Source organism: Providencia sp. PROV174 (assembly GCF_028480685.1).
Taxonomy (GTDB): domain Bacteria; phylum Pseudomonadota; class Gammaproteobacteria; order Enterobacterales; family Enterobacteriaceae; genus Providencia; species Providencia rettgeri.
Window position 1 is genome coordinate 1 of record NZ_JAMPOT010000008.1, and the last position, 57,671, is coordinate 57,671.

At 38.9% G+C, this 57,671-nt stretch carries 51 protein-coding genes and 1 tRNA gene (1 of these 52 running past the window's edge); 32 read left to right on the forward strand and 20 right to left on the reverse strand.

Translation table 11 applies throughout. The features are described 5' to 3' along the window. Positions 1-468 precede the first annotated feature (468 nt). The 3 genes from htpX (at position 469) to PSE60_RS05780 (ending at position 3,554) form a co-directional block, all read left to right on the forward strand. Positions 469-1,350: a protease HtpX gene (gene htpX, locus PSE60_RS05770; protein WP_004911228.1), complete on the forward strand. Its 882-nt coding sequence runs from the start codon at positions 469-471 to the stop codon at positions 1,348-1,350. Between the two features lie 344 nt (positions 1,351-1,694). After that, on the forward strand, positions 1,695-3,077 hold the full coding sequence (locus PSE60_RS05775) for an alanine/glycine:cation symporter family protein (RefSeq protein WP_272664803.1): 1,383 nt from the start codon (positions 1,695-1,697) through the stop codon (positions 3,075-3,077). A 198-nt stretch (positions 3,078-3,275) separates the two neighbouring features. Continuing rightward, positions 3,276-3,554 (forward strand): hypothetical protein, encoded by a 279-nt coding sequence (locus PSE60_RS05780; RefSeq protein WP_272664804.1) that lies wholly within the window; start codon positions 3,276-3,278, stop codon positions 3,552-3,554. 178 nt (positions 3,555-3,732) lie between these two features. On the opposite strand, the gene PSE60_RS05785 is transcribed toward PSE60_RS05780, so the two are convergent. Continuing rightward, positions 3,733-3,954: a DUF2594 family protein gene (locus PSE60_RS05785; RefSeq protein ID WP_102138673.1), complete on the reverse strand. Its 222-nt coding sequence runs from the start codon at positions 3,952-3,954 to the stop codon at positions 3,733-3,735. A 392-nt stretch (positions 3,955-4,346) separates the two neighbouring features. On the opposite strand from PSE60_RS05785, the gene PSE60_RS05790 reads away from it, so the two are divergent. The 4 genes from PSE60_RS05790 (at position 4,347) to PSE60_RS05805 (ending at position 8,937) form a co-directional block, all read left to right on the forward strand. After that, complete coding sequence (locus PSE60_RS05790; RefSeq protein WP_210838331.1) at positions 4,347-5,546, forward strand: sugar transporter; 1,200 nt, start codon at positions 4,347-4,349, stop codon at positions 5,544-5,546. 140 nt (positions 5,547-5,686) lie between these two features. Further along, positions 5,687-6,019 (forward strand): SMR family transporter, encoded by a 333-nt coding sequence (locus PSE60_RS05795; RefSeq protein ID WP_272664805.1) that lies wholly within the window; start codon positions 5,687-5,689, stop codon positions 6,017-6,019. Positions 6,020-6,066: 47 nt separating this feature from the next. Continuing rightward, positions 6,067-6,366: a DUF333 domain-containing protein gene (locus PSE60_RS05800; protein WP_004911219.1), complete on the forward strand. Its 300-nt coding sequence runs from the start codon at positions 6,067-6,069 to the stop codon at positions 6,364-6,366. 288 nt (positions 6,367-6,654) lie between these two features. Beyond that, the gene (locus PSE60_RS05805) at positions 6,655-8,937 is read left to right on the forward strand and encodes an FdhF/YdeP family oxidoreductase (RefSeq protein ID WP_272664806.1); all 2,283 of its coding nucleotides are present in this window, start codon (positions 6,655-6,657) and stop codon (positions 8,935-8,937) included. A gap of 57 nt (positions 8,938-8,994) precedes the next feature. On the opposite strand, the gene dsbB is transcribed toward PSE60_RS05805, so the two are convergent. Together dsbB and nhaB are read right to left on the reverse strand one after the other, a co-directional pair. Continuing rightward, a complete protein-coding gene (dsbB, locus tag PSE60_RS05810; protein WP_210838327.1) occupies positions 8,995-9,510 on the reverse strand; it encodes a disulfide bond formation protein DsbB in 516 nt (171 codons plus the stop codon). 150 nt (positions 9,511-9,660) lie between these two features. Then, the gene (gene nhaB / locus PSE60_RS05815; protein WP_272664807.1) at positions 9,661-11,211 is read right to left on the reverse strand and encodes a sodium/proton antiporter NhaB; all 1,551 of its coding nucleotides are present in this window, start codon (positions 11,209-11,211) and stop codon (positions 9,661-9,663) included. A gap of 221 nt (positions 11,212-11,432) precedes the next feature. Between nhaB and fadR the strand changes: the two genes are divergently transcribed. The 4 genes from fadR to PSE60_RS05835 all read left to right on the forward strand — a co-directional run bounded on the left by fadR (position 11,433) and on the right by PSE60_RS05835 (position 15,939). After that, positions 11,433-12,149, forward strand: a complete 717-nt coding sequence (fadR, locus tag PSE60_RS05820) for a fatty acid metabolism transcriptional regulator FadR (RefSeq protein WP_125893216.1) — start codon at positions 11,433-11,435, stop codon at positions 12,147-12,149. Positions 12,150-12,610: 461 nt separating this feature from the next. Next, positions 12,611-13,912 carry a D-amino acid dehydrogenase gene (locus PSE60_RS05825; RefSeq protein ID WP_272664808.1) on the forward strand — a complete coding sequence of 434 codons (1,302 nt, stop codon included), beginning with the start codon at positions 12,611-12,613 and terminating at the stop codon, positions 13,910-13,912. 61 nt (positions 13,913-13,973) lie between these two features. After that, a complete protein-coding gene (gene alr / locus PSE60_RS05830) occupies positions 13,974-15,053 on the forward strand; it encodes an alanine racemase (protein WP_272664809.1) in 1,080 nt (359 codons plus the stop codon). A 133-nt stretch (positions 15,054-15,186) separates the two neighbouring features. After that, positions 15,187-15,939 carry a MipA/OmpV family protein gene (locus tag PSE60_RS05835; protein ID WP_004911202.1) on the forward strand — a complete coding sequence of 251 codons (753 nt, stop codon included), beginning with the start codon at positions 15,187-15,189 and terminating at the stop codon, positions 15,937-15,939. 102 nt (positions 15,940-16,041) lie between these two features. Here PSE60_RS05835 and PSE60_RS05840 read toward each other — a convergent pair whose 3' ends face one another. Continuing rightward, entirely contained in the window at positions 16,042-16,923 is an 882-nt protein-coding gene (locus PSE60_RS05840; RefSeq protein WP_272664810.1) for a D-hexose-6-phosphate mutarotase, read from the reverse strand. Positions 16,924-17,207: 284 nt separating this feature from the next. Continuing rightward, positions 17,208-18,203 carry a glyceraldehyde-3-phosphate dehydrogenase gene (gene gapA, locus PSE60_RS05845; protein WP_004911198.1) on the reverse strand — a complete coding sequence of 332 codons (996 nt, stop codon included), beginning with the start codon at positions 18,201-18,203 and terminating at the stop codon, positions 17,208-17,210. A 355-nt stretch (positions 18,204-18,558) separates the two neighbouring features. Here gapA and msrB point away from each other — a divergent pair, with 355 nt between their 5' ends. Then, positions 18,559-18,972 (forward strand): peptide-methionine (R)-S-oxide reductase MsrB, encoded by a 414-nt coding sequence (msrB, locus tag PSE60_RS05850; protein ID WP_115167186.1) that lies wholly within the window; start codon positions 18,559-18,561, stop codon positions 18,970-18,972. Between the two features lie 107 nt (positions 18,973-19,079). Beyond that, positions 19,080-19,385: a YeaC family protein gene (locus tag PSE60_RS05855; RefSeq protein ID WP_004911191.1), complete on the forward strand. Its 306-nt coding sequence runs from the start codon at positions 19,080-19,082 to the stop codon at positions 19,383-19,385. A gap of 110 nt (positions 19,386-19,495) precedes the next feature. On the opposite strand, the gene pncA is transcribed toward PSE60_RS05855, so the two are convergent. From pncA to sppA, 3 genes are all read right to left on the reverse strand, one after another. Further along, complete coding sequence (gene pncA, locus PSE60_RS05860; RefSeq protein WP_272664811.1) at positions 19,496-20,122, reverse strand: bifunctional nicotinamidase/pyrazinamidase; 627 nt, start codon at positions 20,120-20,122, stop codon at positions 19,496-19,498. Between the two features lie 22 nt (positions 20,123-20,144). After that, on the reverse strand, positions 20,145-21,164 hold the full coding sequence (gene ansA, locus PSE60_RS05865) for an asparaginase (RefSeq protein ID WP_272664812.1): 1,020 nt from the start codon (positions 21,162-21,164) through the stop codon (positions 20,145-20,147). 167 nt (positions 21,165-21,331) lie between these two features. After that, a complete protein-coding gene (sppA, locus tag PSE60_RS05870; protein WP_272664813.1) occupies positions 21,332-23,188 on the reverse strand; it encodes a signal peptide peptidase SppA in 1,857 nt (618 codons plus the stop codon). A 471-nt stretch (positions 23,189-23,659) separates the two neighbouring features. Here sppA and PSE60_RS05875 point away from each other — a divergent pair, with 471 nt between their 5' ends. Genes PSE60_RS05875 through PSE60_RS05885 form a run of 3 tightly spaced genes read left to right on the forward strand, consistent with a single transcriptional unit; the run spans position 23,660 to position 27,189 of the window. After that, complete coding sequence (locus tag PSE60_RS05875; RefSeq protein WP_272664814.1) at positions 23,660-24,211, forward strand: NAD(P)H nitroreductase; 552 nt, start codon at positions 23,660-23,662, stop codon at positions 24,209-24,211. Positions 24,212-24,222: 11 nt separating this feature from the next. After that, positions 24,223-25,266, forward strand: coding sequence for a selenide, water dikinase SelD (gene selD, locus PSE60_RS05880; RefSeq protein ID WP_004911178.1), 1,044 nt, complete (start codon positions 24,223-24,225; stop codon positions 25,264-25,266). A gap of 3 nt (positions 25,267-25,269) precedes the next feature. After that, complete coding sequence (locus PSE60_RS05885; protein ID WP_272664815.1) at positions 25,270-27,189, forward strand: DNA topoisomerase III; 1,920 nt, start codon at positions 25,270-25,272, stop codon at positions 27,187-27,189. Positions 27,190-27,254: 65 nt separating this feature from the next. Here PSE60_RS05885 and xthA read toward each other — a convergent pair whose 3' ends face one another. Then, on the reverse strand, positions 27,255-28,067 hold the full coding sequence (gene xthA / locus PSE60_RS05890) for an exodeoxyribonuclease III (protein ID WP_210839365.1): 813 nt from the start codon (positions 28,065-28,067) through the stop codon (positions 27,255-27,257). A 565-nt stretch (positions 28,068-28,632) separates the two neighbouring features. On the opposite strand from xthA, the gene PSE60_RS05895 reads away from it, so the two are divergent. Beyond that, positions 28,633-29,508 carry a LysR family transcriptional regulator gene (locus tag PSE60_RS05895; protein WP_004911163.1) on the forward strand — a complete coding sequence of 292 codons (876 nt, stop codon included), beginning with the start codon at positions 28,633-28,635 and terminating at the stop codon, positions 29,506-29,508. Between the two features lies 1 nt (position 29,509). Here PSE60_RS05895 and PSE60_RS05900 read toward each other — a convergent pair. The 3 genes from PSE60_RS05900 to PSE60_RS05910 form a co-directional block, all read right to left on the reverse strand. Continuing rightward, a tRNA-Tyr gene (locus PSE60_RS05900) sits at positions 29,510-29,594 on the reverse strand. A gap of 159 nt (positions 29,595-29,753) precedes the next feature. Continuing rightward, complete coding sequence (gene purU, locus PSE60_RS05905; RefSeq protein WP_210840352.1) at positions 29,754-30,602, reverse strand: formyltetrahydrofolate deformylase; 849 nt, start codon at positions 30,600-30,602, stop codon at positions 29,754-29,756. A 92-nt stretch (positions 30,603-30,694) separates the two neighbouring features. Continuing rightward, on the reverse strand, positions 30,695-31,174 hold the full coding sequence (locus PSE60_RS05910; protein WP_272664816.1) for a YchJ family protein: 480 nt from the start codon (positions 31,172-31,174) through the stop codon (positions 30,695-30,697). Positions 31,175-31,299: 125 nt separating this feature from the next. Here PSE60_RS05910 and rssB point away from each other — a divergent pair, with 125 nt between their 5' ends. After that, entirely contained in the window at positions 31,300-32,310 is a 1,011-nt protein-coding gene (gene rssB / locus PSE60_RS05915; protein ID WP_210840354.1) for a two-component system response regulator RssB, read from the forward strand. A gap of 159 nt (positions 32,311-32,469) precedes the next feature. After that, positions 32,470-33,390, forward strand: a complete 921-nt coding sequence (gene galU, locus PSE60_RS05920) for a UTP--glucose-1-phosphate uridylyltransferase GalU (protein ID WP_210840355.1) — start codon at positions 32,470-32,472, stop codon at positions 33,388-33,390. Between the two features lie 465 nt (positions 33,391-33,855). Here the strand turns inward: galU and hns are convergent, their stop codons facing one another. Continuing rightward, a complete protein-coding gene (gene hns / locus PSE60_RS05925; protein ID WP_004254106.1) occupies positions 33,856-34,266 on the reverse strand; it encodes a histone-like nucleoid-structuring protein H-NS in 411 nt (136 codons plus the stop codon). 532 nt (positions 34,267-34,798) lie between these two features. On the opposite strand from hns, the gene PSE60_RS05930 reads away from it, so the two are divergent. Further along, on the forward strand, positions 34,799-35,428 hold the full coding sequence (locus PSE60_RS05930) for a thymidine kinase (protein ID WP_210838696.1): 630 nt from the start codon (positions 34,799-34,801) through the stop codon (positions 35,426-35,428). Positions 35,429-35,626: 198 nt separating this feature from the next. On the opposite strand, the gene adhE is transcribed toward PSE60_RS05930, so the two are convergent. Further along, positions 35,627-38,332 carry a bifunctional acetaldehyde-CoA/alcohol dehydrogenase gene (adhE, locus tag PSE60_RS05935; RefSeq protein ID WP_272664817.1) on the reverse strand — a complete coding sequence of 902 codons (2,706 nt, stop codon included), beginning with the start codon at positions 38,330-38,332 and terminating at the stop codon, positions 35,627-35,629. A gap of 482 nt (positions 38,333-38,814) precedes the next feature. On the opposite strand from adhE, the gene PSE60_RS05940 reads away from it, so the two are divergent. From PSE60_RS05940 to oppF, 7 genes are all read left to right on the forward strand, one after another. Next, entirely contained in the window at positions 38,815-39,459 is a 645-nt protein-coding gene (locus PSE60_RS05940) for a YchE family NAAT transporter (protein ID WP_004254112.1), read from the forward strand. 528 nt (positions 39,460-39,987) lie between these two features. After that, positions 39,988-41,601: an ABC transporter substrate-binding protein gene (locus PSE60_RS05945; protein ID WP_442959752.1), complete on the forward strand. Its 1,614-nt coding sequence runs from the start codon at positions 39,988-39,990 to the stop codon at positions 41,599-41,601. Positions 41,602-41,694: 93 nt separating this feature from the next. Continuing rightward, a complete protein-coding gene (gene oppA, locus PSE60_RS05950) occupies positions 41,695-43,335 on the forward strand; it encodes an oligopeptide ABC transporter substrate-binding protein OppA (RefSeq protein WP_272664819.1) in 1,641 nt (546 codons plus the stop codon). 71 nt (positions 43,336-43,406) lie between these two features. Beyond that, positions 43,407-44,327 (forward strand): oligopeptide ABC transporter permease OppB, encoded by a 921-nt coding sequence (gene oppB / locus PSE60_RS05955; protein ID WP_004254116.1) that lies wholly within the window; start codon positions 43,407-43,409, stop codon positions 44,325-44,327. 14 nt (positions 44,328-44,341) lie between these two features. Continuing rightward, complete coding sequence (oppC, locus tag PSE60_RS05960) at positions 44,342-45,250, forward strand: oligopeptide ABC transporter permease OppC (RefSeq protein ID WP_004911132.1); 909 nt, start codon at positions 44,342-44,344, stop codon at positions 45,248-45,250. A gap of 10 nt (positions 45,251-45,260) precedes the next feature. Then, positions 45,261-46,250: an ABC transporter ATP-binding protein gene (locus PSE60_RS05965; protein ID WP_272664820.1), complete on the forward strand. Its 990-nt coding sequence runs from the start codon at positions 45,261-45,263 to the stop codon at positions 46,248-46,250. Beyond that, positions 46,247-47,248, forward strand: a complete 1,002-nt coding sequence (gene oppF / locus PSE60_RS05970; protein WP_004254119.1) for a murein tripeptide/oligopeptide ABC transporter ATP binding protein OppF — start codon at positions 46,247-46,249, stop codon at positions 47,246-47,248. Before PSE60_RS05965 ends, oppF begins: the two co-directional genes overlap by 4 nt. Positions 47,249-47,327: 79 nt before the next feature. Here the strand turns inward: oppF and PSE60_RS05975 are convergent, their stop codons facing one another. Together PSE60_RS05975 and cls are read right to left on the reverse strand one after the other, a co-directional pair. Then, positions 47,328-47,660 (reverse strand): HI1450 family dsDNA-mimic protein, encoded by a 333-nt coding sequence (locus PSE60_RS05975; RefSeq protein WP_272664821.1) that lies wholly within the window; start codon positions 47,658-47,660, stop codon positions 47,328-47,330. A 22-nt stretch (positions 47,661-47,682) separates the two neighbouring features. After that, complete coding sequence (cls, locus tag PSE60_RS05980; protein ID WP_117162234.1) at positions 47,683-49,143, reverse strand: cardiolipin synthase; 1,461 nt, start codon at positions 49,141-49,143, stop codon at positions 47,683-47,685. A 289-nt stretch (positions 49,144-49,432) separates the two neighbouring features. On the opposite strand from cls, the gene PSE60_RS05985 reads away from it, so the two are divergent. Together PSE60_RS05985 and PSE60_RS05990 are read left to right on the forward strand one after the other, a co-directional pair. Further along, the gene (locus tag PSE60_RS05985) at positions 49,433-49,606 is read left to right on the forward strand and encodes a YciY family protein (RefSeq protein ID WP_004254127.1); all 174 of its coding nucleotides are present in this window, start codon (positions 49,433-49,435) and stop codon (positions 49,604-49,606) included. A gap of 126 nt (positions 49,607-49,732) precedes the next feature. After that, positions 49,733-50,452: a TonB family protein gene (locus tag PSE60_RS05990; protein ID WP_272664822.1), complete on the forward strand. Its 720-nt coding sequence runs from the start codon at positions 49,733-49,735 to the stop codon at positions 50,450-50,452. Between the two features lie 86 nt (positions 50,453-50,538). Here the strand turns inward: PSE60_RS05990 and yciA are convergent, their stop codons facing one another. Beyond that, positions 50,539-50,967 carry an acyl-CoA thioester hydrolase YciA gene (gene yciA, locus PSE60_RS05995; RefSeq protein WP_004911119.1) on the reverse strand — a complete coding sequence of 143 codons (429 nt, stop codon included), beginning with the start codon at positions 50,965-50,967 and terminating at the stop codon, positions 50,539-50,541. A gap of 289 nt (positions 50,968-51,256) precedes the next feature. On the opposite strand from yciA, the gene PSE60_RS06000 reads away from it, so the two are divergent. Next, positions 51,257-51,454 (forward strand): YqaE/Pmp3 family membrane protein, encoded by a 198-nt coding sequence (locus PSE60_RS06000; protein WP_004911118.1) that lies wholly within the window; start codon positions 51,257-51,259, stop codon positions 51,452-51,454. Between the two features lie 59 nt (positions 51,455-51,513). Here the strand turns inward: PSE60_RS06000 and PSE60_RS06005 are convergent, their stop codons facing one another. Further along, positions 51,514-52,071, reverse strand: a complete 558-nt coding sequence (locus PSE60_RS06005) for a septation protein A (RefSeq protein WP_210838709.1) — start codon at positions 52,069-52,071, stop codon at positions 51,514-51,516. Positions 52,072-52,296: 225 nt separating this feature from the next. On the opposite strand from PSE60_RS06005, the gene PSE60_RS06010 reads away from it, so the two are divergent. Beyond that, positions 52,297-54,099 (forward strand): SulP family inorganic anion transporter, encoded by a 1,803-nt coding sequence (locus PSE60_RS06010; protein WP_272664823.1) that lies wholly within the window; start codon positions 52,297-52,299, stop codon positions 54,097-54,099. 105 nt (positions 54,100-54,204) lie between these two features. On the opposite strand, the gene PSE60_RS06015 is transcribed toward PSE60_RS06010, so the two are convergent. Continuing rightward, complete coding sequence (locus tag PSE60_RS06015; RefSeq protein ID WP_272664824.1) at positions 54,205-54,957, reverse strand: YciC family protein; 753 nt, start codon at positions 54,955-54,957, stop codon at positions 54,205-54,207. 404 nt (positions 54,958-55,361) lie between these two features. Between PSE60_RS06015 and ompW the strand changes: the two genes are divergently transcribed. Beyond that, positions 55,362-55,997, forward strand: a complete 636-nt coding sequence (ompW, locus tag PSE60_RS06020; protein ID WP_272664825.1) for an outer membrane protein OmpW — start codon at positions 55,362-55,364, stop codon at positions 55,995-55,997. A 344-nt stretch (positions 55,998-56,341) separates the two neighbouring features. On the opposite strand, the gene PSE60_RS06025 is transcribed toward ompW, so the two are convergent. Continuing rightward, positions 56,342-57,671: the 3' portion of a ShlB/FhaC/HecB family hemolysin secretion/activation protein gene (locus PSE60_RS06025; RefSeq protein WP_272664826.1), read on the reverse strand. It continues 347 nt past the right edge of the window; 1,330 of the gene's 1,677 nt are visible here — the last part of the coding sequence; its start codon lies off the right edge, out of view — the gene reads right to left on this strand; its stop codon occupies positions 56,342-56,344.

The following is a 57,671-nucleotide window of genomic DNA, read 5'->3' on the forward strand; positions in this document are numbered from 1 at the left end:
AAAACAGCAAAAGATAAAGTAACAAAAACGACTAAAGAAAAAACTAATTAGCTTTAGAACAAAACAACAGATCGAAATAGAATAAATAGTGCCACTTAATGTGGCATTATTTTTTAATAGAATGAAAGTAAAAATGAATATTCATTCATTTGGTGAACAAAATGAGTGATAAGATAGATAAATACACTAAATTGCTTTTGGTGATTGAGCAAACAGCTTTATCGTTTCAATTAAAATTAACTTTAAATTTAAGTGGTTATTAAATGAACCTTTAAAAACAAATGGTTAAATTTTTATAGTAAGAGGTTATAATTTATTTAGATTATGATAATGAGTTTTGAGCATAGCTATGTAAAGTTATGTTATTTTTTAGGGTTTTCGCGTTAATGCACTTGAAAAAGTGTGAAAAAACCTTATTTATAAAGTAAATTCTACGTATATTTGTTTTTACCAAGGAATACATAAAAAATGATGAGAATTGCTTTATTCTTACTCACGAACTTAGCGGTTATGTTTGTGTTTGGGATAATCCTAAGCTTAACTGGGATCCGCGGTAGTAGTGTTCAAGGCCTGATGATCATGGCTGGTCTATTTGGTTTTGGTGGTGCTTTCATATCACTATTAATGTCTAAATGGATGGCGCTGAAATCAGTAGGTGGTGAAGTTATCGAAACTCCACGTAACCAAACGGAACAATGGTTAGTCTCAACTGTTGAGCGCCAAGCACAACAAGTTGGCATTCAAATGCCACAAGTGGCTATCTATCATGCGCCTGATATCAACGCGTTTGCAACAGGTGCCCGTCGTGATGCTTCACTTGTCGCGGTGAGTACTGGGTTATTAGAAAATATGAGCCGTGATGAAGCGGAAGCGGTTATTGCTCATGAAATTAGCCATATTGCCAATGGTGACATGGTGACGATGACTTTATTACAAGGTGTCGTGAATACGTTCGTTATCTTTATTTCGCGTATAATTGCACAGGTTGCGGCAGGTTTTATGTCCAACAGTGATAACGAAAGTGAGAGTAGCAATGGTAACCCAATGGTTTATTTCGCGGTTTCTATGGTACTTGAAATTGTCTTCGGTATTTTGGCGAGCATTATCACTATGTGGTTCTCTCGTTATCGTGAGTTCCATGCGGATGCGGGTTCGGCAAAATTAGTCGGTCGTGAAAAGATGATAGCTGCTTTGCAACGGTTAAAAACGAGCTATGAGCCACAAGAAGAAGGCCGTTTAATGGCGTTTTGTATTAATGGTCGTGGTAAAGCATTTAGTGAGTTATTTTTATCACACCCGCCATTAGACAAACGGATTGAAGCATTGCGCTCAGGTGAATACTTAAAGTAGCCGAGATAATGAGTCTAAGTTAGCTTTATATAGACAACTATTTTAGTATCTGCCCAGTAATAGTTTAATTACTGGGCATTTTTATTGACACAATATGCAAATATATTCCCTCAAAATACCTATTCATATCTAACAAACTCAATCTTAATTTCGATTCACAATTAACTGTATTAATAACTGCAAACGATAAACCACAAGTGAGCTTACTCACAATCTTCTACTTTAAATGATGAATTATTGAAATTTAATTCGCTTTTATGTCACTTTTAATCTTTATTGGATTGATAAGAAATTGTTATGAATTTGATTGTTTTGTTAATTAATACGAGTTAATTGGGGGTAGGATGGATTTGATAACTACGTGGTTAAGTGAACTAAATGGAATAGTGTGGGGAGTACCAATGCTTGTTGGGATCTTAGGCGTTGGTATTTATATGCAAATCCGGCTTGCATTCTTACCGATAAGAAAAATTGGAACAGGTTTTAAGTTATTATTTCAAAAGAACGAATCACGCGGTGAGGGACAAATATCACCTTTTAATGCATTAATGACAGCGTTATCGGCAACTATCGGTACGGGGAATATTGCCGGGGTAGCGACGGCAGTTGTCATGGGCGGGCCAGGTGCATTATTCTGGATGTGGATGACGGCATTAGTAGGAATGGCAACAAAATATTCGGAGGCTGTTTTAGCCGTTCGCTTTCGTGAAGTGGATAAATATGGCCAGTATATTGGCGGTCCAATGTACTACATTAAAAATGGATTAGGCCCTAAATGGATTTGGTTGGGAACATTATTTGCCTTTTTTGGTGCATGTGCCAGTTTTGGCATCGGAAATACAGTACAAGCGAACTCAGTGGCAGATGTACTAGAAAGTAACTTTGGTGTGCATAAATGGTTGACTGCAGGGGTTTTAGTTTTATTAGTTGGTGCGGTATTGATTGGTGGGCTGCGACGTATCTCTGATGTTGCAGGAAAACTTGTCCCATTTATGACCGTTGCCTATTTTGGCGCGGGTGTCATTGTACTTGGCATCTATTTTACTGAGATCCCTGCAGCACTTTCACTGGTTGTTACTTCGGCATTTAACCCAGTTGCTGCCCAAGGTGGGTTTGCGGGGGCGGCAGTATGGGCCGCAATCCGCTTTGGGGTTGCTCGAGGCGTATTTTCCAATGAAGCTGGTTTGGGGAGTGCACCTATCGCCCATGCCGCTGCAAAAACACAAAACCCTATTCGCCAAGGACTTATTGCGATGTTAGGGACATTTATTGACACTATCATTGTGTGTTCTGTCACGGGGTTAACTATTATTATAACCGGTGGGTGGTTGACTAGTGAAACAGGAGCGACATTAACCGCATCATCATTCCAAACAGCAATACCAGGTGGAAATTATATTGTTGCTATCGCATTAGCCATATTTGCATTTACCACTATTCTAGGTTGGAGTTTTTATGGCGAAAAATGTGTGCAATATTTATTTGGGTTGCGTGCGATAAAGCCATATAGAGTGTTATGGTTGATTGCTTTACCTATCGGTGCAACGCAATCCCTTGATTTTGTTTGGTTATTGGCGGATACATTAAATGCCATGATGGCGATCCCTAATTTGATAGCCTTGTTGCTGTTAAGCCCCGTTGTTTATCGGTTAACACGTGACCATATAAAAGATGTGAATGCAGACAGCATTGATATGGCAAAACAGTTGTACGACAACAAATCATAAACCAGCGATAATAAGCTTCATTTTAATCGTGAAGCTTATTATTTCATCAGTACTTCCTGTCATTCATCAATATTCTCTATGGATATTATATAAATCGTATGTTTTTATAGGTAAAATCACGGAATTGCGTTAAATGCGCTATGCTTAGAAGGGATAGTGCAGTCCGTGCATATTTTATAAATTAAACAAGGGGATAGAATGGATATTCTGGAGAAAACGTTATTATTTGGTAATGATTTTTTGACAACAACAAATCCCGCTAGGCTAGTTCCGTTTAAATTTGAGATCTATCGTTCTGAGCAAGGTTTTTACCACCGAGTATATAAGCAAGTTGGTATGTCTGGAGCTAACTTTGGGCAAACGTTTCAAGTGTGGGCTTTTGAAGAGCAGAAAAGTTGGGATAAGCAAACCTACGATACAACAGTTGATGAATACATTCAGCATTGCCAAGATATTTATAAACGCAATAATACATAAGCTTTAGAAAAAAAAAAGCCCCCTTCATAGGGTTCTGAAGGGGGAGCTAAATGAATAAAGAATGGTTTAATTCGTGAATAAAGATAGATGATTTTCACGATTAAAACTTAGTTATTTGTGCAGTTTAAACCACTTAATAGTAGGTATATCCTTAAAATAGCATTTATCGCTAAATAATCTATTGGCGATACCCTGTTTTTATCTGTTCTAACGTATTTTTGTAGGTTTCTGCCTGCTTTTCGTCTTCCATTTGTGCAATTTCACGCTGCATCTTAATTAAGATTTTACCTGCATCCGCTTGGCCGATAGCTTTTAGCATATGTGTCAGTAAATTTTTAAGACAAGTCACTTCATCCGCTAAGGTATTAACGTTAGGTTCAGTTGGAAAATGGTTTTTCATTAAAGCGGTCCTTTGAGCATAAAAAATAATAGTGAGATTGTAGCATAGAAAGTAGTGCGATGTGTTTTCATATAACTGAATGTAATAAATATTCAGATAAATGGCTTAAATTTGAACGAATAATTAAATGGAAGAGTTGGGGAAATAAAAATAAGTTGGCAAGATATTTTTCTTGCCAATTTCTTGCCAATTTCTTGCCAATAGGTAAAGAGGACTCTTTATGAGTAATGAAAAATCGTGATACAATTCACAAAAAAGTGTTGTTAGCAATATAGATTGCGCAGTAACGACTCAATCCTGTACTAAATACCAATATCCTTTCGCAGCATTTTTTACACACGGTTAAGCCGTGGGCATCTATTATTTGTGGGAAAGTGAAGGCTAAGAGAAATATGACGCAAGTTTCTAGAAAAACAGCTTGGATCCGTGTAATAGCATTAGCAGTTGCTGCATTTGTTTTTAACACAACAGAGTTTGTGCCTGTTGCATTACTCAGTGATATTGCAAAAAGCTTTGACATGACGGTCGCACATACTGGATTAATGATAACAATCTACGCGTGGGTTGTGGCTTTGATGTCGTTACCTTTGATGCTATTAACCAGTAAAATAGAGCGTCGCAAATTATTAGCTTTCTTATTTGTTATCTTTATCGTTAGTCACATCATTTCAGGGTTTGCATGGAGTTTTGATATTTTAATAGCAGGGCGTATTGGTGTCGCTTTATCTCACGCTGTCTTTTGGTCAATTACGGCATCTTTAGCGATTCGGGTCGCTCCTGCAGGTAAAAAAGCTCAAGCGCTTGGGTTATTAGCGACAGGAACGGCATTGGCAACAGTATTAGGTCTTCCCCTTGGCCGTGTAGTTGGGCAATTCTTAGGTTGGCGAGCGACATTTTTAGGTATTGGTGTTATAGCATTGTTCACTATGGTTGTGTTGATTCGCTTTTTACCACGCTTACCAAGTGAGCATTCAGGCTCACTAAAAAGTGTGCCGATGCTATTCCAACGGCCTGCTCTCGTTGGAATGTTTGCGTTAACTGTTTTGGCAGTTACTGCACATTTTACGGCTTACAGTTATATTGAGCCTTTTGTTCGCGAAGTTGCCTTACAAAGCCAAAACTTTGCCACTTTACTACTACTTATTTTTGGTGGTGCGGGTATTGTTGGAAGTGTAATATTTAGCCGTTATAGCAGTAAATTTTCATTATCATTCTTACCCGCAGCAATCGCATTTATGACGATTTGCTTATTATTATTGATGCCATTAGGTCGAGATGTTTGGTCTTTGATTATGTTATCAGTGTTCTGGGGAATGGCGATGATGTGTATTGGTTTAGGAATGCAAGTTAAGGTCATTGATTTATCTCCAGATGCCACCGACTTGGCTATGTCAATTTTCTCTGGAATTTTTAACATTGGCATTGGTGCTGGCGCACTGTTAGGTAATCAAGTTATTGTTCATATGGGAATGACCCAGATTGGTTATATTGGTGGTGCAATTGGTGTCATAGCCTTCATCTTGTGTGTCTATTTATTCAAGCGTTATAGTGAGTCTCTTAACGATAGAGTAGACGTTGCCGCAAATCACTAACTCGCATTCTCATCATAAAATAGAGGTGAAAGCTCCGTGTTATTTTAATGATAAACAGAGCTTTTTTTATCGTTACCTGAGTAAATAATCAAAAAAATGATAAATTTTATCATTACTAATTCTAATAATAAGGAAATATAATGAAGGGGCTGGTTTTTTTATTAATGTCGATTATTGCCGAAGTCATTGCAACGACAACACTGAAGGCGTCTGATGGTTTTAGTCGTTTTTGGCCATCGTTGATTGTTATTATCGGTTATGCAGTCTCCTTTTGGGGGCTTTCGCAGGTGGTAAAAGTCATGCCATTGGGTATTGCTTATGCAATTTGGTCAGGTTTAGGGATTGTATTGGTTTCCGTCGCTGCAATTTTTATTTACAACCAAAAACTCGATTTACCTGCAATTATTGGTATGCTATTAATTATTATTGGTGTCTTAGTCATCAATCTATATTCAAAAAGCGGCGGGCATTAAGCGGTTATTGCAGAATGTTCAGGCAGCATCTTTGGAGAAGCAGGAAAATGAGGCATAGGGTTAATCAATTTTTTAAACCAGTACTAACAATGTTACTCACTGGGGCTATATCTGTCATGCTATCTGCGTGTGGTAGCTCAAATATAGATAACTCTGTGGAACATTCTGCGAGTCAATATGCCCAACAAGTGGTCAATTTAGGCCCTGGGGCACAAGAGGCCTGTGTTTCAGCGGGTGGGTTACCAGCGCTCACATTAGAATTAAATGGGTCACAAACAGCTGTATGCCAATTTGCGAATGGTAAACGTTGTGCTGTTGATATTATACAATCGGGTGCTTGTATATAACTCTTCTTTTTATGAAGTTAATTAACCTTTTATTAATCATTAATATGAGGTTAATTAACTATATGTATTCATTTAAATTAGTTTTGTTTTAATATTTATCTTTTCATTTATTGAGTTGTATTTTCATTTCTTATTCTTAAGTCGTCTAATTACGAGCATCTATTTAAGTGCTTATTTTAATTATTGATATTTAACGATGATATTACTAATATTAAATAACAAAGAATATTTTAGATAATTATAAAAGCACATATAAAGACATTTACATTTATTAAAGAGTAATGCCAAATGAAAAAGAAAATTGAAGAGTATGATGGCCCCGCTGCCGGTTGGGGTGCTGTAAAAGCAGTTGCAGAAGCATTGCGCGGCCAAATGAAAGTAGGTCATGATATCATTGCGATGTTTGAAATGAATAAGGTGGACGGCTTTGATTGCCCAGGTTGTGCATGGCCAGACCCAGTACATACAGCGTCATTTGATATTTGTGAGAATGGTGCAAAAGCAATTGCTTGGGAAGCAACATCTAAAAAAACAACGCCGGAGTTTTTTTCTAAATATACCGTAACAGAATTACTTGAGTGGGATGACTTTCATTTAGAGGATGAAGGGCGTTTAACTCACCCCATGAAATATAATTCACAAACAGATAAATATGAACCTATCGAATGGGAAGATGCATTTCAACAAATAGGTACGTGTTTACAAAGTTATTCAGACCCAAATACCGTTGAATTTTATACTTCCGGGCGGACTTCAAATGAAGCCGCATTCTTATATCAACTACTTGCTCGTGAATATGGCACAAACAATTTCCCTGATTGTTCAAATATGTGTCATGAGCCAACGAGTGTTGGTCTTGCTGACTCTATTGGTGTCGGTAAGGCGACAGTATTGCTAGACGATTTTGATAAAGCGGATTTAGTTATTTGTATCGGCCATAATCCAGGGACTAACCACCCGAGGATGTTGAGCTCATTGCGTGAGGTTTCTAAACGCGGAGCTAAAATCATTGCCATAAATCCTTTAAGAGAGCGGGGTCTTGAACGTTTTGCCTACCCGCAAGACGTGGTAGAAATGCTCACGTTGGAGTCTACCCCTTTAGCTGGACACTATTATAAAGTTCGTGTTGGCGGAGACACTGCGTTACTTAAAGGTGTGATGAAGTTATTGATTGAAAAACACCAAGCTGCTGTAGATGCAGGAAAAGAACCTATTCTTGATACTGAGTTTATATCAACACATACGCAGGGTTATGAAGCTTTAAAAAATGACTTACTGACAACGAGCTGGAAAGATATTTTAAGGGTTTCTGGCTTACCGCGTGAGTCCATCGAAGAGATTGCGGATCTTTATATTGAGGCAAAAAGTACTATTATTTGTTATGGCATGGGGATCACTCAGCACGAGCATGGTACGCAAAACGTTCAGCAACTCGTTAATTTATTACTATTGAAAGGTAATATTGGTCGAGAAGGTGCGGGTATTTGCCCATTACGTGGTCATTCGAATGTTCAGGGTGATAGAACCGTTGGTATTACAGAAAAACCGTCAAAAAGCTTTTTAGACAAAATTGAACAACGATTTGGTTTTAAACCACCAAGCGAATTTGGTCATGCAGCCGTAGCGAGCATGCAAGCTATTTCTGAAGGAAAAGCGAAGGCTTTAATTTGCATGGGCGGAAACTTAGCTGTTGCCATGCCAGATAAAGACGCTTGTTTTGCAGGTATGAAAAAGCTTGATTTAGCGGTGCATACTGCAACTAAACTAAATCGCTCCCATTTATTAACCGCTAAGCAGACATTTTTATTACCTGTATTAGGACGCAGTGAAATAGACAGGCAAAGCAGTGGTGTACAATGTGTGACCGTAGAAGACTCAATGTCGATGGTTCACGCTTCAAAAGGTTTACTTAAACCGTGCAGCCCTTATCTTAAATCTGAGTGTGCGATTATTGCAGGGATAGCTAAAGCGACAATACCGCAGAGTAAAGTTGAATGGGATGATTTTATCGGCAATTACGATTTAATTCGTGACGCGATGGAAGCAGTATTACCCGGTTTTGATGATTATAATGCACGCATTAAAATACCCGGAGGATTCCATCTGACTAATGCAGCTTCTGAGCGCCGTTGGTTGACGCAATCAGGCAAAGCTAACTTTGTACCGACAGAAGGTGTTATTGAAGACCCGAACTCAGCAGTTAACAGTGAGTTAATTTTGGCAACATTACGTAGCCATGATCAATATAATACAACAATTTATGGATTAAATGATCGATATCGCGGTGTGTTTGGGCAACGCGATGTTGTTTTCATCAGTGGTGCAGAAGCCCAAAAGCAGAAGTTACAAGCGGGAGATAGAGTGAATCTCATCGCATTAGATCGCGAGCAGAAACCAACAAAACGCCGTTTAGATAACCTCACTGTGGTGATTTATGATATGGCAGACCGTAGTGTTGCCACTTATTTCCCTGAAGCTAATAATTTAATTTCGTTGGATAATTTCGACCCGCAATGTGGTATTCCTGCGTATAAAAATATCCCTGTGAAATTAGAACGAGTCATTCAATAGGTTAATTTTATTACTTAGGAACCCCAAATGTTGAATTTAACATTTGGGGTTTAAAGGCTATTTTTTGGCTGGGAAGAACTGGCTGATGATAACAATGATTGCAACTAAGAGATAAGCCGCGAAGATACCAATTAACCATTGTGGCATATCAAGCCCTAAGAATGCCCACTGCCTAACGGCACAGTCACCTGTAGCTTCGAATACTGCGGGTACCCACTCTTGTAATGGTAACCAATCAGGGAAATTAACGAAGAAATCACATGATGCAAATGGTGAAGGATAAAGTTGTAGCATGGTATGTTCCCATGCAAGGTCTAAGCCGCGCCAAGCAGAGTAAATCCAAATAAGAATAGCAACCCAGCGTATGACCATGTTCCGTGGTGCTATCGCCCCAATTAAGCCAGCAACCATAATGCCAAGTAATGCCACGCGTTCATAGATACACATAACACAGGGTTGTAGTTTCATAACATGCTGAAAATATAAAGCCGCGCACTCGAGCATAAAGGCAATAAATGCCATGAGTAGCCAAGCGCCTCTTCCTTGCGAACAGTAGTTAAAAAATCTGAACATACTTAGTATCCTAATTGAGTAATGCGCACATTTTGCCCCTATCGGCCCGATAAAAAAAGTAATTAAAGTGAAATAATGCAATTTTAGAGAGGGTTTTACCTAACATTACAATTAGCCGTATTGGTGTACGGCTAATTATTTAAAGTATAGTTATTGTGCGAACGTAATCAACCCGATGCTTTCCATCCAATGTGTGATGGGAACTAGCCAGAATTCGACCCCTAATAGCCCAACAATGGTCATTACGATGGTATATGGCAGTGCCATCCACACCATACGGCCGTATGATAAACGGATTAGAGGTGATAACGCTGACGTTAATAAAAACAAGAAAGCAGCTTGCCCATTAGGCGTTGCAACAGAAGGTAGGTTAGTCCCTGTGTTAATTGCAACAGCTAATAATTGGTATTGTTCCGTTGATACTAAACCTTCATTTGCCGCTTTTAAGGCTTCAGTAATATAAACCGTCCCTACGAATACGTTATCTGATACGGCAGAAAGTAGGCCATTAAATAGATAGAACAATGATAATTGTGACGATTCAGAGGATTGCAGCACAAACTGAATAAATGGAGTGAATAATTGCTGGTCAATGATAACAGCAACAATGCTAAAGAATACGGTCAGTAATGCGGTAAATGGTAACGCTTCCTCAAAGGCTTTTCCCAGCGCATGCTCTTCTGTGATACCACAAAATGCGGTCGTCAATACGATGACGGATAGGCCAATCAGACCAACTTCCGCTAAATGGAAAGCAAGGGCGACAATTAGCCAAATACCAATTAAGCCCTGAACGACCAACTGTGCGAGATCTTTTTTGGTGCGTTTCGCCGTCAGTTTTTTATCGTGCTCAGTTAGAATCTGACGCACAGAGTCTGGAAGCTCAGCACCGTAGCCAAATAACTTGAATTTCTCAACAACAAAACAGACGACTAAGCCACAAATAAAAACAGGTATAGTGACAGGAGCCATGCGAATATAAAAGGTAATGAAATCCCAATTAACATGTTTAGCAATGATGAGGTTTTGTGGCTCACCTACCATCGTCATGACACCACCTAGCGCGGTACCAATACCAGCATGCATCATTAAGCTACGTAAAAAAGCCCTAAATTGTTCGAGGGTTTGTTTTTGTTCTGCACTTTTAATGAAACCATCATTTTGCAAGTCAGTGTTGCTAGGTTGATTAGAGGCATATTGGTGATAGATAGAATAAAAACCAATTGAAACACTAATGACGACAGCAATAACGGTCAGTGCGTCTAAAAATGCAGATAAAAATGCACTCGCCATACAAAAAGCAAGGGAAAGAATGCGTTTAGAACGCACGTTTATCAACAGTTTGGTGAACACAAACAGCAGCAATTGTTTCATGAAATAGATACCAGCTACCATAAAGATCAGTAACAAGATAACTTCAAGGTTATTGCTAATTTCGTGTGAAATTTGTGCAGGGGTGGTCATGCTGATAATCACGGCTTCTATGGCGAGAAGGCCACCGGGTTGCAATGGGTAACATTTAAGAGCCATTGCTAATGTGAATATAAATTCAACAACTAATAACCAGCCTGCGACGAAGGGACTGATAAAATAGAAGATAATAGGATTAATTATTAAAAATATAATAATTGCTAATTTGTACCAGTCAGGCGAATTTCCCAGAAAATTTTTCAAAAAAGCTGTTTTTAAACTAAAATCCATTATGGTTCGTTATCCTCTTTTATGCGGATGTCGTGTATTGTGCTATACATACTACTCTTATCTTTTACGAATTTTAAGCTTATTTGCTAATTGATAATGTATGAATTATATGGAAATTCTATGATTTGCTTCACTCTTTATTTTTAGTCTAACTATATCAGGCGATGACAATCTGGTATGATTTGCCCAATATCCGTCTAAATGTTTGGAATAATAAAAATATGGTTATTAAAGCTCAAAGTCCGGCTGGTTTCGCGGAAGAGTATATTATTGAGAGCATATGGAACAACCGCTTTCCACCAGGTTCAATTTTACCCGCGGAGCGTGAACTCTCGGAATTAATCGGTGTGACACGAACAACCTTACGTGAAGTGTTACAACGTTTGGCTCGTGACGGCTGGCTAACCATTCAGCATGGTAAACCAACTAAAGTGAATAACTATTGGGAAACGTCCGGCCTTAATATATTGGAGACATTGGCTAGGCTAGATCACGATAGAGTGCCACAGTTAATCGATAATTTATTGGCAGTACGTACCAATATCGCTGCTATTTTTATCCGTACGGCCTTTCGAAATAACCCTGAGAAATCAATAGAGGTGTTAGCTGGACGGGAAAAAGTGGAAGATAATTCAGATGCATTCAGTGATTTGGATTATAACATTTTCCGTGGGCTTGCATTTGCATCCGGCAACCCAATTTATGGCTTGATTATTAACGGTTTAAGGGGGTTGTATACCCGTGTAGGCCGCTATTATTTTTCGAACCCTGAAGCGAGGCGCTTAGCGTTAAACTTCTATCAGCAATTAAGCCATCTTTGTCGTGAGCAAGCCTATGACCGTATTATGGATTGTGTGCGTAATTACGGAAAAGAAAGTGGGATAATCTGGCATAGTATGCAAAGTAATATGCCTTCAGATTTAGCTCAAAGCCGCTAGTTAACAGGCAATTAAATACTCAAGACCAGCATGCTGTGTTATATTGGCACGCTGGTTTTTTATCGTTATTGATTGACTGTTTTTAGTTAAATAGCCATCGAACACTCTAATGAAAAGAAAAACCAGCATTGACTGGTTTGTTGAAATTTAATGCTATTAGATCCCCTCTTTTTAGTTTAATGAAATAAACTAATTCCTATTGCTTACATTAATTGAATCGATAGAAAACTCTGAATTAAAAAATAACTGAATTAATGTTTATTTTATTTCATTGAATTTTATGGAGTAAATTTTTTGTTGATATTTTAATCTGGAATTTAATATCGATATGTAAAGTAAATGTGATTAAATTTAAATTTTTTAACTTTATTGTTAAAAGTGTTAATTCACCACATTGGCAAATGATTTCTAGAATATTATCCTAAAACAAATGGTGCATACTTTTATTTTGTGGGGAAGCTATGAAAATTCTAGTGTTAGGTGCAGGAGTGATTGGTGTAACAACAGCATGGTATTTAGCACAAGAAGGGCACGAAGTGCTGGTGGTGGATAGACAACATGATGTCGCAGAAGAAACAAGTGCCGCAAATGCAGGGCAAGTATCTCCTGGATATGCAACCCCATGGGGAGCTCCCGGGATCCCCCTTAAAGCCGTGAAATGGATGTTTGAAAAACATGCACCTCTGGCGATACGCCCAGATGGAACGTTATTTCAGCTGCGCTGGATGTGGCAGATGTTAAAAAATTGCGATATTCAACATTATGCAATGAATAAAAGTCGTATGGTACGTATCGCAGAATACAGTCGCGATTGTATTCGTCAATTAAGAGCGGATACAGGTATCGAATATGAAGCTCGCCAAGGTGGTACCTTACAGCTTTTTCGTACTACTGAGCAGTTTGATAATGCAGCGAATGACATTGCAGTCTTACAGCAAGAAGGTGTTCCGTACGAACTATTGGCATCAAATGAATTAGTTAAAGCGGAACCTGCGTTAGAATTTGTTAAACACAAGCTCACCGGTGGGCTGCGATTACCCAATGATGAAACAGGGGATTGCCAGCAATTCACCAAAAAACTGGCAAAAATGGCACAAGCTGCTGGAGTTCAATTCAAATTTGGTGGCCATGTAGAACAGATTTTAACAGAAGGAAATAAAGTTAGTGGCGTCAAAATTGATGGTGAAATTTTGCAAGCTGACAGATATGTCGTTGCGATGGGCTCTTATTCTACTTCAATGCTACAAAGCCTAGTTCAAACTCCTGTCTATCCACTCAAAGGCTACTCATTGACTATGCCGATTATCGATGAACAGCGTTCCCCAATGTCCACCATCTTGGATGAAACATATAAAATTGCAGTAACGCGGTTTGATCAGCGCATTCGAGTTGGTGGAATGGCTGAAGTTGTTGGTTTTAATTTGAATATCCTGAAAAAACGCTGCGAAACATTGAAAATGGTGGTACAAGATTTGTATCAAGGCGGTGGTGATATCGCACAAGCACAATTTTGGACGGGCCTGCGTCCAATGACACCAGATGGTACCCCAATAGTTGGGCCGACAGCATACGGTAATTTATATTTAAATACTGGACATGGGACTCTGGGCTGGACAATGGCTTGTGGTGCAGGGAAACTGCTGGCAGATTTAATTTCAGGGAATACACCGGAGATAGCGTCTGATGATTTATCGGTATTTAGGTATCTTGATGGTTTTAATACCAAGCTGACTACTCATGGTGATTTAACGCCAGCACGTTAAGCGTTTGGTATTTTGACATCATTGTAATTTTAGAATTAATTAAATGTATTAAGGAATTAAAATGCCGCGCCCTATAAGTGCTGTCATTCATCTACAGAATTTACAACATAATTTGTCTATCGTACGGCAACATGTTGGAAAATCAAAAATTTGGTCAGTCATGAAAGCAGACGGTTATGGTCACGGCATCAAGCAGATTTGGCCTGCGCTAAAAGAAACGGATGGCTTTGGGGTGTTAGATTTTGATGAGGCCATTTTATTGCGAAAAGAAGGGTGGAATGGGCCAATTCTATTGTTAGAGGGTTTTTTTCAGCCTCAAGATTTACAATTAATTGACCAGTATAATTTAACAACTAGTGTTCATAGTGAGTGGCAATTATTCGCCATTGAAAATGCCCAATTATCATCACCAATTTCAGTCTATATTAAGCTAAACAGTGGGATGAATCGGTTAGGTTTTTCACCGAACGATTATGAAAGTGTCGTACGACGGTTATCTAAAATGCCGAATGTACGTAGTTTAACGCTAATGAGCCACTTTGCTAATTCAGATATCAAAACAGGCGTTATTGAGCCTTTTCAACAAATCCAGCAATTTGAACATTTATCTTTAGAAACCTGTATCGCAAATTCAGGGGCAACACTGTGGCATAAACACACGCAATATGATTGGGTTCGTACGGGTATTTTGCTGTATGGTGCGTCTCCAAGTGGAAAATCTACTGATATCTCTGGGTTGAGCTTGAAGGCAGCGATGACATTACAATCAGAAGTGATTGCTATCCATGAAATTCCAGCAGGTCAATCAATTGGTTATGGTAGCCGTTTTACATCAACTAAACCGATGCGTATTGCGACAGTGGCGTGTGGTTATGCAGATGGTTACCCTCGGCATGCTGCAAATGGAACGCCTGTATGGTGTAAAGGTAAACGTTGTGCGCTATTGGGTGCGGTTTCGATGGATATGCTGACAATTGACATTAGTGATTGTAACGATGTTAAGCTTGGTGAGCGAGTGGAGATGTGGGGGCAAAATTTACCGGTTGATGATGTGGCGCAAGCCGCAGGGACAATAGGTTATGAGCTACTTTGTGCGCTTGCAAAAAGAGTTCCTGTTTCTTATGAAAATAAAGTAGAATAATTATTAATCAATCACGCTAAAAACAGTTAGAATTTAGCTTTAAATGTGATTTTGATTACGAATATTGGGATTATAGCTATATTGATATAACATATAGCGGTGATCTATTTCTCATTATTTTTAGGTTAAATATATGTCTAAAGCAATTAAATTAACGACACTTGCTGTGGCTTTGAGTGTGTTATCTGGGGCTGCGTTTGCTGGAACTTGGTCTGTTGGTGGTTCAGTATTAGCGCAGTCAACACCTTATAAAGGAATTAAGAGCCGTGATTATGTCACGCCAGTGCCTATTGTTAATTATGACAGTGAGAACTTCTATTTTCATACATTAGCAGCCGGTTATTACCTATGGAATGATACGCAAGACCAACTATCATTAGATGCTTTTTATTACCCGCAATTTTTTAAACCTAAAGACAATGATGATAAAGCAATGCGTGAATTAGACCGCCGCCGTGATACGGTGATGACGGGTCTGACTTATCGTCATAACGCTGATTGGGGTACGTTGAGAACGAATATTTCTGGTGATATCCTAGGTATCAGTAATGGTATCCGTGGTGAGTTTGCCTATCTGTATGGTTTTGAGGGTGATAAGTGGTCAATTACCCCAGGTCTTGGTATTAAATGGGATAGCAAGAACCAAAACCGTTATGAATATGGTATTTCTTCAAAAGAATCTCGTAATAGCGGTTTAAAACGTTATAACCCAGGTTCAAGTTGGACACCATACGTTGAAGTGACAGGAAATTATCGCTTTGATGAAAATTGGACGGTATTTGCAATGGGCCGTGTTGACCGCCTACCAAGTGAAGTGAAAGATAGCCCAATGGTGAATAAAGATGTTTCCGCCATTATGTGGACAGGTGTCACTTACACATTCTAAGTTTGTTATCGAAAGTTAAATTATTGAGCCCCTGATATCATTATGTTTATCAGGGGCTCAATTTTATCTATTTAGAAATCTTATACAACTTAGACTGGATAATTAATATTGTGGTTTATTATCGCGGCTGACCATTACTAATGAAAGGCGAGCGGGGTGCTGTGCCTCACTTTTCATTGGGACATTAATCCTTGCCGTTTCTACACAAGCCATTTGTTTGTACCCATTATTTGGCATGTCGTCCATACTGCATGATAACTCTGCCCAAGGGTTCCAACAGACAACATCACTATTATGGTAATGATGAATTTCTATTGTACGAGCCCATCCATCATCACGTAATAGGCTATATTCATCCGGTTCTGAATAAATACGGTCAGTATGTTTATTAAATTTGAGAGGTTCATTGGCATAAACTTCTTTATCTGCGACTTTATCGAAATAGTGACCGCCTAACCCATAGACGGTGGCTTTTTGAATATCACTGATATTGAAATAACTATGCAGTGCAGCAGTCGTTTCGAAATCCCCATAACTTTCTAGTTCAAGTTCACATGTTTCACCGAGTTTCATACGGAGGATCAGAGTGAACTCATGTGGCCATAATTTACGGGTATAGTCGGTATCTGTTAAAGTGAAGGTTAAAATAACACCATCTTCATGCTCATTATGTGCGGTGAATTGCCAAGGTAAAATTCGCGCAAAACCATGGCTAGGACTAGCAACAGGGCCGAACCAAGGCCAACAAATAGGGATGCCACCGCGGATAGCAACACCTTCTTTAAAAGCACTTTCTGAACTTAGCCATAAGCAAGGTTTTTGCCCTGCGGGTTGCCAATCAATAAGTTGAGCACCTTGTAAACTGACGGCCCCACGCACCTTAGGATGCGAGATGACAATGAGTGGAAGCTCGCCGAGTTGGCGTTGAGTGATGTAAGCAGAGACTTGTTTAATGACTGGTAGTGCAAAAAGTTTGTCGTGCATGGTATTAGGCCTGTGTTAATGGAACAGTGTGAATACTCGTCATCTTTCAAACTGCAGCATTGCTGACTGTGTTCATTCACTTGAATTATTTAGAGTATCTATTCGGCATATTTAAAGGCGCGGTGAATAGTATTCATTCTAAAATAAGTCATGTTTATAGCGTATCTAATAGGAGATCAACCATAAGCGATATAGCAGAAAATATGAAGTGTTAATTTGTTATTGGATACGATACAAAAGAGCCGCCAATCGGCGGCTCAGTTAGACAAATTTCGTTACAGCTCTTATTTAGAGATGTGAGCGATCAAGTCTAATACTTTGTTAGAGTAACCAGTTTCGTTGTCATACCAAGAAACTAATTTAACAAAGTTATCGTTCAGTGCGATACCAGCTTTAGCATCAAATACTGAAGTCAGTTTCTCACCGTTGAAGTCAGTTGATACAACGTCATCTTCAGTGTAACCCAGAACGCCTTTCAGCTCGCCTGCTGCTGCTTCTTTGATAGCATCACAGATTTGAGTGTAAGTTGCTGGTTTTTCTAAACGAACAGTTAAGTCAACTACAGAAACGTTAGGAGTAGGTACACGGAAAGACATACCAGTCAGTTTGCCATTCAGTTCTGGAATAACTTTACCTACAGCTTTAGCTGCACCTGTTGATGATGGGATGATGTTTTGAGCAGCACCACGACCACCACGCCAGTCTTTGTGTGAAGGGCCATCAACAGTTTTTTGTGTTGCAGTTGTTGCGTGAACAGTTGTCATCAGGCCTTCAACGATACCGAATTTGTCGTTGATAACTTTAGCCAGTGGAGCTAAGCAGTTAGTTGTGCAAGATGCGTTAGAAACGATTTCTTGACCTGCGTAAGCTTTGTGGTTAACGCCCATAACGAACATAGGAGTATCATCTTTAGAAGGGCCAGTCAGAACAACTTTCTTAGCACCTGCTTGGATGTGTTTACGTGCAGTTTCATCAGTTAAGAATATACCTGTAGCTTCAGCAACGACGTCAACACCGACTTCGTTCCATTTCAGGTTTGCAGGATCTTTTTCTGCTGTTACACGGATTTTTTTGCCGTTTACAACGAGGTGACCATCTTTAACTTCAACAGTACCGTTGAAACGACCATGAGTTGAGTCGTATTTCAGCATGTACGCCATGTATTCTGCATCGAGCAGGTCGTTGATAGCAACGATTTCGATGTCAGAACGCTCTTGTGCAGCACGGAAAACGATACGGCCAATACGACCAAAACCATTAATACCTACTTTGATAGTCATAGTATTTCCACCAGCTATTTATTCGTGAATTAAGTTGTAGTTAAAGTTACCAAAACCTTGCCAGCCGTCAAGCGGAATCGTGTCAATTATTGAAAAAAATCAATTCTGATACCACCAATTGCTTATTTGTCAGCCACTTTAGCGGCAAATACAGCCGCACGTATTATCGGGATTGTGCGGCATAATGAAACCATCTATCAGTGATATATGTGATACGGTTCACAAATCAAAACGGAAAGTAAGATGCTTCTTAGTTTAGAATAGTTTTACAGAAAATGTTGTTAATTTTTTGTTGATTGAAATTGATGTATGATAACCATTGAACATTTTAGTTATTTAAATATTTAGGTGTGACATGTCAAAAAAAGATAACCAACCTATTGATATTTCAGAGTTAAATGAAATGCAACGCTACGTTACACAGCAAGCAGGCACCGAGCCGCCATTCAGTGGTCAATTATTGCATAACCGTAAAGACGGTGTGTACGAATGTTTATGCTGTGGTTCACCTTTATTTATGTCTGAGACCAAATTTGATGCAGGTTGTGGTTGGCCAAGCTTTTATCAACCCGTCAATGAAGAGGCTATCAAATACATTGAGGATTTCTCACATGGAATGCATCGTATTGAGGTTCGCTGTCAACACTGTAATGCGCATTTAGGGCATGTATTTCCCGATGGTCCTCAGCCCACGGGTCAGCGTTACTGTATTAATTCAGCATCATTAAGCTTTATTGATGATGATAGCGGTGAAAAGACCCGTGGATAAAGAGCTGAAGGGTGCTGAAATTTTAATATTAGAATGACAAAAACGATTCAGCTAAAATTAAGAATAATAAAATAACGTGTTAATTGCGTACTTGAAGGAGCCTTACCGTGAGCGTTGAAGTTAATCCAGAGCAACTTGAACAATTATTAGCAGTAATGACACCTGAAATCTATCAGCGCCTAGTAACCGCAGTTGAGCTTGGCAAATGGCCGGATGGGGTGATGTTAACGCCAGAACAAAAAGAGCATAGCTTGCAAATGGTATTATTGTGGCAGTCGCGGCATAACCATGACCCAGAGCATATGACGGTAGGGACTAATGGCGAAATTACGATGAAGAGCAAGCAAGAGCTAAAAACGTTGTTTCAAGGTGAAATGTTGGCAACATTAAAACCGCAAAATAATGATGAGTAACATTGACTTTGTAAAATAGGTTGGTTATTCAATATGGTGCTGCACAGTGACAGCGTCACTAAGACAAGTTTTCTCATCTGACATGAGAAAACTTGTCTACAGAGTATGGGTTAATGCAGGTCAGTTAACGTGATTAACCCCGCACCTTGCTTTTGCATTTCGTCTAAAGCTTCTTGGCTGTCATTGGCTGCAAGATTAACACCTCTACATCCATCTACTAAAACATCTACGCTATAGCCTAATTTTAATGCATCTAATACGGTAAATTTGACACAGTAATCCGTCGCAATTCCCATAATAATTAAATGCGAAATGTGTTGTTCTTGTAACCATGCATGTAGGCGGGTTTGGCTGATTTTATCGTTATCGAAAAAGGCACTATAGCTATCAACCTGCGGGTTTTCCCCTTTGGTGAAAGTTGCACTAATCAGCGATTGGTTTAAATTTGAATGTAATTTAGCGCCGTGCTCACCTTGTACGCAATGAATAGGCCACCAAACTTGTGTAATGCCATTTAACTCACCGACTTCGCCAATTTGAGTATTTGAATTAGCCGCGAAACTAAGATGTGTCGCGGGATGCCAATCTTGGCTTGCAATGATGTCTATCTGTTTTTGTTGGCAAATAGCCATCGCCTTATTAGCAACATCAATAACATGTTCACTTTCATTTACTGCTAATGTGCCACCGGTGCAAAAATCGTTTTGTAAATCGACTAACAGTAATGCTACTTTCATTGTGTCCTCAGTATGTTATCTGTTATTCATCAGCATAGCTCAACTCGCCGCGTAAATTATTCTGCATTAACTCTCGGATTAAAGCTGGGGTATAATTTTGGCTTAGTAAGTAGTGCAATTTACTTAAGGCGGCTTCAAAAGTCATGTCGTATCCACTTATCACACCAGCTTCTGCCAGAGCGTGTCCTGTGGCATAGCCTTCCATATTAACACGGCCAGAAATACATTGTGTCAGGTTCACCACAATAATGCCTCGGTTCGTTGCCTCGCGGAGTATACGTAGTAATTCAGGTTGCTGAGGGGCATTACCGACACCATAAGAGCGCAATATAAGCGCTTTAACAGGTTGTTGGAGAATATTGCGAACAATCTCAACCGAGAGTCCAGGATAAAGTGTAACAACACCGATAGGTTGAGGCGTAATTCGGTGGCTTTTAAATTCACCTATGCCAATAGGTGCAGGGCACGTATTGAATGTGCGAATATTGATACCCGCCTCCATTAAGGGGGAGCAGTTAGGCGAACTGAAAGCATCAAAGCCGTCAGCATGAGCCTTAACGGTGCGGTTACCGCGATATAATTTGTTATTAAAAAATAGCCCAACTTCATTAACTGGATAATTAGCCGCTAAATATAAGGCATTTAATAGATTCGTTTGCCCATCAGAACGTAATGCTTCTAACGGTATTTGTGACCCTGTCACGATTACCGGCTTTTTCAAGTTTTCAAACATGAAAGATAACGCTGAGGCGGTGAAAGCCATGGTATCAGTGCCATGTAATATAACAAAGCCATCATAAAGTGGATAATTTTCCTGAATATCATCAGCGATGAGCTGCCAATCTTCAGGGGTGATATCAGACGAATCAATCAACGGTTGATGCTCACGGATGGTAAACTCAGGCATTTCAGGGCGGTGAAACTCGGGCATTTGAGCTAACTGAGTTTGCAAATGACCAGAAACAGGAACATATCCCTGTGGTGAATGGCGCATGCCAATTGTTCCGCCAGTGTAGACTACATAAATTGATTTCTTCTGCATCTTATTACCTAATTTATCCAACTTATCGAAGGAGAGTGATTATTAGGATTTTGACGTATTTGTTAGCGTATTACTATCGTTAACTTGCGAATAATTAGATTGATATGGGGTTATTGATGGGTTTGTGAGAGAAATCCCCTTCATCAGCGCTGAAGGGGATTGAGCGATTAGTTAATTTCCGCGCAATTTAAGCAAAATGCGTAGCGGTTTTGAGGGTCATTCATTTTTAAGAAGAACTGAGCTTGCTGGCGGATATCCGTTGCGACTGCGGGGGGTAAAAACACCTGTAGTACATCCGGCATCGCGGCTTGAACGCTAGTGGTTAATTCAAGCAACAATTGATCCATAAAGGTCATCTCAGGCTTCATCCAATCTAGCTTAACATCAGTGAGTTTAGCGAGTTCAGCGGCTTTATCTATGGCATTGTCAAAATCACCTAGCTGGTCTACAAGGCCATTTTTAAGCGCGTCTTGCCCGATCCACACACGGCCCTGAGCGATTTTATCTATCTCTGCAGGTGTTTTATGGCGAGCTTTTGCGACTAAGCCTATAAATGTCTCATAACCATTTTCAATCGTAATTTGCATCATATCAGCAAATTGTGGGCTAATCCCTTTAGTCAGAGAAATATCGGCTAATGGTGATGTTGATACTCCATCAGTATACACCCCTATAGAATCTAAAGATTTTTCAAAGGTATTGATCACACCAAATATACCAATTGAACCAGTCAGCGTGTTTGGGCTGGCAATAATATAGTCAGCTGGAGTCGATACCCAATACCCCCCAGATGCTGCCATTCCCCCCATAGAAACCACCACGGGTTTACCGGCAGCATGGGCCGAAGCCAGCTCACTGCGAATCAAATCAGAAGCGCTTACGCTTCCCCCCGGGCTATTAACGCGTAACACAATTGCTTTAATATTATCATCAAGGCGAGCATCTCGAATTTGTGCTGCGATGGTATCGCCTCCTGCAATCCCAGCCGTTTGCGGGCCATCCATGATAGCACCTTGAACAACAATCACGGCGATATTGCCACTTTGATTCGCATTGGTATCTGTTATTTTAGCGGAGTAATCATAGATACTAATATTATTGAATTGCTTATCATCTTTATTCCAGCCAAAGTGTTTACTGAGTAAATCTTCAACTTGTTCGTTTGTATAAAGTTTATCAACCAATTTTTGTTTTAAAGCATATTGTGCGCTATCGCCTTTCACAGAACGTAATTGTTCTAAAATAGCATCAGCCTCAGGGAAAATTTGCGTGCTGGTTGTATTGCGGTTTTTGGCGATCTCTTCTAGGTAATTATTCCACAGAGCATCCAACCATTGTTTATTGGCCAAACGTGCTTCAGGGGACATTTCATCACGCATTAATGGCTCAACCGCTGATTTATAGGTACCAACACGGAAAATATGGCTGCTAACTTTGAGTTTTTCTAGTAGTGACTTGTAATACAAACTATTAGTTGCAAAACCATATACCCCAACAGCGCCTTGCGGTGTGAGGTAGATATCATCAGCGTAACTGGCGAGATAGTATTGTGATTGGCTATAACTGCTACCGATGGCGTAAACCTGTTTCCCTGAACTTTTAAATTCATTGATTGCTTTACCGATATAAGCCAGAGAGGGTTGGTCGGCACCAACTAAATCATCTAGGCGTAATACCATCCCTGTAATACGGTCATCATTTGCGGCGGTACGAATGGTGTCAACGATGTCGAATAATGAATTTTCTTGCATGCGGCTATTTGAAGTACCAAGCAGTTCACGGCTCATACGACCAAAGGGGTCCGGAGCAGAAACTTGGTCTACGATAACGCCTTGCAAATCAACATACAAAGCACCAAAATAATTTTTTTCGGGTTGAGTCTCTGTTTGGTAAAGGGCAATTGACCCAATAACGACAAAGAATAACACTAAGAAAATGGCGTTAAAAACGAATTCCCTAATAAAATTTAGTGCTCGCCAGCTAATTCTAAAGATGGTAGCGATGATGTCCCAAAGTTGACGCATGTTTTCTCCTATCCTGTATATTTTGCACCATACGGGTGTTGGCTTCACTGGTTTGCCGTTGGCTTATGGCACAAACTATTTTTGGATATCACATAAATATTTCTTTCTACAGTTGGGTTATTTCCGCCTGTAGCACGAATTTACGACAGTATACTCAAAAGCAAATCTGTTACCCGGTCATCACATCGAACTGTTGATGTCTTAGTTGTATCAATACAATTAGTTGCAACTGCAGGCTATTTTTATGCATAACAAAATTATGATACGCAAGGTACAATGCTTCAATGATATTTTTCACGTGTGACAAATGATACAATTCAATGAATTTATAACGTAATTTTACCTAGCGAATAACCGTTATTATTGTATTAGTGTAAGCGATTTTCCTTTAAGCTTAAACAATAGATAGCGTGGGTATCATTATCTAATTGAATGATTATCATATCAGTTTACTCTTAAACGGAGACAAATATGGATGCTTTAACCCTTTTGTTGAACCGCCGTTCAGCTTCAAGACTCACATCACCAGCACCGCAAGGTGAAGAACTTAACAATATACTTGCAGCGGGGATGAGAGCACCTGATCACGGTGCGTTGAAGCCGTGGCATTTTGTTGTTATGCAAAATGAAGGTATTAACCGCTTCAGTGAGCTATTAGAAAAAGCGGCAATTGAAGGGCAATTAGGTGCTGAAGTAGAAGAAAAAGCACGTAACGCGCCTTTTCGTGCTCCACTCATTATTACTGTAATTGCAAAATTAAAAGACCATCCGAAAATACCACAATGGGAACAATTAGTTGCTGCGAGTTGCACTGTTCAAGCAATGCAAATGGCTGCGGTTGCTCAAGGGTTTGGCGGTATATGGCGCTCAGGAGCATGGACAGAAGATGCTGTGGTTCGTGCGGGATTAGGTTGTGGAGATAACGACCGTATTGTTGGGTTTCTTTATTTAGGAACGCCAGAGCTTAAAGCACCAGCAAAAGTACAATCTCCTGATATGACAGGCTTTGTATCTTACTTCTAAAGAGAATAATAATGACTGAAAAAATTAGATTAACACAATATAGTCATGGTGCAGGCTGCGGCTGTAAAATTGCACCTAAAGTATTAGAGCAAATTTTACACACGGAACAAGCAAAATTTCATGACCCACATTTGTTAGTTGGAAATGAAACGAAAGATGATGCGGCGGTTTATGATCTCGGTAACGGGATTGGTATCATCAGCACGACAGATTTTTTTATGCCGATCGTTGACTCTCCGTTTGAGTTTGGCCGTATTGCCGCAACTAATGCGATTAGCGATATCTTTGCTATGGGCGGAAAACCGATTATGGCAATCGCTATTTTAGGCTGGCCAATTGCTAAGTTACCACCAGAAGTGGCTCGTGAAGTGATTGAGGGTGGACGTGCCGCTTGTGCGGATGCTGGCATATCATTGGCTGGAGGGCACTCTATTGATGCACCGGAACCTATTTTTGGTTTGGCAGTTACAGGTGTTGTGAATACGGAATATGTGAAGAAAAATAGTGCCGCAACAGCGGATTGCGAATTGTTCTTGACTAAACCGCTTGGAATCGGTGTTTTGACAACCGCTGAGAAAAAAGGGGTACTTGCGCCGGAACATCAACACTTAGCGGCAGAAACCATGTGCCAAATGAATAAGTTAGGGGCGGTGGTTGCACCTTTAGAGGGTGTGACGGCTATGACGGATGTAACTGGTTTTGGTTTATTGGGGCATTTAAGTGAGATTTGCGAAGGGTCTAAAGTTCGCGCTGAAATTTCCTTTAGTAAAGTTCCTAAATTAGCTAACGTCGAAAAATATATTGAAGCAGGTTGTGTTCCTGGCGGAACAACCCGTAACTTCGACAGTTATGGTCATCTTATTGGCCCAATGAGTGATATGCAACGTCAGTTATTGTGTGACCCGCAAACCTCTGGTGGCTTACTCATTGCAGTAAAACCTTCCGAAGTCTCTAAAATTAAAGAGATTGCACAGCAGCAAGGTGTTTTGTTACAGTCTATCGGTAAATTATTACCCCATCAGGATAATGTTCCTTTAGTTGAAGTGATAGATTAATTTATGCGTTTGTTTATTGCGGAAAAACCGAGCCTTGCAAGGGCCATTGCAGATGTATTACCCAAACCCCATAAACGAGGTGATGGTTTTATTCAATGTGGTGATGGCCAAACCGTAACATGGTGTATTGGCCACCTTTTAGAGCAGGCGGAACCCGATGCTTATGAACCTCGGTATGCACGTTGGAATCTTCAGGATTTGCCAATTATCCCAGATAAGTGGCAATTGAAGCCCCGTCCCGCAGTAACGAAACAGTTAAAAACCATTGAAACATTACTGAAGCAAGCTTCAATAGTCGTCCATGCAGGAGACCCCGATAGAGAAGGTCAACTGCTAGTGGACGAAGTGCTTGATTTTTTAAAGCTCGACCCTGAGAAACGCAAAACCGTAAAGCGTTGTTTGATCAATGACCTTAACCCACAAGCCGTTGAGCGGGCAATTGACCGCTTAAGAGAAAATCGTGAGTTTATCCCTCTTTGTGTCTCAGCCTTAGCGAGAGCAAGGGCGGATTGGCTTTATGGTATCAATATGACTCGTGCTTATACGCTATTAGGGCAACGAGGTGGATATCAAGGTGTTCTTTCTGTTGGGCGAGTACAAACACCAGTTTTGGGCCTCGTTGTTAGGCGTGATGAAGAAATAGAAAATTTTATCCCTAAAGACTATTTCGAGGTGAAAGCCCATATTGTTACGCCAAAAGATGAGCGTTTTGTGGCGATATGGCAGCCAAGTGACTCCTGCATAGATTACCAAGACGAAGAAGGGCGTTTGTTCCACCGGCCGCTTGCAGATCATGTGGTATCGCGAATTGAGGGCAAGCCTGCCATCGTGACGCAATATCAGGACAAGCGCGAGTCTGAAATTGCACCATTGCCTTTCTCTTTGTCGTCTTTACAGATTGAAGCCGCTAAAAAGTATGCGTTGAGTGCACAAGAAGTGTTGGATATATGCCAACGCTTGTATGAAACACATAAGTTAATTACTTATCCACGTTCAGATAGTCGCTATATACCTGATGAACATTTTGCAGGGCGACATAGTGTATTGAATGCGATTGCTGTGCATCAGCCTGATCTCACTGAATTTGAACTGCCAGAGTTAGATAAGAAGAATCGTTGTTGGGATGATAAAAAAGTGGATGCCCACCATGCAATTATTCCAACAGCAAAAACGGCAGCAGTCAAATTAACGGAAAATGAAAGTAAAATTTACCAACTGATTGCACGCCAATATATTATCCAGTTTATGGCAGATGCGGTATACCGTAAGTGTACAATTGATCTCGAAATTGAAAAGGGTAAATTTATTGCAAAAGCTCGTTTTCTTGCTGAAGCGGGTTGGCGAGTTGTATTAGGCAATAAAGAACGTGATGCCGAAAACGATGGCATGCCTTTGCCGGTTGTGAGCAAAAATGATGAGTTGTTATGTGAGAAAGGGGAAGTTGTCGAACGGCAAACACAGCCTCCGCGCCCTTTTACGGATGCAACGTTATTATCAGCAATGACTGGGATCGCGCGGTTTGTGCAAGATAAAGCATTAAAAAAAGTATTGCGAGAAACGGATGGCCTTGGTACGGAAGCGACTAGGGCGGGCATCATTGACTTACTATTCAAGCGCCAATTTCTCTACAAGAAAGGGCGTTACATTCATTCCTCTCCGGCGGGAAGGGCTCTAATTCATGTTCTACCCGATATGGCAACATTACCGGACATGACCGCTCATTGGGAATCAGTGTTAACTCAAATTAGTGAAAAACAATCACGTTATGATGACTTTATGCACCCGCTAGGTCAAACGTTGATGCAATTAATTCACCATGCACGCCAATTTTCAAATTTGAGGGCATTTCGAGAATTACCAGCCCCATCAGCAAAAGCAGGGAAAAAATCAGCAAAAACGGGTAAGAAAACGAAAAAGAATTAGCTGAGTCTGGTAAACCAATAAAAGGCGCTTTAAGCGCCTTTTTGCATTATAACCAGTGAGGAAAATTATTTTGTTAGGTCAAACTCAGACCACACCGGTGCATGGTCTGATGGTTTTTCCATTCCGCGAATATCATAATCAATGCCCGTTGCAATACAACGTTCAGCAAGGTTATTTGAGGCTAGTAATAAATCAATACGTAAACCGCGGTTATCATCAAAACCCTTAGAACGGTAGTCAAACCATGAGTAGCAATCAGCAACATCAGGATTTTTAGCTCGGTATGTATCGACCAAGCCCCAGCCTAACAATTTAGCCAACCATTCACGTTCTTCAGGTAAAAAAGAACATTTTCCGGTTTTTAACCAACGTTTGCGGTTTGCATCACCAATACCGATATCCAGATCGGTTGGGCTAATATTCATATCACCCATAATGAGTAATTGAGATTCAGCCGTTTGTGTTGATGTAATGTAATTCTGTAAATCTTGATAAAATTTTTCTTTTGCTGGAAATTTTGTTGGGTGGTCGCGGCTTTCCCCTTGAGGAAAATAACCATTAACAACAGTCAATGGGCCACGCCCTGTTTGGATGTCAGCCATGATAATACGGCGCTGTGCGTCATCATCGTCAGTTGGAAAGCCTTTACGGACAGCAAGAGGCTCATTTTTTGTTAAAAGAGCCACGCCATAATGGGCTTTTTGGCCGTGATAAAAAACATGATAGCCGAGCTGGCTAACCTCTTCATAAGGGAACATATCATCATGGACTTTTGTTTCTTGTAAACCAATAACCTCAGGTTGATGTTTTTCGATGATTGCAGCGAGTTGGTGAGGACGAGCTCGAAGGCCATTGATATTGAACGATATGAATTTCATGGTTTTTTATCACCTAGTTTTATGATTATTATGCTTATTCTACCAGATGGTAGCAATACTGTAACCCCGCGTAGCATGTTTCAACGATTAGGTTGTTTTATAGTTAATAACGATTATGATAAAAATGGTCATTACATAACTCATTCTTGGTATAATATCAAAATTTAGCGCTTAATATAAAAATTATAATAAATTTAGTTAATCAAAAAATATTATGATTAATTAAATTTATTATGGGTGCTAGAATTTAATTTCCGATTAAAATTAAATTAATAATTTCAATATTAACTAGTTTTAATTTCATTTAAAGTCAATTGGTTATTTATATTTTAATGTGATTTAATAGTGGAGGCATAAAAAATAATTAATCGAAACAGTATAATATATTGCTTTGTAATGATGGAAATTATAAAAATACTTTTATGAAATATTGTTAATCATTCAATAAAAAATCAACTTTGACTTTTTATTTTTTGGATTAATTTATGGGCTAATCAATATAATTATTAATGAGAAAGTTAAGTATGTTGATTAACATTTTAATAAATGGAATGGGGTCATAGATATGTTCTTTTCAAGAAAATTAGAGGCGTTTATGGCGGTTGTTGAGAATGGCTCGTTAAGCAAAGCGGCAAGAGTGATGAACCGTACGACACCTCCCATCGCAAAGTCAATCAAAGACTTTGAGACAAGCCTAGGTAAACGGCTTTTTAAACGAGAAAAATTTGGAATGACATTAACTAAGGATGGCCAAGAACTTTATAACGATCTAAGAGATCTTTATTTACAGGAGAAGGAAATAACGAAAAAACATTTTTCAGGTTATATAATCAATGAGGCTAATATTTATTATGACTGGGGTAAGGAAAATCATTTAATTAATTTATATCAATCAGCACATCAAAATAATGTACAAGTAAATATATTAAGGTTTAATTATGATGAAGTAGATGAAATTGTCGATTATGATGGAAATACACTTATTCTTAGTTCAGAGCAGGTTGTCAGTGAGCGATTTTCATTACAAAAAATAATAGAAAATTCACCATTAGGTATTTATTGTCGGAAAGAACTGTATGAGAAATTTCATTATGATCTTGTTACATTATTACAAAAAAGTACCTGGCTATGTGACCCAGCATTTTATAAAAGTTCATTGATGAGCGATTTATTAGCAAAAATTGAAACGGTTGATAATAAAACGAGCGTGAGGCAAATGGATAATATTGGCTGTTGCCAAAGTTTTATTCAAGATGGTGACTTTATAGGCATTATAGACCACTATCCAGAAGAAGAATTAATCGATAAATCATTAATTTATATACCATTAAACAAGATTTTGGGGAAAAGTGTTTGTTACATTTATAAATCGAAATCACACTCTAGTGTACTAAATCGTTTTATGGGTGTTGTTGATAAATTAGGGGGGGATGTTAATTAAATGGTGGTGGGAGAAGGATTCGAACCTTCGAAGTCTGTGACGGCAGATTTACAGTCTGCTCCCTTTGGCCGCTTGGGTATCCCACCAGATTTTGAGTTGCTGTAATCATTGACAGCGGGCGGCATCATATCAAATGACGCGCCGCTGTAAAGCATTAATTTTCAATAAAATGGTTGTTTGCTGTTTTTTTATTCTTAATGCGTGTTAAATCAACAAAGTGTTGCTAAAGAAGCCACAGTGTTGGCTTATAAAATAATGGTGCGATTACCATATACAAATACACGTTGAGCTAAAACCCAGTAAAGAGCATGGCTTAGTACATTTTTTTCAACATCACGTCCAGCACGCATCATATCATCCGCTGTGAATGTATGGTCTACATTAATCACGTTCTGTGTAATGATTGGTCCTTCATCAAGGCTGTCATTAACAAAATGCGCAGTAGCACCAATAATTTTTACGCCACGCTCATAAGCTTGGTGATACGGGCGGGCACCAATAAAGGCAGGTAAAAACGAATGGTGAATATTGATAATCTGGTTTGGGTAATGCTGAACAAATGCAGGCGTTAATACGCGCATATATTTAGCCAACACAACATAGTCAGGCTGATACTGGTCAATCTGTGCTGTCATTTTTTCGTCATGTTGTTCGCGAGTTAAGCCTTCATGACTAATATGGTGGAACGGGATGCCAAATTGTTCGACTAAGTTCTTTAGTGTATCGTGGTTTCCAATAACCGCAGCAATTTCAACATCCAAGCCATCATAAGCACTTTTCATGAGTAGGTCGCCCAGACAATGCGCTTCTTTGGTTACCATGACGACAATACGACGTCGACCTGCAGTATTTAATTCACGTTGAGACCCGACAGGTAATGCATCATCGAGATCCGCTAATAATGTTTCATCGTTGAAAATACCTTCTAGCTCAGTTCTCATGAAGAAACGGCCAGTGTGATGATCAACAAATTCATTATTTTGTACAATGTTGAGTTGGTGTTTATAGCAAATATTGGTGATTTTCGCGATTAATCCTTTCGCGTCAGGGCAAATTGTCCTGAGAATTTTCTTTTGTACAATTTTGTGTTGCATGAAACAGCCTAATCCTTAACTAACAAAGCGATATAAAAATGACGGATTGAGTATTAAATGTGTCTTGTTGACAGGTATTAAATAAAGGGTAATTAGTCTGGGTGCCCACACTTTTTATATTTTTGGCCAGAGCCACAAGGACATAAATCATTACGACCGATTTTTGGGGTAATACCGTCTATATAATACCAACACGAATCCATCTTAATAAAACGCGAACGTTCATGAATAAGCTGCTTATGATCAGCTTTTTCATCAATAAAGCAAGCCGAAAATTCGACATAAGCTTCATCGTGATTTTTAGCATAAGAAGAACTAATAACACGAAGACCACACCAGCGTGTCTTCGAAAAACTATTTACAATTTCTTGGTGCCATTCTTGAGCATGGCAATCCGGGTGCCATGTTTTAATCAGATAATCGGCATTTTGGTGTACATAAGCGCTATATCTGGAGCGCATAAGCTGTTCAGGCGTCTGTGGAATAGATTTCCCTTGTAAAAAAGGGGCGCAGCATTGTTCAAATTGTGCTTCGTTGCCACAGCAACACCTATCTTCTACTTGTGATTTCATAACACTCTCTATAAAAATAAGTATAAGATTGAAAAGTCACTATACTTAAATGATGGCGAATAAATGATTTTATCGTATGAATAATTGTATTGTTAATTAAACCAGGCTTTTGCAGTAGGTATCTTATGAAAAATAGAAAAGTACTCATAATAGAAGACGAAATCACCTTCTGTACAATTTTAAAAAATTACCTCGAAACGCTGGGTATTGAGATCTATACCGCAGATAATGGTCAATTAGCAATAGAGATGTTAACAATAGACGGTATCAACCCTGATATCATTCTATGTGACCTTAATATGCCGATAATGAATGGTGAAGCGTTTATGCGAGAGCTGATCGCTCGTAATATTGATATTCCAGTCATTGTGATTACAGCAACAACCGATTTTACCCAGTTAGATAGAATGTTTCGTTTAGGGGCAAAAGATGCTTTGCTTAAGCCAATAAAAAATTTAGATGAAGTTAAAGTGACCCTCCTTTCTGCACTGTATCCTGAGAAAAATAATCTAACAGAGCTAATGGGGGAGGAAATTCATCAAATTTCTACATTAATGCAAGATCATACTCAAGATATGTTGACAGTGTTGAAGCAGTTACAACCGCCGGTACACCAAATTATAAATAATTACCGAATTAACTATCGCCAACTTAATGAGGCTAACCGCTTTGGCTTATTATTAGATTTAGCCGCTATTTCAGACAGTCAAATAGGATTTTACTGCATTGACACTGAGCGCTCTCCCCAGGAAGGTATTATGGCTGCTTTTTTGATTCGTGTTGTGTTCAATGACCTATTAAAAAGTGCGGTAAGCTACCCAGAAAAAAAATTACCGAATATTGATAGGATTATTAATCAAATAAACTATTTACTAGAGGACTCGGGGTTTAGTGGGCAATTCCCTCTCTTATTGGGGTATTTTAATACACAGAATAAAGCAATTATAATGGCGAGTGCAGGCTTAGAAGCGGAAATAACGACAGAAAATACGCATGTTAAGTTACCAAGAAGTCTTCCTTTAGGCACACTTAAATTTTATCAATCTAATCATTTAGAGGTAAAAGGGACTGCTTGGCAGTGTTTAATTCGTAATGATAGCCAGAAAATAAAACTTATGTTTAACTCGGAGACATAACTAATGCCTAAAATACATGCATATGTCATCTAAATAACTCTATTCAGACTCGTCGCTATTTATTCATAAATATTTCCTGATATACTTTTGCGCACTTAAAATGCCTCTTGATACTTTAGTGAAATTCGAGAGACAAGGATGATATCTGGAGTGATAAAAATGACACAGCGCAAGGTGCGTAAAGCGGTAATCCCCGTTGCGGGCTTAGGGACACGTATGCTTCCTGCAACAAAAGCGATTCCAAAAGAAATGTTGCCAATAGTCGATAAGCCACTTATTCAATATGTTGTTAATGAGTGTATTGCTGCGGGGATCAATGAAATTGTTTTAGTAACACATTCATCAAAAAATTCCATTGAGAACCACTTTGACACAAGCTTTGAGTTAGAAGCTATTTTAGAAGCGCGTGTTAAGCGCCAGTTATTGGATGAGGTTCAATCTATTTGTCCAAGCCATGTAACGATTATGCAAACGCGACAAGGAATAGCAAAAGGATTAGGGCATGCAATTTTGTGTGCTAAACCGTTAGTCGGTGAAGAACCTTTTGCGGTTATTTTACCTGATGTCATTTTAGACCGTTACAGTACAGATTTAACCAAGTTTAACTTGCGTGAAATGCTCGAACAATATGAATCAACAGGTGCAAGTCAAATTTTAGTTGAACCAGTCCCTGAAGAAGATGTATCTAGCTATGGTATTGTGGATTGCAGTGGAGAAACACTAGCGCCTGGGGATAGCAAAAGAATTGTTCGTATGGTTGAAAAACCAAAACGTGAAGAAGCTCCATCTAATTTATCTATTGTTGGTCGCTATGTTTTATCTGAAAAGATTTGGGATGCATTAGCTAAAACAGCCCCCGGTGCTGGTGATGAAATACAATTAACTGATGCTATTGCATTAATGATGGAAAATAATGAGCCTGTAGAGGCCTACCACTTATGTGGTAAAAGTCATGACTGTGGAAATAAATTAGGTTATATGAAAGCATTTGTTGAATATGGAATGCAGCATGATGCGTTGGGTGAAGAGTTTACTCAGTGGCTGACGAAATTATCAATGTCATTGAATTCAACAAAATAAAATTTCACAATAAATTTTTATTAAAGGCTAACTTAATTTGTTAGCCTTTTTTATGCGTAAAAAAATAAATTATTAACAATAAACATCAGGTATTAAGGCGTATCGCTCTGATTTAGACTGTTTAGTTGCTACTCATTATAAGTGAGAGGTGTACAAAAATTAACATATAACCCCATTATATAAATAAAATCACTGAACAATATTTAAGTTTATCTAATTAAGCTTACATATCTTTACTACTCTTTTTTATTTATCATGATTATTTGATTGGTAGTGTAATACAGCGCAAAGGCTTAAACAGAACAGTTAAATGAAGTGGGGCGGTAGTTATGCGGCTTTAGTGCTAAAAAAGGGGGGTATAATAGCTAAGCGCTTTTTCTTAGTAGAGGTTAATATAAAATAATATATAAAGGTTTAAACAAAAACACCCTTATAAAAGGGTGTTTAGAATACATGTTGAGGCTATTAGATTAAGAAATCATCTAAAGATTTGCCTTGTTCTTCAATGGCAACCTTGATTACCGCTGGAGTACGGCCTTGGCCTGTCCAAGTTTTAGTTTCGCCATTTTCATCAACATATTTATATTTAGCTGGACGTGCAGCACGTTTAGCACGGGTGCTAGTGCTTTTACCTGAGTCCATGGTTTGCAGAAGGTCATTTAAATCGACGCCTTGCTCAAGAATCATTTCACGAACTTTTTCCAATTTACGGTTACGTTCTTCTAATTCCGCGCGAGCTTGGCTCTCTTCATCACGACGTTCTTCAACAACGACGGTTAATTTTTCCAGCATTTCTTCTAAAGATTCTAAAGTTACTTCGCGAGCTTGAGCACGAAGAGTACGGATGTTATTTAACGCTTTTAATGATTCGCTCATTTTCCTGGTCTCAAATTATTTGTTGGCATGTGTACAGTAATAATAGAATGCTATTTTAAATTCTGCAATAGCTAAATTACTTCCTTAGTTTAAAAGTAATCTTTAACGAATGCAATTTTTTTACAAAAGAAAAATAAACTTTTCGTAGATATATATATAGCTATTATCAATAACTGAACTAAACGAAAAATAGGAATAAGCCAAAATCTTAGTGATTAAATAATTCAAAAAAGAAGAGGCGTGTCTCATTTTACTTTTACTCGGAATGAATTGAAGGGAAGGTCTGGCTTAAATTTTCTTTTTTTGATGATGTTTTTTAGCGGAATGTGCTTTAGTTGAAACTGTTTATAGTTAATATCAAATTGATTTTTATTGCATACGAGCTAAGCAATTATTTGCAATAAGGTGTAAGTTGAGCCTAAAAAAAAGTTAAATTTTCAATAAGTAAAGGACATCTACACCAATATTGTTAATCCTGAAGTATGTTTTATGGTAAAATTATTATGTATATTAATTTTGAGGGAACAGCCAAATGGCTCAGCTTTACTTTTATTATTCAGCAATGAACGCGGGAAAATCAACGTCATTATTGCAATCATCGTATAACTATAATGAAAGAGGAATGCGTACGGTTATTTTTACGGCAGAGATAGATAACCGTTTTGAACAAGGAAAAGTCTCATCGCGAATAGGTTTATCTGCAGAAGCGTTACTATACTCAACGACAACAAATATGGCCGAGTTAATCAAAAAAGAAAATAGTGAACAAAAAGTACATTGTGTTCTTATTGATGAATGTCAGTTTCTAACAAAAAAGCAAGTTGAAGAATTATGTGACATAGTCGATAACGAGGATATTCCGGTTTTATGTTATGGATTGCGTACCGACTTTGCAGGACAATTATTTGAGGGTAGTCAATATTTGCTTGCTTGGGCTGATAAATTAGTTGAGCTAAAAACGGTTTGCTATTGCGGGCGTAAGGCGAGCAAGGTATTACGTATAGGAAGTGATGGGGTGCCTGTATATGAAGGCTTACAAGTTGATATAGGTGGTAATGAAAAGTATATCTCTGTTTGTCGTAAGCACTATTCAGAAGCAATAAAACAAGCTCAGTTGATGAATGAGGGCGTTATACCTAAGCAGCCACTTCATTTTCGATGAGCAGAAATATTTTGGTGTAGGGACTAAAATAGGCTTCGGTTATCGGATTATTACGGCAGTTAATGAAATCAACTCAGTGGGTTAAATTATTTTATATAATATTGATTTTATGTATTCTTGCTGTCATCCATTTCAAATAGTGAAACAAAAGGCACTACAATAATTGTAGTGCCTTTATTTTAAATAATGTTTAACACATTATTTCTTAGCGTTTTTCTTTTCTACTTCTTTTTTTACGGCTGTTTTTTTCTGAGGCGCTTTTTTTTCCTCTTTATCAATCACAGGCGTATCTTGATGCTCAACAAACTCACGACCATAATAAGAATCCAGTAATAACTGTTTAATTTCAGAGATTAAAGGATAGCGGGGGTTTGCTCCTGTACATTGGTCATCAAATGCATCTTCAGAAAGTTTATCTACACGGGCTAAGAAGTCGGCTTCAGTTACACCAGTCTCACGAATAGATTTAGGAATGCCTAAATCAGCTTTCATTTCCTCCAACCATGCGAGTAATTTTTCAATTTTCTCAGCAGTCCGATCTCCAACTTTAGTGAGCCCTAAATGATCTGCAATTTCTGCATATTGGCGACGTGCATGAGGTCGATCGTATTGGCTAAACGCAGTTTGTTTTGTTGGGTTATCATTAGCATTAAAACGGATAACATTACAAATTAATAATGCGTTCGCAAGGCCATGAGGAATATGGAACTCTGAACCAAGTTTGTGAGCCATTGAGTGACAGACACCTAAGAATGCGTTTGCAAATGCAATACCCGCAAGTGTCGCTCCGTTATGAACACGTTCTCTTGCAACAGGGTTTTTAGCGCCTTCGTGGTAACTGGCTGGTAAATAATCTTTTAACAAACTCAGGGCTTTAAGTGCTTGTCCGTCAGTAAATTCATTAGCTAAAACAGAAACATAAGCTTCCAATGCATGAGTGACAGCATCTAAACCACCAAAAGCAGTTAACGATTTAGGCATATTCATGACTAAGTTCGCGTCAACAATTGCCATATTTGGTGTTAATGCATAATCCGCTAATGGATATTTTTGGCCTGTTTTATCATCAGTCACTACGGCAAATGGAGTCACTTCTGAACCTGTACCAGAAGTCGTTGTGATAGCAACTAATTTAGCCTTAACGCCCATTTTAGGGAAACGGTGGATACGTTTACGTATATCCATGAAACGTAATGCTAGTTCCTCAAAATGAGTTTCGGGGTGCTCATACATAACCCACATGATTTTAGCCGCATCCATTGGTGAACCACCACCTAATGCAATAATGACATCAGGTTGGAATGCTTGCATTTGTGCAGCACCTTTACGGACAACCGTTAATGTCGGGTCTGCCTCAACTTCAAAGAAAACATCAGTTTCAATGTGATGTTTTTTGAGAACGCTAACGACTTCATCAACATAACCATTATTGAATAGATAGCCATCGGTTACGATAAAGGCGCGTTTTGCACCGTCAGTTGCAATCTCTTCAAGGGCGATAGGTAGACAACCACGGCGGAAGTAGATTGAGTTCGGAAGTTTATGCCACAACATATTTTCAGCTCTCTTCGCCACAGTTTTGGTATTGATAAGGTGTTTTGGACCGACGTTTTCAGAGATGGAGTTCCCCCCCCAAGAACCGCAACCTAGTGTAAGAGAAGGCGCTAATTTAAAGTTGTACAGGTCACCAATACCGCCTTGTGACGCTGGCGTATTGATTAAAATGCGCGCAGTTTTCATTTTTTGGCCAAAATAGTTAACTCGTTCATGTTGGTTATCTTGGTCAGTATATAGGCAAGAGGTATGGCCAATTCCTCCCATTTCAACTAATTGTTCCGCTTTTGCAACTGCATCTTCAAAATTCTTACCACGATACATGGCTAATAATGGAGACAGTTTTTCATGAGCGAACGGTTCTAATTCATCAATGGCTTTTACTTCACCAATTAAGATTTTAGTTGTTTTTGGCACGCTAATACCGGCCATTTCGGCAATTTTATAGGCAGGTTGACCAACAATAGCAGCGTTCAGGTTGCCATTTTTTAAGATGATATCTTGAACTGCTTTGAGTTCTTTTCCTTGTAGCAGGTAGCCACCATGGCTGGAAAAACGCTCACGAACTTGGCTGTAGATTTCATCCACGACCACAACGGATTGTTCAGATGCACAAATAACCCCGTTGTCGAATGTTTTTGACATCAAAATAGATGCGACAGCGCGCTTAATATCTGCCGTTTCATCGATCACCACAGGGGTGTTACCAGCACCAACTCCGATTGCGGGTTTGCCTGAGCTATAAGCGGCTTTCACCATGCCTGGTCCACCTGTTGCTAAAATCAGGTTTATATCAGGATGGTGCATTAAGGCATTGGATAGCTCAACAGAAGGGGAGTCAATCCAACCAATAATGTCTTTTGGTGCACCCGCTGCAATAGCAGCATCAAGCACGATTTGTGCAGCACGGTTAGTGGCAATTTTGGCGCGAGGGTGCGGAGAAAAGATAATCGCGTTACGCGTTTTTAAGCTAATGAGTGATTTGAAAATGGCGGTTGAAGTTGGGTTAGTTGTTGGCACAATACCACAGATAATGCCAATCGGCTCAGCTATCGTAATTGTCCCAAATGTTGGGTCTTCAGATAGCGTACCGCAGGTTTTTTCGTCTTTATAAGCATTGTAAATATACTCTGAAGCAAAGTGGTTTTTGATCACTTTATCTTCAACAATACCCATTCCAGATTCTTCGACAGCAAGTTTTGCTAGGGGGATACGTGCGTCAGCAGCAGCGAGGGCAGCAGCTCTAAAGATTTCATCAACTTTTTCTTGGGAGAAAGTAGCGAATTCACGTTGAGCTTTTTTGACACGAGCAACGAGTTCATTGAGTTCGGTAACGTTAGTTACGGACATATAGATTACTCCTGATAAATGTTAAACTTTTTAAGCCAATGAGCAATGCATCCATAGAGCGAAGAAATGCTTAAAGATGAAAGTATAGATGTAATCTATAATAACGCTGCTCATCATCGCTTATTGGCTTAAAAACCTTATTCAATATTGAGTTAATATCCTAATTAGCTCTGTCTATCAGTTAAGAGTAGATTAACAAAACGGTAATTAAATAAAGTGATCTAAATCACGAAAACGTCAAGCTGACTCCTTTCAGCACGTGTATTTATGCACAAGTTGAATAAATGTTGTTCATCTATTACTTAATTTAATATTATCAAAACAATTCGTGCGGATAATCTATGTCTATCTAACTAAATATTAAATAAATTTAGCAAGTTAAAGAAAATATTGTTTTGCTCAAGGAAATTAATAACATCGGTGGTAAAATTATGAAAGGTATCAATGAATCTCTAAAGAGAACTGCTTAAGGAAATGAATGGGTGAGTAGCGCATTACTTGATTTATCGGGTTATATTAAATTTTTTATTGGTTTGTTTGCACTTGTAAACCCAGTTGGCATATTACCTGTGTTTATTAGTATGACAAACTATCAAAGTAATGCTGGGCGAAATAAGACTAACACCATTGCAAATACCTCAGTTGCGATCATTTTATGTACTTCATTATTAATTGGCGACTCAATACTGCAATTATTTGGCATTTCAATTGATTCCTTCCGTATTGCTGGGGGAATTTTGATCGTCACAATCGCGATGTCAATGATTAGCGGTAAAATTGGTGAAGACAAACAAAACAAGCAAGAAAAAACAGAAACTGCGGTTAGGGATAGCATCGGTGTTGTACCTTTAGCTTTACCTTTAATGGCGGGGCCTGGTGCAATAAGTTCTTGTATTGTATGGTCATCTCGTTGGCATGGTTGGCAAAACTTTTTAGGCCTAGCATTGACGAGTATCGCTTTTGCCTTTTGTTGTTGGTTACTATTTCGTTCAGCGTCTTTATTGGTTCGTTACTTAGGTCAAACAGGGATCAACGTAGTAACCCGTATCATGGGGTTATTATTGATGTCGCTGGGAATCGAGTTTATTGTGACGGGTGTTAAGGCCATATTCCCAGGCTTATTGTAATTTCATTTCTTTTTATGGCTGCAAATCGACCCTATTTGCAGCCATACCTATTGTTAATTTACCTCGTATCACACATATCAGTTTTGCTATTCAGATAGCATATTTCTCTTTTTTTAATTGACTGGCTAAAATTTTAGCTATCAATAATCACGTCTAAAAAAATGATACCTGTAATTATATGTGGCATTTATTGCTAAAACAGGGATAAAAAGTAAGGAATTGTGAGCTACGTAAATTTATTCACTATTCTAATTGGTGTTTGTTAATGATATGTTTGGAAATGTGCTTGGGGGCTATCTTATTGCATATAACCAATATTTAATTAACTAATTGTAATGCAAGTGAATTATAACAATGGCTCCTGTTTTTTTTAAAACTTACTTAAAATTTTTAACTGACTAATGTTAATTAATTGTTTTAATTATTTGAGTTCATTAAGTGGATTGCCCATAAGGAAATAGCGGTACTAGGGCTTAAATATCAGCGTAAAGAAGGTGGCTAGTGAGGTTATAGCACCATCAATGAATCATGAGGGATAGGATGTTCAAATCAACACTTGGTTTTGGTGTACTCTCGTTATTATTTGTTACGTTACAGGCAAGTGCCACGGAAAAAGTAAAACAGGTTATTACAATTAACAATGGCTCAGAAGTGACTTCACTTGACCCCCACAAAGTGGAAGGGGTGCCAGAAGGCAATGTGATATTAAACTTATTAGAAGGTCTAGTGTATACCGATATAGACGGTAAGTCGGTTCCTGGCGTTGCTAAAAGTTGGAGTAATGAAAATTTCACCACGTGGGTTTTTACTTTACGAGATGATGCAATGTGGAGTGATGGTTCGCCAGTAACCGCTGAAGATTTTGTGTATAGCTGGCAACGCTTGTCTGACCCAAATACCGGCTCGCCTTACTCCAGTTACTTACAAAATGCATATATTTTAAATGCAGATGCAATTTTAGCAGGGAAAATGCCAGCAACAGCGCTGGGAGTAAAGGCGCTTGACCCGCAACATTTGCAAGTGACGCTTAGCCACCCTGTGCCTTATTTTGTAGATATGCTTTCCCATACATCTATGAAACCCGTGAATAAATCTGCGATTCAACGACATGGCGATAAATGGACCCAGCCTCAAAATTTTATTGGAAACGGGGCATACGTATTGGATAGCTGGGTGGTAAATGAACGTATTGTTGTCAAACGAAATCCATTTTACTGGAATAACCAAAATAGCCGTATTGAGCAAGCAACCTTTTTAGCGATTAGTTCCGAAGTGAGTGATATTAATCGTTATCGTAGCGGTGAAATTGACATTTCTAATTCAACAATCCCACCTGTTTTATATAAAAAAATGCAGCAAGAAAGGCCCAATGAGTTATATGTTCGGCCTTATTTATGTACGTTCTATTACGAAATTAATAATCAAAAAGCGCCGTTTAATGACCCGAGAGTGCGTGAAGCAATAAAACTAGGGTTAGATAGAGAAACAATCACCAACAAAATTATTGCTCAAGGACAAAAAGTCGCTTATGGCTTTACGCCAACCTTTATTAATAATGGCAATTTTACATTACCTAATTGGGCAAATTTATCGGCGGAGCAACGTTACCAACGAGCAAAAGATTTGCTTTCACAGGCAGGCTATAACAAAGAAAACCCATTGAAATTTGCTTTACTGTACAACACTTCAGATCAAAATAAGCAGCAAGCTATCGTTGCGGCATCCATGTGGCAGAAAAATATTGGCGCACAAGTTACGTTGCAAAACCAAGAATGGAAAACATCATTACAAAGTCGCCATGAAGGAAACTACGATGTTGCTAGGGCGACATGGTGTGCAGATTACAATGAACCAACCGCCTTTTTGAACATGATGCTGTCTCAAAACAGTAATAATACCTCTTTTTATAATAATCCGGACTTTGATGCCTTACTTGAGAAAGCGTTAATTGCACCAGATCCTTCATCTCGTCATGCGATATACCAACAAGCTGAAGCTTTGCTAGACAAGGATTCGGCGATTGTTCCTGTTTATTATCGTGTCAGTGCTCGAATGATAAAACCGAGTGTTAGTGGATTTAAAGGTAATGACCCTCTTGATTATACGGATATTAAACGGTTATATATAAATGAACCTAATTAATAATATCTAAATAATTATAAAAAGTGTTCATCATCGTAGATGAACATGTATCAACACACAATCATAATAATATATATGGGAGTAACCGATAAGATGAGTAAATCAATCAATAAATCGATTATTGCACTTAGCGTAATGACTGGGTTAGCAATGGGCTCTATAGCAACAAGTTTTGCTGCAACGGTTCCTGCTGGAGTTGAACTGGCAGAAAAACAGGTAATGGTTCGAAATAATGGTTCAGAACCTCAATCTTTGGACCCACATAAAATTGAAGGGGTGCCTGAATCCGCTTTAGCAAGAGATCTTTTCGAAGGGATCACGATAGTGGGGCCTGATGGTGAAATTTTACCTGGTTCGGCAACCAGCTGGGAAAACAAAGATTTTACAGAGTGGACATTTAAAATTCGTGATGGCGCTAAGTGGTCTAATGGTGACCCTGTCACGGCAGAAGATTTTGTGTATAGTTGGCGACGATTGGCTGACCCTGATACCGCATCACCTTATGCAAGTTATTTGCAATATGCTCACATCCAGAATATTGATGATGTTATCGCAGGTAAGAAAAAACCGGAAGAACTTGGTATTAAAGCCCTTGATGACAAAACCCTAGTTATTACACTGAGTGAAGCTGTTCCTTATATTCCTAAATTATTAGCGCACTCATCTATGTCGCCAGTCAATAAAAAAGTCATTGAACAATATGGTGCTAAATGGACGCAACCACAGAATTTTGTCGGGAATGGAGCATATAAATTAAAAGATTGGACGGTAAACGAGCGCATTGTATTAGAACGTAGCCCAAGCTATTGGGATAATGCGAATACGGTTATTGATCAAGTTACGTTTTTACCTATTTCTTCAGAAGTCACGGATGTTAACCGCTATCGAAGTGGTGAAATTGATATGACATACAGTAACTTACCTATCGAGCAGTTTAAAAGCTTACAACAAAATATGCCGAATGAGTTACGTGTAAACCCGTATCTCTGTATTTACTATTATGAAATTAACAATGAAAAACCACCATTTAATGATCCTCGTGTTCGTGAAGCGTTAAAGCTATCTATGGATAGAGATACGATTACCTATAAGGTCAAAGCGCAAGGGGATATTCCTGCGTATGGTTTCACACCACCATTTACCAGCGGTATGAAAACAGAAAAACCGGATTGGTATGCGAATATGACCCAAGAGCAGCGTAATGAAAAAGCGAAACAGTTGCTAGAAGAAGCGGGATATAACAAGGCCAATCCATTAAAATTCAACCTATTGTATAATACTTCAGACTTACATAAGCGTATTGCCATCGCAGCTTCTTCTATGTGGAAGAAAAATATTGGCGCGGAAGTGAAACTAGAAAACCAAGAATGGAAAACCTTCTTAGACAGCCGACATCAAGGTAACTATGATGTCGCACGTGCAGGCTGGTGTGCTGACTACAACGAGCCGTCCTCCTTCCTGAATATGTTACTTTCCTACAGCAGTAATAATACGGTTCATTATAAAAATACAGATTTTGATGCGGTGATGAAAAAAACATTACAAGTCAAAACAGATGATGAACGTGCAGAACTCTATCAACAAGCTGAAAAATTACTTGATAAAGACTCCGGTATTGTTCCTCTTTACTACTATGTTAATACGCGTTTAGTGAAACCTTATGTCGGCGGTTATAGTGGCAAAGACCCATTAGATAACCTGCATACTAAAGATTTATACATTATTAAACACTAATACAGTTGCACTGGCTCCATTCATTGGGGCCAGATATTCGCCTATTTAGGCAATAGAAGTAGGAAAGAGCGATGTTGAAATTTATTTTTCGTCGGTTGTTAGAAGCCATCCCGACTCTTTTGGTTCTGATTACCATTTCATTTTTTATGATGCGATTAGCCCCAGGGAGTCCGTTCACTGGCGAGCGGAAATTGCCACCGGAAGTGATGGCAAATATTGAAGCTAAATATCATTTAAATGACCCAATGTATAAGCAGTATTTTAATTATTTAATTCAGCTTTCTAAAGGTGACTTTGGTCCATCATTTAAATACAAGGATTACAGTGTTAATGATTTAGTTGCTAAAGCATTTCCGGTCTCAGCAAAATTAGGGGCAACGGCATTTATTGTTGCTGTTTTATTTGGGGTATCCGCAGGGGTGATAGCCGCACTAAACCAAAATACCAAATGGGACTTTACAGTCATGGGGTTTGCCATGACGGGGGTTGTTATCCCAAGCTTTGTTGTCGCACCGTTATTGGTGCTGATTTTTGCCATTCATTTGAAATGGTTTCCTGGCGGTGGCTGGGATGGCGGAAATCTAAAACACATGGTGCTCCCCATGGTTGCGCTTTCATTAGCTTATATCGCCAGTATTTCCCGTATTACACGCGGTTCGATGATCGAAATTATGCATTCTAATTTTATTCGTACTGCTCGTGCAAAAGGGTTACCGCTAAGAACTATCATTTTACGCCATGCACTCAAACCAGCGTTGCTTCCCGTGCTCTCATACATGGGGCCTGCCTTTGTGGGGATTATTACCGGGTCAATGGTAATTGAAACTATTTTTGGGTTACCAGGGATCGGCCAACTCTTTGTTAATGGTGCACTTAATCGTGATTATTCACTGGTATTGAGCTTAACGATTTTAGTTGGGGTACTGACAATTACATTTAATGCAATTGTCGATGTTTTGTATGCAGTTATTGACCCTAAAATTCGTTACTAAGCCGGAGAAACACGATGCTATCGAATCAAAAAAATAGTGAAGCTCTGGCGAATTTTTCAGAGCAGCTCGATATTGAAGGGCGCAGTTTATGGCAAGACGCAAGGCGCCGTTTTATGCACAACCGTGCGGCAATTTTTAGCTTATGTGTCTTATTTTTAATTACTCTGTTTGTTATTTTTGCTCCCATGCTATCGCCTTTTTTATACGATGACACCGACTGGGAAATGATGTCAATGCCACCTGATATGGCAACTGGACATTATTTTGGCACAGATGCTTCAGGCCGAGATCTATTAGTGCGTGTCGCGATTGGTGGGCGTATTTCCTTGATGGTGGGAGTCGCAGCTGCGCTAGTTGCCGTGGTGGTAGGAACGTTATACGGTTCATTAGCTGGGTATGTGGGGGGAAAAGTGGATTCCATCATGATGAGGATATTAGAAATTTTAAACTCCTTCCCATTTATGTTTTTTGTGATCCTCCTAGTCACATTGTTTGGTACCAATATCTTACTGATCTTTGTGGCGATTGGGATGGTATCGTGGTTGGATATGGCGCGTATTGTTCGCGGGCAAACACTTGGATTAAAGCGCAAAGAATTCATTGAGGCAGCGCTGGTTTGTGGTGTTAGTACACGGCAGATTATTTTACGTCATATTGTTCCTAACGTTTTAGGTGTCGTCGTGGTGTATGCCTCATTATTAGTTCCAAGTATGATTTTATTTGAGTCATTTTTGAGCTTTTTAGGTTTAGGTACACAAGAGCCATTAAGTAGTTGGGGGGCTTTATTAAGTGATGGGGCGAACTCAATGGAAGTCACTCCGTGGTTATTACTGATCCCAGCAGGTTTCTTAGTCATTACGCTATTTTGTTTTAACTTCATCGGTGACGGGCTGCGTGACGCGCTCGACCCGAAAGATCGCTAGAGGGAACAATATGTCAAATAACTCAATGAAAAGCCCTCTGTTATCCGTGAAAGATCTCAGTGTGACATTCGCGACCCAAGATGGTGACGTTACCGCCGTAAATAAATTGAACTTTGAATTAAGTGCGGGGGAAACGCTAGGAATTGTTGGTGAATCCGGTTCAGGAAAATCACAAACAGCTTTCGCTCTGATGGGCTTGCTTGCCAAAAATGGCAAGATTAATGGCTCTGCCATATTTAACGGCCGTGAGATCTTGAATTTAAGAGAAAAAGAATTAAACCGGATGCGAGCGGAAGAGATTTCAATGATCTTCCAAGACCCAATGACATCATTGAATCCTTATTTGAAAATTGGTACGCAACTGTCGGAAGTTCTCATGTTACATAAAGGCATGAGTAAAAGGGAGGCTTTCGAAGAATCGGTTCGTATGTTAGATGCAGTTAAAATGCCTGAAGCACGTAAGCGGATGAGTATGTATCCACATGAATTTTCAGGAGGAATGAGACAACGAGTCATGATTGCAATGGCATTATTGTGTCAACCCAAGTTGTTGATTGCTGATGAACCTACGACGGCACTTGATGTGACAGTACAAGCGCAAATTATGACTTTGCTCAATGAGTTAAAACAGGAATTTGATACTGCGATTATTTTGATTACTCACGACCTTGGGGTCGTCGCTGGGGTATGTGATAAAGTTCTCGTAATGTATGCGGGGCGCACGATGGAGTATGGTACCGCTAAGGATATTTTTTATCAGCCATCTCATCCATATTCACTTGGCTTGTTAGCTGCTGTTCCTCGCCTTGATGGAGATGACGAGAGTTTAGCGACCATTCCCGGTAACCCACCTAATTTACTACGTTTACCTAAAGGTTGCCCATTTTCACCTCGTTGCCAATACGCCGTTCAGCAATGTGTTGAACAAGAACCTGCATTAACCACTTTTGGTCAAACGCGGTTACGAGCCTGCTTTAAGCCGCTGGAGGAGTTGGTATGAGTACCCATGAAAATAGGCCTGTATTGTTAGAAGTGAATGATCTTAAAGTCCATTTTGAGATTAGAGATAAAAAACAGTGGTTTTGGCAGCCAAACAAAAGCCTCAAAGCTGTCGACGGCGTCACTCTGCGTTTATATGAAGGTGAAACATTAGGTGTGGTTGGGGAATCGGGGTGCGGAAAATCCACTTTTGCTAGAGCACTCATTGGGTTAGTGAAAGCGACGGATGGCACTGTAAGTTGGCTTGGGCAGAACTTATTAGGTAAAACCGATAAAGAGTGGCGCAGCGTTCGCAGTGATATCCAAATGATTTTTCAAGATCCATTGGCTTCTCTTAATCCGCGAATGACCATTGGCGATATTATCGCCGAACCATTAAAAACATATCATCCTAAAATGCCACCATCACAAATCACCGAAAAAGTGAAAAAAATGATGATGCGGGTTGGTTTATTACCAAACTTAATTAACCGTTATCCCCATGAGTTTTCTGGAGGGCAATGCCAGCGTATTGGTATCGCAAGAGCATTGATTTTGGAACCTAAGCTTGTGATTTGCGATGAGCCCGTTTCGGCATTAGATGTGTCAATTCAAGCACAAGTTGTTAATTTATTGCAAGAATTACAACGTGAAATGAAATTATCCCTCATATTTATCGCACACGATTTGGCAGTCGTTAAGCATATTTCTGACCGTGTGTTAGTGATGTATTTGGGCCATGCCGTGGAGCTTGGTACCTATGATGAGGTATATAATAACCCATTGCATCCTTATACACGTGCTTTGATGTCTGCGGTGCCAGTTCCTGATCCCGATAAAGAAAAAAATAAGGTGATAGAGCTTTTAGAAGGTGAATTGCCATCTCCAATTAATCCGCCTTCAGGTTGTGTATTTAGAACCCGTTGCCCATTAGCAGATGAAGAATGCGCAAAAACCAGGCCATTATTAGAAGGGAGTTTCAAACATGCGGTGTCTTGTTTGAAAATTGACCCTCTTTAGTCCGTTATAGATGCCCAGTAAGTTAAAAACAGAGCCAAGTGCTCTGTTTTTTTATCGAATAATCTGAATAGTGATATTCCTATTTTTTCCACAGGATATGGTGAAACGGTTTAGAAGGGTGGCGGCTAATTAATACGCGGGCAAAGACATCGTCTAGCTCGGCATCAGGGCTTTGAGCTAACCCGATAACCACTTCACTTAATTGTGCTAATTCAATGTCATCATTAATAATATTTTGCCAGTTATGACTAAAAGGGACAATTTCTGCAGCACCTAACTCTTCAAACTGCAACGCAAAAATTAATTGGTCAGCCGGCTCTAAATTATCCATTGCCCCTTCAAGAAAAAGGTCATAAGCGATTTCAATTATATCATCTTCATCGATTAACGGTGTATTTTGTATTTCAGTCATGACCTTTCCTAATAAACTTAATTTATAACAATGGACTAAAGAAGTAGCAAATGCGTTCAACGACACGGTTCCAGAAAGGGCGTTGTTCCCACTCTTCGATTTCTAAACGAGTTGAACGCGCAATATAATCATACTGAACTAACGTGAGATCGCTACCAAAACTTTTATCATCAATGACCACGGTGATTTCAAAATTGAGCCATAAACTGCGCATATCAAGATTGACTGAGCCAACTAGGCTGAGCTCGCCATCAACTAATACGCTCTTGGTGTGCAATAAGCCATCTTCGAATTGGTAAATCTTAACGCCAGCTGCTAATAATTCACTGTAAAATGAACGGCTTGCCCAGCGGACAAGGAATGAGTCATTCTGCCTTGGCATAATAATACTGACATCAACACCCCGCATTGCTGCCGTGCAAATTGCATGTAAAAGGTCATCGCTAGGTACAAAATAAGGAGTCGTCATGATCAGTTGTTTGCGCGCAGAGAACATGGCGGTCATTAGCGATTGTTGAATCAGCTCATCTGGGAAGCCTGGGCCGGAGGCGATAATTTGTGTTGTATGGCCATTCGCTTGCTCAAAAGGCATAATATTACTATCAGGCGGTGGTGGAAGTACGCGTTGGCCAGTTTCCATCTCCCAGTCAAAAGCATATACAATACCTAATGTGGTACTCACTGGGCCTTCCATACGCACTAGAATGTCAACCCATTCACCAACCCCTGAATCTTGTTTAAAATAACGAGGGTCAACCATATTCATACTACCTGTATATGAAATATAGTTATCGATAACGACTATTTTACGATGTTGACGTAAATCCATCCGACGCAAGAAGAAACGCATCAAATTAACTTTTAGTGATTCTATAAACTCAATGCCTGCAGCGCGCATTTTTTCGGGGTAATCACTACGGAAAAAGTGCCAGCTTCCCGCAGAGTCCACCATAATACGGCATTTAACGCCCCGTTTTGCAGCGTTGAGTAATGCTTCGGTAACACCGTCAACTAAACCACCCGGTTGCCAAATATAGAAGACCATTTCAATCGAGTGCTGAGCATTATTGATATCATTGACTATTGCTTTTAATGAATCTTCACAAGTGGTTAAAAGTTGAATTCTATTACCTTTAACCCCAGCAATACCTTGGCGTTTTTCAACTAATTGAAATAATGGCTCAGCGACGGGGCTGTTATCAGTGGCAAAGATATGCTTTGAATTTCGTAGATTTTCTAACCATGTTGCGACAGAAGGCCACATATCATGAGCTTTATCGACTCGACGTTTACCGAGGTGAAGTTCACCGAAGGCGACATACGCAATAATACCGACTAATGGCAGAATATAAATGATCAGGAGCCATGTCATGGCTGAGGTGACCGGCCTTCTTTTGACTAAGATGCGGACTGTAATTGCTGCAATAATTAGCCAATATAGGAAGAACAAAAGCCAACTCATAAGTGTATAGACGGTTGCCATAACGGGTCACATGCCTCACTGATAAGAAAAAAGGTTCAAAAAAAGATAGTTTAGCTAAAAAAACTGTTAGCAAAATATCAACTTAATAGAATTTAGCAAAATTCTGCAGTAAAAGCTTCGTGAAATAGAGTAATTCATAAGGAAAAAACGGTTGTGTAAGGTGATATTATCAATGTGAAATCAAATATTGTGCTCTAAGCGCACATAAAAAGTTCCTCTTGGTTCTTTTTTTCAAAGGAATATAATATTTTTTTCTAATAATTTTTAGACGATAAAAGGACACAATTAAATGAGACGTAGTAGGCATGAAGTAGGGCGTTGGCGTATGTTGAGACAATCCCTACGTCGCCGCAGACGCTGGCTAGAAGGGCATTCAAGGCGAAACATGCGCATCTATGCAATGCGTAAAATTGATATTTACCATCGTCGACATTCCCTACTTTTTACCCAATGGATTGAGTAAGGTTATTACAGCGTACACTCACATTTTTCACTTTGTATGACAAACCTTATTGAATATGATTGCTATTTGCATTTAAACTATCAGTCATATTCTTTTTGGTAGACAGGTGTAGGGTAGAAATTGCATATGCGTTGGATGCGTTGGACTTTAATTATCGTCATTTCATTATCTATTCATGCGGGCCTTGCAATGGCATGGATTTTTAATCAACCTAATTTGGCCAGAGACCCTGAGCCATTGACGATTGCTATGGTTGCTTTTGCTGCCCCTGAACCAGCTTCTGAACCTGTTGAGCAGGTTGAAACACCGGTAGAGCCAGAGCCTGAACCCGTTATTGAGCCAGAGCCCGAACCTGTGGTTGAACCCGTTATTGCATTACCTAAGAAAAAGCCTGAGGTAAAGAAAAAACCTAAGCCAAAACAAGAAGAAAAGAAAAAGGTTAAAGAAGATGTGAAGCCGGTTGAAAAGCAATTGGCTATGAATAACCTAAAATCAGATGTTACTGCACCGAAAACGAATAACAACCCAATAAAAACAGCTAACAATGCTGGGGCAAGTAATAGTCAATCAACTAAAAAGGGTGGCCCTAGGGCTCTGCATAAACAGGCACCTTCCTATCCTGAACGTGCACGTCGTTTAGGTAAAGAAGGTTATGTGAAAGTCCGTTATGATATTGATGATGGTGGGCGAGTGACGAATATTGAATTTGTTGAAGCTTCACCTAAAGGGTTATTCGAGCGGGATGTTAAACGTGCTATGAACCGCTGGACTTTTGAAAAGCAACCTGCAAAAGGCTATGTGACCGAAATTTATTTCAAATTGGATGGAACCGTTAGCCAAGTATAAGTGTTCTTTTCTAGCAAGATAAAAAAGCACCTTTAATTAATGAGGTGCTTTTTGTTTTATCTATATCTTAAGATAGGTATTAAAGTTTAGTCTGCGTGTTGCTCAGAACTGGCTAATTGAAAATGCTGCTTTTCTTTGGGTAATGAACGAGAGGTGCTATCGTCATTAACGGCAACATAGGTAAATACGGCATCGGTTGCACGATAGCGGTGACCAACGGGCTCGGTTGCTACTTTTTTTACCCAAACTTCAATATTAATTGTAATTGAGCTTTTCCCCGTTTTTAGGCAGCGTGCGTAGCAACAAACAACATCACCTACGGCAACCGGCTTTTGAAATTTAATCCCATTTACCGCCACAGTAACTACTCGTCCTAGCGCAATTTCTTTCGCTAAAATAGCCCCACCTATATCCATTTGTGACATCAACCAGCCACCAAAAATATCACCATTCGCATTCGTATCCGCGGGCATGGCTAATGTACGTAAAACCAACTCACCGTTCGGCAATTGCATATCAGACTCTTATTAAAAGGGTTATTACTTTTGATTTTGCATTTATAACAAATTACATAGGTAATAGTAAACCTGAACCTCGTAGTTATTGATTGATAATGACTATTTGAGTGAATTGCTGCAAAAATAAGACAAATATGATACCTATTATTAATAAACGACTGCTAAATATGATAAAAAGATCAACTTTTGCAAAGAAAAAGCAAGAAGTGTTTTTTATATTTAGCCAACTGATTGAATTAGCTATACTCAGTAATATGAATTTTATTGATTAATTTAGAGGTATGAAATGAGATTGTTATTGGCAATATTATTACCTTGGTTGCAGTTTTTTACGATAGGGCGCCCCTTTGCTGGGATCATTTGCTTAATTTTGCAGATCACTCTGATTGGTTGGTTACCCGCCGCTATTTGGTCGGTATATGCATTATCACAGTACAATACAGATAAAAAAATTGAAAAAGCATTTGGTGACAAGCGCTATTAACATATAAAAAAACCTGCTAAGCAAGATGCAATTAGCAGGTTTTTAACTTTATTTATAAATTATTCTTCGTGTTTTTCTACAGGCTCTTTAACCATATTTTTAAAGATATAGACCACACTCAGTACAGTAAATATTAATGTTCCTGCTGTCAGACCAAAGACTTTGAAGTTAACCCAGATATCTTGAGCCATCCAGAAAGCAACATAAATATTCAGAAGTGCACAGAAAATAAAGAAAATAGCCCATGCACTATTAAGTTTATTCCAATAACTATCTGCAAGTTTTATTTCTTGGTTACTGCCTAACATGCGCTGAATGAGTGGTTTTTCAGTAAACCATTGGCTAAAGAGTAATGCACCAGCAAATGCAGCATAGATAATAGTGACTTTCCATTTAATAAATGCATCACTATGGAAAATAAGAGTTAAAGCCGCAAAACCCATTACGATTGCACAGGTAATTTTTGCAACTTTTTCAACTTTCTTATAAATAAGATAAGTTGCTAATAACGCTAAAGGAGTGGCCACCATTAATGCGCCACTCGCATAGAAAATATCGTATCTTTTATAGACAATAAAAAAGATTATCAAAGGAATAAAATCAATAAGTTGTTTCATAACAGTGAATACAGCGCCTCAACGTAAAGATAATGGAGTAGTTTAACCGATTTTGGCTTTAATTGTTAAAAGTTTGCACCTTTTTACCAATAAACATGCTTTGTTACCAATCATATTTGCACTATTTTACGATTATTTGACTTACTTCTAGATAAACTTTATTAGTTCGGATATATATAGTATATAAAATAATTTAACTTGCTAATTTATAGGTACTTTTCCCCGATGATAAAGGCAAAGCTATTTGTCTGGATGCCAGGTTTAAAAACGTTATTTAACTATCAACGTTCAGATTTAGGACCTGATGTTAAAGCTGGGCTGTCTGTTGCTGCAGTTGCCTTGCCCGTTGCTATTGCCTATGCCGAGTTAATGGGGGTAAATGCGATTGTCGGGCTGTACTCGTGTATTTTACCGATGTTTTTTTATGCATTATTTGGCACATCGAAACAATTGATTATCGGTCCTGATGCCGCTACATGTGCTGTAATTGCAGCCGCAGTCGCACCTCTTGCCATGGGGGATGAAACTGTTCGTTGGCAGCTGATTATTGTCATGAGTTTTATGACTGGGGTTTGGTGTTTGATTGCAGCGAAATTTCGCTTAGGGACTTTTGCCGATTTTTTATCCAGACCGATATTACAGGGCTTATTAAATGGGGTTGCTCTCACTATTATCGTCAGCCAAATCAGTAAAGTATTTGGTATCAGTACGTTACCTTCAGGGTTTATTGAACGCTTAATAGCATTACCATTAGCGGTAGTGGAAACTCATATTCCGACATTATTAGTTGCCATTGCAACATTGGTCATTACTCTATTGATTAAGCGAGTGCGTAGTAAATGGCCATCGTTATTAATTGCAATGGTGTTGGCAACAGCGGCAAGTATCCTATTTAATCTCGAGCAATATGGTATTAGCACGGTTGGGGATTTAGGTGAAGGACTTCCATATATCCCAATGCCAGATTTTCCGCCTGGCTTACTTCGAGACCTTGTCATTCCATCATTAAACTTGGCTGTGATCAGTTTTGTTAGCTTTATGATGACAGCTCGTAGTTTTGCGAGCAAGAACGGTTATACCGTTGATGCAGACCAAGAACTAAAAGCGCTAGGAATGGCAAATATTGCTTCTGCTTTTGGTCAGGGTTTTGCTGTTAGTGCTGCGAGTAGCCGTACTGCGGTGAATGATATGATGGGGGGGGAAACGCAATTAGTTTCCCTTGTTGCCGCAATAACCATCTTAGCAGTTTTACTTTTTTCTATGAATTTATTGGAATATATCCCAATGCCTGCTTTAGGGATAGTTTTGATTATTTCAACGTATTCATTACTCAGTTTTCGCAGTATTTTATCAATGCGAAAACGCAATAGAGAAGCTTTTTTCTTATGTATTTTCACGCTATGTGCAGTGCTGGTGGTTGGCTTGATTAGTGGTGTAGGTTTAGCTGTTCTATTAGGTTTGTTGCAGTTTATCCGAATTATATTTAGACCTACAGATCAACTACTCGGTGTTGATGAGCATGGTATGTTGCACTCGATGACATCAGAAAATGATATTCAAGAAGTTGATGGCGTATTGATTTATCGTTTCAATTCTCCACTTACCTATTTCAATGTTAATTACTTTAAAGAACGTTTAAATAAACATTTAGATAATCAACGAAAGAGGCCTGCTTGGGTGATTGTGGATGCTGCGGTCAGCTTCACACACAATGATGTGAGCGTATTTTCCACCTTGAATGATATTGTGACATCTTTGAAGGCGAAAGGGGTAACTTTAGTATTAGCAGGGCGCAGAACGTCGCTTAATCGTTGGCTAGAACAAAATAAAATCAATCGTTCAGATGATGACTTATTAGTGGTACCGGATATCTATTTTGCAATCCGTTTAATTCAAAGTAAGCAACAAATTCAAATGAAATGCGTTGAAGAAAGAAAAGCACAAGAGTGCCAAAAGGATTTCGGTATATTGGAACATGATTGTGAAAGTCGAATTACACCGATGGATATTCGCTCAGATAATGCTTAAAAAATAATGTAAATAAAAAGGTATCTTTCGATACTTGAAGTTGTTGCCAAAGCGAGATAAAGCGCTGTTTTTCCCGCTTTGGGTTATCAGCTGAAAATCAATAAATCAATTTTTAGTGATTAGCATATATAAACGATAAAAGTAAATTAAAGCGAATGCTGCTACAACATTATTGAGTAAAAACGAGATGCCATTAATAACAATGTGATTCATATTAAGGTTACCCAATAGAACACTAATAAGCATTTGAGCTGCCATCCAAATTAAAATTATCGGTAAGGCAACACGCCAATTTGCATAAGCCATTTTCCAGCTTTTTCCCATCGCACTGAAAGGGTTGGTACGTTCTGTTATTAAAATCGCTGGTGCTAAGGAAAAACCAATAGCTAACACAATACCAGGTAGAACCATAATTGTGATGCCTAACTGGATAAGCAGAGAACAGACGACCAATAGAAGAAACATAGAAGGTGCTTTGTTCAGTGATGAAGTTATTGCCTGTAGCCCTGTCATATCTTCACCGCGTGACATACCAGAGATATAGGACAATGTGCCACAAATAAGGAACAAACTTCCAAAAGTGACGGAGAGGATCAACCCGAAAGAAACACGCAAAATACTACTTTTTTCTTCTTCAGATAGACCTAAAATCCAGTCTTGTAACCCCGAATTACCAGATTCAATCATCTGACTTTGTGCTTGTGCCAGAACGCCTATCATCTGTTCACTTGGGATCATCACCGCATAGATAACGAGGCTCACTACGGTGGCTAAAAGCACGATGGTGAAGAGGCCACTCAATTGATTTTTAAAGAAATTGATACTATCACTAATGAGTGAGTTGGCCGAAATGGACATGACACTGCTCCTATCTACAAACGGGATCAAAAATTTATGCCAATTGTAACCGAGTATCACGCCTAGAGGTAGAGAAAGATAATAAAATTCGGGAGGTTAAGACAAATATAATGGACATAATGATTGAATTTAATTAACCAAATAAATGAAATTATATAAGTTGCATTTTTAATATATGTTTAAATTTCGAAATAAATATATATATTTCGAAATCAAATTTTTATTTTGTTAGTTATCTTCCAAAAATTGATTTAAATCAAAATTAAAAAAATAATAAATGAAATAATAAATCCATATTTATTGGTTTACCTCTAAATTAGTAAAAGATGTGATCTTGATTTGAACATCAATTTAAATAATGCGGTATATTTTCCTAAAATAAAAACACAGGAATGGGATTGATAATGAAAAAACTCACTGCGCTTGTATTAGCTGCTGCAACTTTAGCTCCAGCAGTTTCTATTGCTCATGAAGCTGGCGACTTTATTTTCCGTACAGGTACTGCAACAGTACGCCCAAATGCAGGTTCTGAAAATGTATTAGGTTTAGGTTCATTTGATGTTAATAACAATACTCAATTAGGTTTAACGTTTGGGTATATGATCACTGATAATATCGGTGTGGAATTATTAGCAGCAACTCCGTTTGAACACAAAGTTGGCGTAGGGCCTTTAGGTACAATTGCAACTGTTAAACATTTACCACCAACTTTAATGGCGCAATATTATTTTGGTAGTAAAGAAGATAAATTACGCCCTTATTTAGGCGCAGGTGTTAACTACACCTTCTTCTTTGATGAGAAATTTAACTCAACAGGGAAAACTAACGGTTTATCAGATCTAGACTTATCAAGCTCTTGGGGCTTTGCAGCTCAAGCTGGTATGGATTACATGCTGACTGATAACTGGATGTTAAACGCCTCTGTTTGGTGGATGAATATTGAAACGGATGTGAAATTTAAAGCAGGTGGCGAACAGTATAAAGTTGATACTCGTTTAGACCCATTTGTATTTATGTTCGGTGCGGGTTACCGTTTCTAAGAATTTGATAGGATGCAATACAGGTAATACCTGAATTCTGATGGATTAGAGTGAAGTAGGAAATCCGAGAATATTCGTATTCTCGGATTTTTCAATTTCCATGAACTACAAACATATATTTAACAACCTGGCAGTAAAATAATAACCATAAAGATTGATGATGGTATAATATATTAATTGGTGTATAGCGTGATAATAAAGTAAATACACTTATTGGTTATCTTATTTTATTAAGATAAATAAGATTGAATAACAAAATATCGGCATTATCTACATAAAAATAAAAAGCCGAATATAGGAGTGATATTCAGCTTTAAGGTATGATTAAATTTTAAGATATTAACTTACCAAAACCATTGCACATTTAACCCCGCATTGACGCTACTAGTTTCATATTCATCAGGTTTATAAAGTGGTGCGCCTAAAAATAAGTCATAGCTGAATATATTAACATTACCTCTCATACCAATAGCCGTTCCTAATAGTTGGTCATCAGAATAGAGACCTAGCGGATAAACCCCCCCAAGTATTCGACCATAGTCAATAGCGTAATAGGGATAAAAGGAAAAGCCAGGAATATAAAAGTTAAACTCATTACGCAGGTAAAAACCCTTATCACCGATCAGTGAAAACTCTTCATCGAAACCACGAACAGTCCAACGGCTACCTAACGAAAATTGATCTTGAATAGTTAAACGGTCTCGTGAATATTGCACAAACAGTTGTGGGTTATAACTCATAATAAAATTGTCAAATGAGAAGGGGAAGATACCCGAAATATCGGCAGTATAAACACGGCTCATGGTGCTGACATCACCATATTTCATATCCCAGCTTTCTTCGGCACCAAACCAGGGTACGTTGCGCTGATGGTATAATGATGCATCAATGGTAGAATTGTTGATATTCTGGCGGTGGCTAACACCCAGTTTAAGGCTGGTAAGGTCTCGTTGTTGGGAAAGTAGGGTGACATCCTCCAACTTATATTTTGATTTTCTTTTAATCAATTGGATTGACGCTGTATCTTTAAACGTTTGACCGCGCAAAAAGACATTACTGGCCGTAGCGTTATAATATTTACTGTCACCATAATACTTATAGCTGAGTACAGAGTCATTAATAGTTTGTTTATAGTCACTTTTACTTGCGTACAATGAGAAAAGCCAATAATTATAGGGAACAGCATAATAAATAGAAGCATTACTGGTGCTATTTCGTGCTTGGTTTTTTGCATTTTTTCCTGCAGATACATATATTGTATCGTTTAAACTCGTTAGGTTATTAGCATACAAAGTCACTCCAACTTGGTCTTTACCTGTTTGGCGACTTCCTGAGTTATTGTAATATCCACCTGCATTAAAGTGAGATGATTTTTCTCTTTGTATTGAAATATCAGAGGTGGAAAACTCTTTACCTGGTGCAAGTTCAATATTGACCTTTGCACCAGGGATCCGTTCAAGGTTTTCTAAACCTTGTTCAATGTCACGGATATTCAGAATGTCTCCTTCTTTAGCAGGCATAATTGCCCCTAAAGTAATATAAGTATCACTACCTTCGGCAAGTTTAACATTCGCAACTTTACCTGGAATAATTTGGAGCGTTAAAGTCCCTTCACTGATGTTTTGTTCTGGAATATTAACGCGTGTTGTGACGTAGCCTGATTTAATTATTTTA

Bases quoted from the DNA above. Each gene is read 5' to 3' on its own strand.
- htpX (WP_004911228.1), top strand. From the start codon at position 469: ATGATGAGAATTGCTTTATTCTTACTCACGAACTTAGCGGTTATGTTT.
- PSE60_RS05775 (WP_272664803.1), top strand. From the start codon at position 1,695: ATGGATTTGATAACTACGTGGTTAAGTGAACTAAATGGAATAGTGTGG.
- PSE60_RS05780 (WP_272664804.1), top strand. From the start codon at position 3,276: ATGGATATTCTGGAGAAAACGTTATTATTTGGTAATGATTTTTTGACA.
- PSE60_RS05785 (WP_102138673.1), bottom strand. From the start codon at position 3,954: ATGAAAAACCATTTTCCAACTGAACCTAACGTTAATACCTTAGCGGAT.
- PSE60_RS05790 (WP_210838331.1), top strand. From the start codon at position 4,347: ATGACGCAAGTTTCTAGAAAAACAGCTTGGATCCGTGTAATAGCATTA.
- PSE60_RS05795 (WP_272664805.1), top strand. From the start codon at position 5,687: ATGAAGGGGCTGGTTTTTTTATTAATGTCGATTATTGCCGAAGTCATT.
- PSE60_RS05800 (WP_004911219.1), top strand. From the start codon at position 6,067: ATGAGGCATAGGGTTAATCAATTTTTTAAACCAGTACTAACAATGTTA.
- PSE60_RS05805 (WP_272664806.1), top strand. From the start codon at position 6,655: ATGAAAAAGAAAATTGAAGAGTATGATGGCCCCGCTGCCGGTTGGGGT.
- dsbB (WP_210838327.1), bottom strand. From the start codon at position 9,510: ATGTTCAGATTTTTTAACTACTGTTCGCAAGGAAGAGGCGCTTGGCTA.
- nhaB (WP_272664807.1), bottom strand. From the start codon at position 11,211: ATGGATTTTAGTTTAAAAACAGCTTTTTTGAAAAATTTTCTGGGAAAT.
- fadR (WP_125893216.1), top strand. From the start codon at position 11,433: ATGGTTATTAAAGCTCAAAGTCCGGCTGGTTTCGCGGAAGAGTATATT.
- PSE60_RS05825 (WP_272664808.1), top strand. From the start codon at position 12,611: ATGAAAATTCTAGTGTTAGGTGCAGGAGTGATTGGTGTAACAACAGCA.
- alr (WP_272664809.1), top strand. From the start codon at position 13,974: ATGCCGCGCCCTATAAGTGCTGTCATTCATCTACAGAATTTACAACAT.
- PSE60_RS05835 (WP_004911202.1), top strand. From the start codon at position 15,187: ATGTCTAAAGCAATTAAATTAACGACACTTGCTGTGGCTTTGAGTGTG.
- PSE60_RS05840 (WP_272664810.1), bottom strand. From the start codon at position 16,923: ATGCACGACAAACTTTTTGCACTACCAGTCATTAAACAAGTCTCTGCT.
- gapA (WP_004911198.1), bottom strand. From the start codon at position 18,203: ATGACTATCAAAGTAGGTATTAATGGTTTTGGTCGTATTGGCCGTATC.
- msrB (WP_115167186.1), top strand. From the start codon at position 18,559: ATGTCAAAAAAAGATAACCAACCTATTGATATTTCAGAGTTAAATGAA.
- pncA (WP_272664811.1), bottom strand. From the start codon at position 20,122: ATGAAAGTAGCATTACTGTTAGTCGATTTACAAAACGATTTTTGCACC.
- ansA (WP_272664812.1), bottom strand. From the start codon at position 21,164: ATGCAGAAGAAATCAATTTATGTAGTCTACACTGGCGGAACAATTGGC.
- sppA (WP_272664813.1), bottom strand. From the start codon at position 23,188: ATGCGTCAACTTTGGGACATCATCGCTACCATCTTTAGAATTAGCTGG.
- PSE60_RS05875 (WP_272664814.1), top strand. From the start codon at position 23,660: ATGGATGCTTTAACCCTTTTGTTGAACCGCCGTTCAGCTTCAAGACTC.
- selD (WP_004911178.1), top strand. From the start codon at position 24,223: ATGACTGAAAAAATTAGATTAACACAATATAGTCATGGTGCAGGCTGC.
- PSE60_RS05885 (WP_272664815.1), top strand. From the start codon at position 25,270: ATGCGTTTGTTTATTGCGGAAAAACCGAGCCTTGCAAGGGCCATTGCA.
- xthA (WP_210839365.1), bottom strand. From the start codon at position 28,067: ATGAAATTCATATCGTTCAATATCAATGGCCTTCGAGCTCGTCCTCAC.
- PSE60_RS05895 (WP_004911163.1), top strand. From the start codon at position 28,633: ATGTTCTTTTCAAGAAAATTAGAGGCGTTTATGGCGGTTGTTGAGAAT.
- purU (WP_210840352.1), bottom strand. From the start codon at position 30,602: ATGCAACACAAAATTGTACAAAAGAAAATTCTCAGGACAATTTGCCCT.
- PSE60_RS05910 (WP_272664816.1), bottom strand. From the start codon at position 31,174: ATGAAATCACAAGTAGAAGATAGGTGTTGCTGTGGCAACGAAGCACAA.
- rssB (WP_210840354.1), top strand. From the start codon at position 31,300: ATGAAAAATAGAAAAGTACTCATAATAGAAGACGAAATCACCTTCTGT.
- galU (WP_210840355.1), top strand. From the start codon at position 32,470: ATGACACAGCGCAAGGTGCGTAAAGCGGTAATCCCCGTTGCGGGCTTA.
- hns (WP_004254106.1), bottom strand. From the start codon at position 34,266: ATGAGCGAATCATTAAAAGCGTTAAATAACATCCGTACTCTTCGTGCT.
- PSE60_RS05930 (WP_210838696.1), top strand. From the start codon at position 34,799: ATGGCTCAGCTTTACTTTTATTATTCAGCAATGAACGCGGGAAAATCA.
- adhE (WP_272664817.1), bottom strand. From the start codon at position 38,332: ATGTCCGTAACTAACGTTACCGAACTCAATGAACTCGTTGCTCGTGTC.
- PSE60_RS05945 (WP_442959752.1), top strand. From the start codon at position 39,988: ATGAGGGATAGGATGTTCAAATCAACACTTGGTTTTGGTGTACTCTCG.
- oppA (WP_272664819.1), top strand. From the start codon at position 41,695: ATGAGTAAATCAATCAATAAATCGATTATTGCACTTAGCGTAATGACT.
- oppB (WP_004254116.1), top strand. From the start codon at position 43,407: ATGTTGAAATTTATTTTTCGTCGGTTGTTAGAAGCCATCCCGACTCTT.
- oppC (WP_004911132.1), top strand. From the start codon at position 44,342: ATGCTATCGAATCAAAAAAATAGTGAAGCTCTGGCGAATTTTTCAGAG.
- PSE60_RS05965 (WP_272664820.1), top strand. From the start codon at position 45,261: ATGTCAAATAACTCAATGAAAAGCCCTCTGTTATCCGTGAAAGATCTC.
- oppF (WP_004254119.1), top strand. From the start codon at position 46,247: ATGAGTACCCATGAAAATAGGCCTGTATTGTTAGAAGTGAATGATCTT.
- PSE60_RS05975 (WP_272664821.1), bottom strand. From the start codon at position 47,660: ATGACTGAAATACAAAATACACCGTTAATCGATGAAGATGATATAATT.
- cls (WP_117162234.1), bottom strand. From the start codon at position 49,143: ATGGCAACCGTCTATACACTTATGAGTTGGCTTTTGTTCTTCCTATAT.
- PSE60_RS05985 (WP_004254127.1), top strand. From the start codon at position 49,433: ATGAGACGTAGTAGGCATGAAGTAGGGCGTTGGCGTATGTTGAGACAA.
- PSE60_RS05990 (WP_272664822.1), top strand. From the start codon at position 49,733: ATGCGTTGGATGCGTTGGACTTTAATTATCGTCATTTCATTATCTATT.
- yciA (WP_004911119.1), bottom strand. From the start codon at position 50,967: ATGCAATTGCCGAACGGTGAGTTGGTTTTACGTACATTAGCCATGCCC.
- PSE60_RS06000 (WP_004911118.1), top strand. From the start codon at position 51,257: ATGAGATTGTTATTGGCAATATTATTACCTTGGTTGCAGTTTTTTACG.
- PSE60_RS06005 (WP_210838709.1), bottom strand. From the start codon at position 52,071: ATGAAACAACTTATTGATTTTATTCCTTTGATAATCTTTTTTATTGTC.
- PSE60_RS06010 (WP_272664823.1), top strand. From the start codon at position 52,297: ATGATAAAGGCAAAGCTATTTGTCTGGATGCCAGGTTTAAAAACGTTA.
- PSE60_RS06015 (WP_272664824.1), bottom strand. From the start codon at position 54,957: ATGTCCATTTCGGCCAACTCACTCATTAGTGATAGTATCAATTTCTTT.
- ompW (WP_272664825.1), top strand. From the start codon at position 55,362: ATGAAAAAACTCACTGCGCTTGTATTAGCTGCTGCAACTTTAGCTCCA.